This is a genomic window from Rodentibacter heidelbergensis, assembly GCF_002000125.1.
Classification (GTDB): Bacteria; Pseudomonadota; Gammaproteobacteria; order Enterobacterales; family Pasteurellaceae; genus Rodentibacter; species Rodentibacter heidelbergensis.
The window spans coordinates 115,344-173,014 of the sequence record NZ_MLHH01000010.1 but is presented as its reverse complement, the minus strand read 5'-3'; the positions used below and the strand labels follow the sequence as shown (position 1 = coordinate 173,014).

At 40.9% G+C, this 57,671-nt stretch carries 56 protein-coding genes (2 of these 56 cut by a window edge); 46 read left to right on the top strand and 10 right to left on the bottom strand.

The window, feature by feature from the left end:
* Positions 1–1,778 carry the 3' portion of a dihydroxy-acid dehydratase gene (gene ilvD, locus BKK48_RS05450; RefSeq protein ID WP_077427144.1) on the top strand. Its footprint begins 61 nt before the window's first position, so 1,778 of the gene's 1,839 nt are visible here — the last part of the coding sequence; the start codon falls outside the window, past its left edge; it ends in the stop codon at positions 1,776–1,778.
* A gap of 70 nt (positions 1,779–1,848) precedes the next feature.
* Positions 1,849–3,390 carry a threonine ammonia-lyase, biosynthetic gene (ilvA, locus tag BKK48_RS05445; protein WP_077427143.1) on the top strand — a complete coding sequence of 514 codons (1,542 nt, stop codon included), beginning with the start codon at positions 1,849–1,851 and terminating at the stop codon, positions 3,388–3,390.
* Between the two features lie 63 nt (positions 3,391–3,453).
* On the opposite strand, the gene BKK48_RS05440 is transcribed toward ilvA, so the two are convergent.
* Both BKK48_RS05440 and BKK48_RS05435 read right to left on the bottom strand, forming a co-directional pair.
* Positions 3,454–4,089 (bottom strand): hypothetical protein, encoded by a 636-nt coding sequence (locus BKK48_RS05440; RefSeq protein WP_077427142.1) that lies wholly within the window; start codon positions 4,087–4,089, stop codon positions 3,454–3,456.
* Positions 4,090–4,196: 107 nt separating this feature from the next.
* A complete protein-coding gene (locus BKK48_RS05435) occupies positions 4,197–5,498 on the bottom strand; it encodes an anaerobic C4-dicarboxylate transporter (protein WP_077427141.1) in 1,302 nt (433 codons plus the stop codon).
* A 459-nt stretch (positions 5,499–5,957) separates the two neighbouring features.
* On the opposite strand from BKK48_RS05435, the gene argC reads away from it, so the two are divergent.
* The 9 genes from argC (at position 5,958) to BKK48_RS05390 (ending at position 13,891) form a co-directional block, all read left to right on the top strand.
* Positions 5,958–6,977 carry an N-acetyl-gamma-glutamyl-phosphate reductase gene (argC, locus tag BKK48_RS05430; RefSeq protein ID WP_077427140.1) on the top strand — a complete coding sequence of 340 codons (1,020 nt, stop codon included), beginning with the start codon at positions 5,958–5,960 and terminating at the stop codon, positions 6,975–6,977.
* An 11-nt stretch (positions 6,978–6,988) separates the two neighbouring features.
* On the top strand, positions 6,989–8,191 hold the full coding sequence (gene argJ, locus BKK48_RS05425; protein WP_077427139.1) for a bifunctional glutamate N-acetyltransferase/amino-acid acetyltransferase ArgJ: 1,203 nt from the start codon (positions 6,989–6,991) through the stop codon (positions 8,189–8,191).
* A gap of 14 nt (positions 8,192–8,205) precedes the next feature.
* Positions 8,206–8,943 carry an acetylglutamate kinase gene (argB, locus tag BKK48_RS05420; protein WP_077427138.1) on the top strand — a complete coding sequence of 246 codons (738 nt, stop codon included), beginning with the start codon at positions 8,206–8,208 and terminating at the stop codon, positions 8,941–8,943.
* Complete coding sequence (locus tag BKK48_RS05415) at positions 8,944–10,083, top strand: acetylornithine transaminase (RefSeq protein ID WP_077427137.1); 1,140 nt, start codon at positions 8,944–8,946, stop codon at positions 10,081–10,083.
* A gap of 150 nt (positions 10,084–10,233) precedes the next feature.
* Positions 10,234–10,680: a rhodanese-like domain-containing protein gene (locus tag BKK48_RS05410; RefSeq protein WP_077427136.1), complete on the top strand. Its 447-nt coding sequence runs from the start codon at positions 10,234–10,236 to the stop codon at positions 10,678–10,680.
* Positions 10,681–10,691: 11 nt separating this feature from the next.
* Positions 10,692–11,204 carry a protein-export chaperone SecB gene (secB, locus tag BKK48_RS05405; RefSeq protein WP_077427135.1) on the top strand — a complete coding sequence of 171 codons (513 nt, stop codon included), beginning with the start codon at positions 10,692–10,694 and terminating at the stop codon, positions 11,202–11,204.
* Between the two features lie 49 nt (positions 11,205–11,253).
* Positions 11,254–12,261, top strand: a complete 1,008-nt coding sequence (gene gpsA, locus BKK48_RS05400) for an NAD(P)H-dependent glycerol-3-phosphate dehydrogenase (protein WP_077427134.1) — start codon at positions 11,254–11,256, stop codon at positions 12,259–12,261.
* Positions 12,262–12,270: 9 nt separating this feature from the next.
* Positions 12,271–13,068, top strand: coding sequence for a serine O-acetyltransferase (cysE, locus tag BKK48_RS05395; RefSeq protein WP_077427133.1), 798 nt, complete (start codon positions 12,271–12,273; stop codon positions 13,066–13,068).
* A 7-nt stretch (positions 13,069–13,075) separates the two neighbouring features.
* On the top strand, positions 13,076–13,891 hold the full coding sequence (locus BKK48_RS05390) for a shikimate 5-dehydrogenase (protein ID WP_077427132.1): 816 nt from the start codon (positions 13,076–13,078) through the stop codon (positions 13,889–13,891).
* 55 nt (positions 13,892–13,946) lie between these two features.
* Here BKK48_RS05390 and udp read toward each other — a convergent pair whose 3' ends face one another.
* Together udp and BKK48_RS05380 are read right to left on the bottom strand one after the other, a co-directional pair.
* A complete protein-coding gene (udp, locus tag BKK48_RS05385; RefSeq protein WP_077414721.1) occupies positions 13,947–14,705 on the bottom strand; it encodes a uridine phosphorylase in 759 nt (252 codons plus the stop codon).
* A gap of 51 nt (positions 14,706–14,756) precedes the next feature.
* Positions 14,757–16,256: a helicase HerA-like C-terminal domain-containing protein gene (locus BKK48_RS05380; RefSeq protein WP_077427131.1), complete on the bottom strand. Its 1,500-nt coding sequence runs from the start codon at positions 16,254–16,256 to the stop codon at positions 14,757–14,759.
* 120 nt (positions 16,257–16,376) lie between these two features.
* Between BKK48_RS05380 and BKK48_RS05375 the strand changes: the two genes are divergently transcribed.
* From BKK48_RS05375 to dtd, 4 genes are read left to right on the top strand one after another with little or no spacing between them, the layout of a single operon-like run.
* On the top strand, positions 16,377–17,051 hold the full coding sequence (locus tag BKK48_RS05375; RefSeq protein WP_077427130.1) for an MOSC domain-containing protein: 675 nt from the start codon (positions 16,377–16,379) through the stop codon (positions 17,049–17,051).
* Positions 17,041–17,514, top strand: coding sequence for a YchJ family protein (locus BKK48_RS05370; RefSeq protein WP_077427129.1), 474 nt, complete (start codon positions 17,041–17,043; stop codon positions 17,512–17,514). Before BKK48_RS05375 ends, BKK48_RS05370 begins: the two co-directional genes overlap by 11 nt.
* Positions 17,511–18,329: a virulence factor BrkB family protein gene (locus tag BKK48_RS05365; protein ID WP_077427128.1), complete on the top strand. Its 819-nt coding sequence runs from the start codon at positions 17,511–17,513 to the stop codon at positions 18,327–18,329. Before BKK48_RS05370 ends, BKK48_RS05365 begins: the two co-directional genes overlap by 4 nt.
* A 14-nt stretch (positions 18,330–18,343) precedes the next feature.
* Positions 18,344–18,778 carry a D-aminoacyl-tRNA deacylase gene (gene dtd / locus BKK48_RS05360; protein ID WP_077427127.1) on the top strand — a complete coding sequence of 145 codons (435 nt, stop codon included), beginning with the start codon at positions 18,344–18,346 and terminating at the stop codon, positions 18,776–18,778.
* A gap of 60 nt (positions 18,779–18,838) precedes the next feature.
* Here dtd and BKK48_RS05355 read toward each other — a convergent pair whose 3' ends face one another.
* Entirely contained in the window at positions 18,839–19,474 is a 636-nt protein-coding gene (locus BKK48_RS05355; RefSeq protein ID WP_077427126.1) for a tellurite resistance TerB family protein, read from the bottom strand.
* A 152-nt stretch (positions 19,475–19,626) separates the two neighbouring features.
* On the opposite strand from BKK48_RS05355, the gene BKK48_RS05350 reads away from it, so the two are divergent.
* The 11 genes from BKK48_RS05350 (at position 19,627) to cpdB (ending at position 32,452) form a co-directional block, all read left to right on the top strand.
* Positions 19,627–21,129, top strand: a complete 1,503-nt coding sequence (locus BKK48_RS05350) for a sodium-dependent transporter (protein ID WP_077427125.1) — start codon at positions 19,627–19,629, stop codon at positions 21,127–21,129.
* 12 nt (positions 21,130–21,141) lie between these two features.
* The gene (locus BKK48_RS05345; RefSeq protein WP_077427124.1) at positions 21,142–21,237 is read left to right on the top strand and encodes a methionine/alanine import family NSS transporter small subunit; all 96 of its coding nucleotides are present in this window, start codon (positions 21,142–21,144) and stop codon (positions 21,235–21,237) included.
* 269 nt (positions 21,238–21,506) lie between these two features.
* A complete protein-coding gene (locus BKK48_RS05340) occupies positions 21,507–22,229 on the top strand; it encodes a lysine/arginine/ornithine ABC transporter substrate-binding protein (RefSeq protein WP_077427123.1) in 723 nt (240 codons plus the stop codon).
* A gap of 266 nt (positions 22,230–22,495) precedes the next feature.
* Entirely contained in the window at positions 22,496–23,500 is a 1,005-nt protein-coding gene (locus tag BKK48_RS05335; protein ID WP_077427122.1) for an ornithine carbamoyltransferase, read from the top strand.
* 9 nt (positions 23,501–23,509) lie between these two features.
* A complete protein-coding gene (gene arcC, locus BKK48_RS05330; protein ID WP_077427121.1) occupies positions 23,510–24,442 on the top strand; it encodes a carbamate kinase in 933 nt (310 codons plus the stop codon).
* A 128-nt stretch (positions 24,443–24,570) separates the two neighbouring features.
* Positions 24,571–26,100 (top strand): YfcC family protein, encoded by a 1,530-nt coding sequence (locus tag BKK48_RS05325; RefSeq protein WP_077427120.1) that lies wholly within the window; start codon positions 24,571–24,573, stop codon positions 26,098–26,100.
* Between the two features lie 97 nt (positions 26,101–26,197).
* Positions 26,198–26,665, top strand: coding sequence for an Lrp/AsnC family transcriptional regulator (locus BKK48_RS05320; RefSeq protein ID WP_077427119.1), 468 nt, complete (start codon positions 26,198–26,200; stop codon positions 26,663–26,665).
* Positions 26,666–27,000: 335 nt separating this feature from the next.
* Positions 27,001–27,705, top strand: coding sequence for a dipeptidase PepE (gene pepE, locus BKK48_RS05315; protein WP_077427118.1), 705 nt, complete (start codon positions 27,001–27,003; stop codon positions 27,703–27,705).
* Between the two features lie 17 nt (positions 27,706–27,722).
* Positions 27,723–29,018: a C4-dicarboxylate transporter DcuC gene (gene dcuC, locus BKK48_RS05310; RefSeq protein ID WP_077427117.1), complete on the top strand. Its 1,296-nt coding sequence runs from the start codon at positions 27,723–27,725 to the stop codon at positions 29,016–29,018.
* A gap of 67 nt (positions 29,019–29,085) precedes the next feature.
* A complete protein-coding gene (locus tag BKK48_RS05305; protein WP_077427116.1) occupies positions 29,086–30,354 on the top strand; it encodes a M20 family metallo-hydrolase in 1,269 nt (422 codons plus the stop codon).
* Between the two features lie 124 nt (positions 30,355–30,478).
* Positions 30,479–32,452 (top strand): 2',3'-cyclic-nucleotide 2'-phosphodiesterase, encoded by a 1,974-nt coding sequence (gene cpdB / locus BKK48_RS05300; protein ID WP_077427115.1) that lies wholly within the window; start codon positions 30,479–30,481, stop codon positions 32,450–32,452.
* Positions 32,453–32,528: 76 nt separating this feature from the next.
* On the opposite strand, the gene BKK48_RS05295 is transcribed toward cpdB, so the two are convergent.
* A complete protein-coding gene (locus BKK48_RS05295; RefSeq protein ID WP_077427114.1) occupies positions 32,529–32,963 on the bottom strand; it encodes a hypothetical protein in 435 nt (144 codons plus the stop codon).
* A 204-nt stretch (positions 32,964–33,167) separates the two neighbouring features.
* On the opposite strand from BKK48_RS05295, the gene BKK48_RS05285 reads away from it, so the two are divergent.
* The gene (locus BKK48_RS05285; RefSeq protein ID WP_077427112.1) at positions 33,168–35,300 is read left to right on the top strand and encodes a YadA family autotransporter adhesin; all 2,133 of its coding nucleotides are present in this window, start codon (positions 33,168–33,170) and stop codon (positions 35,298–35,300) included.
* A gap of 103 nt (positions 35,301–35,403) precedes the next feature.
* Here BKK48_RS05285 and gyrB read toward each other — a convergent pair whose 3' ends face one another.
* On the bottom strand, positions 35,404–37,827 hold the full coding sequence (gene gyrB / locus BKK48_RS05280; protein ID WP_077427111.1) for a DNA topoisomerase (ATP-hydrolyzing) subunit B: 2,424 nt from the start codon (positions 37,825–37,827) through the stop codon (positions 35,404–35,406).
* Positions 37,828–37,965: 138 nt separating this feature from the next.
* A complete protein-coding gene (gene glpX, locus BKK48_RS05275) occupies positions 37,966–38,979 on the bottom strand; it encodes a class II fructose-bisphosphatase (RefSeq protein ID WP_077427110.1) in 1,014 nt (337 codons plus the stop codon).
* 146 nt (positions 38,980–39,125) lie between these two features.
* Here glpX and zapB point away from each other — a divergent pair, with 146 nt between their 5' ends.
* The 3 genes from zapB to mnmG all read left to right on the top strand — a co-directional run bounded on the left by zapB (position 39,126) and on the right by mnmG (position 42,144).
* On the top strand, positions 39,126–39,344 hold the full coding sequence (gene zapB, locus BKK48_RS05270) for a cell division protein ZapB (RefSeq protein WP_077427109.1): 219 nt from the start codon (positions 39,126–39,128) through the stop codon (positions 39,342–39,344).
* Between the two features lie 53 nt (positions 39,345–39,397).
* Positions 39,398–39,838 (top strand): FMN-binding protein MioC, encoded by a 441-nt coding sequence (gene mioC / locus BKK48_RS05265; RefSeq protein WP_077427108.1) that lies wholly within the window; start codon positions 39,398–39,400, stop codon positions 39,836–39,838.
* Between the two features lie 416 nt (positions 39,839–40,254).
* On the top strand, positions 40,255–42,144 hold the full coding sequence (gene mnmG / locus BKK48_RS05260; protein WP_077427107.1) for a tRNA uridine-5-carboxymethylaminomethyl(34) synthesis enzyme MnmG: 1,890 nt from the start codon (positions 40,255–40,257) through the stop codon (positions 42,142–42,144).
* Positions 42,145–42,293: 149 nt separating this feature from the next.
* On the opposite strand, the gene BKK48_RS05255 is transcribed toward mnmG, so the two are convergent.
* Together BKK48_RS05255 and BKK48_RS05250 are read right to left on the bottom strand one after the other, a co-directional pair.
* Positions 42,294–44,366: a TonB-dependent receptor domain-containing protein gene (locus tag BKK48_RS05255; protein WP_077427106.1), complete on the bottom strand. Its 2,073-nt coding sequence runs from the start codon at positions 44,364–44,366 to the stop codon at positions 42,294–42,296.
* Positions 44,367–44,634: 268 nt separating this feature from the next.
* Positions 44,635–45,498, bottom strand: coding sequence for an SDR family oxidoreductase (locus tag BKK48_RS05250; protein WP_077427105.1), 864 nt, complete (start codon positions 45,496–45,498; stop codon positions 44,635–44,637).
* A 153-nt stretch (positions 45,499–45,651) separates the two neighbouring features.
* Between BKK48_RS05250 and BKK48_RS05245 the strand changes: the two genes are divergently transcribed.
* The 16 genes from BKK48_RS05245 to BKK48_RS05170 all read left to right on the top strand — a co-directional run.
* Entirely contained in the window at positions 45,652–46,014 is a 363-nt protein-coding gene (locus BKK48_RS05245) for a winged helix-turn-helix transcriptional regulator (RefSeq protein WP_077427104.1), read from the top strand.
* A gap of 58 nt (positions 46,015–46,072) precedes the next feature.
* Positions 46,073–46,684 carry a 16S rRNA (guanine(527)-N(7))-methyltransferase RsmG gene (gene rsmG, locus BKK48_RS05240; protein WP_077427103.1) on the top strand — a complete coding sequence of 204 codons (612 nt, stop codon included), beginning with the start codon at positions 46,073–46,075 and terminating at the stop codon, positions 46,682–46,684.
* Between the two features lie 122 nt (positions 46,685–46,806).
* Positions 46,807–47,181 carry an ATP synthase subunit I gene (locus BKK48_RS05235; protein ID WP_077427102.1) on the top strand — a complete coding sequence of 125 codons (375 nt, stop codon included), beginning with the start codon at positions 46,807–46,809 and terminating at the stop codon, positions 47,179–47,181.
* A gap of 26 nt (positions 47,182–47,207) precedes the next feature.
* On the top strand, positions 47,208–47,996 hold the full coding sequence (gene atpB, locus BKK48_RS05230; RefSeq protein ID WP_077427101.1) for a F0F1 ATP synthase subunit A: 789 nt from the start codon (positions 47,208–47,210) through the stop codon (positions 47,994–47,996).
* A gap of 56 nt (positions 47,997–48,052) precedes the next feature.
* The gene (gene atpE / locus BKK48_RS05225; RefSeq protein ID WP_005539567.1) at positions 48,053–48,307 is read left to right on the top strand and encodes a F0F1 ATP synthase subunit C; all 255 of its coding nucleotides are present in this window, start codon (positions 48,053–48,055) and stop codon (positions 48,305–48,307) included.
* Between the two features lie 48 nt (positions 48,308–48,355).
* On the top strand, positions 48,356–48,826 hold the full coding sequence (gene atpF / locus BKK48_RS05220; protein WP_077416188.1) for a F0F1 ATP synthase subunit B: 471 nt from the start codon (positions 48,356–48,358) through the stop codon (positions 48,824–48,826).
* A 13-nt stretch (positions 48,827–48,839) separates the two neighbouring features.
* Positions 48,840–49,385, top strand: coding sequence for a F0F1 ATP synthase subunit delta (atpH, locus tag BKK48_RS05215; protein WP_077427100.1), 546 nt, complete (start codon positions 48,840–48,842; stop codon positions 49,383–49,385).
* 15 nt (positions 49,386–49,400) lie between these two features.
* Positions 49,401–50,942, top strand: coding sequence for a F0F1 ATP synthase subunit alpha (atpA, locus tag BKK48_RS05210; protein ID WP_077416185.1), 1,542 nt, complete (start codon positions 49,401–49,403; stop codon positions 50,940–50,942).
* 17 nt (positions 50,943–50,959) lie between these two features.
* The gene (gene atpG / locus BKK48_RS05205) at positions 50,960–51,829 is read left to right on the top strand and encodes a F0F1 ATP synthase subunit gamma (RefSeq protein WP_077427099.1); all 870 of its coding nucleotides are present in this window, start codon (positions 50,960–50,962) and stop codon (positions 51,827–51,829) included.
* Between the two features lie 16 nt (positions 51,830–51,845).
* On the top strand, positions 51,846–53,219 hold the full coding sequence (gene atpD / locus BKK48_RS05200; protein ID WP_018355849.1) for a F0F1 ATP synthase subunit beta: 1,374 nt from the start codon (positions 51,846–51,848) through the stop codon (positions 53,217–53,219).
* A 30-nt stretch (positions 53,220–53,249) separates the two neighbouring features.
* On the top strand, positions 53,250–53,678 hold the full coding sequence (locus BKK48_RS05195) for a F0F1 ATP synthase subunit epsilon (protein ID WP_077416179.1): 429 nt from the start codon (positions 53,250–53,252) through the stop codon (positions 53,676–53,678).
* Positions 53,679–53,801: 123 nt separating this feature from the next.
* Positions 53,802–54,341: a bifunctional pyr operon transcriptional regulator/uracil phosphoribosyltransferase PyrR gene (gene pyrR, locus BKK48_RS05190; protein WP_077427098.1), complete on the top strand. Its 540-nt coding sequence runs from the start codon at positions 53,802–53,804 to the stop codon at positions 54,339–54,341.
* Positions 54,342–54,415: 74 nt separating this feature from the next.
* Positions 54,416–55,348 (top strand): peptidylprolyl isomerase, encoded by a 933-nt coding sequence (locus BKK48_RS05185; protein WP_077427097.1) that lies wholly within the window; start codon positions 54,416–54,418, stop codon positions 55,346–55,348.
* Between the two features lie 65 nt (positions 55,349–55,413).
* On the top strand, positions 55,414–56,460 hold the full coding sequence (mltG, locus tag BKK48_RS05180; protein WP_077427096.1) for an endolytic transglycosylase MltG: 1,047 nt from the start codon (positions 55,414–55,416) through the stop codon (positions 56,458–56,460).
* Position 56,461: 1 nt separating this feature from the next.
* A complete protein-coding gene (tmk, locus tag BKK48_RS05175; protein WP_077427095.1) occupies positions 56,462–57,094 on the top strand; it encodes a dTMP kinase in 633 nt (210 codons plus the stop codon).
* Positions 57,091–57,671, top strand: partial view of a DNA polymerase III subunit delta' gene (locus tag BKK48_RS05170; RefSeq protein ID WP_077427094.1) — the 5' portion only. Its footprint extends 403 nt past the window's final position; 581 of the gene's 984 nt are visible here — the first part of the coding sequence; it begins with the start codon at positions 57,091–57,093; the stop codon falls past the right edge of the window. The genes tmk and BKK48_RS05170 overlap by 4 nt, the downstream gene beginning before the upstream one ends.

Genomic DNA, 57,671 nt, shown 5'->3' with positions numbered 1-57,671 from the left:
TATGGCGTGCCACAGGAATGAAAGAAAATGACTTCGGAAAACCTATTATTGCAGTGGTCAATTCCTTCACGCAATTTGTACCGGGGCATGTGCATTTAAAAGATTTAGGTCAACTTGTTGCAAAAGAAATTGAAAAAGCAGGCGGTGTGGCAAAAGAATTTAACACCATTGCAGTGGATGACGGTATCGCCATGGGTCATGGCGGTATGTTGTATTCCCTGCCTTCTCGTGATCTCATTGCTGACTCTGTGGAATATATGGTGAATGCCCATTGTGCCGATGCCATGGTCTGTATCTCCAACTGCGATAAAATTACCCCGGGGATGTTAATGGCGGCAATGCGTTTAAATATTCCTGCGATTTTTGTTTCAGGCGGCCCGATGGAAGCGGGTAAAACCAAGCTTTCCGATCAACTCATTCGTTTAGACTTAGTGGATGCCATGATCGAAGCAGCCGATCCAAAAGTGTCTGATGAACGCATTGATATCATTGAGCGTAGCGCCTGCCCAACTTGCGGATCTTGTTCCGGTATGTTCACAGCAAACTCAATGAACTGCTTAACAGAAGCACTTGGGTTAAGTTTACCGGGCAATGGTTCGATGCTTGCCACTCACGCCGACCGCAAAGAACTCTTCTTAAAAGCCGGTCGCCAAATCGTGGAATTATGCAAACGTTACTATGAACAAGACGATGAAAGCGTATTGCCACGTTCAATCGGTACTTTTGAAGCCTTCGAAAACGCCATGAGTTTAGATATTGCCATGGGCGGTTCAAGCAATACGGTGTTACACTTATTAGCCGCTGCACAAGAAGCCGGCGTCGATTTCAAAATGGCAGATATTGATCGCCTATCCCGTGTCGTGCCTTGCTTAAGTAAAATCGCACCGAACACTAATAAATACCACATGGAAGATGTTCACCGAGCCGGGGGCATCATGGGTTTACTGGGCGAACTCGACCGTGCGGGATTAATCCATAAAAATACCCACACCGTATTGGGAATGACGATGGGCGAGCAGCTTGATCAATACGATATTATTCGTAACCAAGACGAAGAGTTACACAAATTCTTCCGTGCGGGGCCTGCGGGTATTCGTACTACGGAAGCCTTCTCACAAGATTGTCGTTGGGATACAGTGGATAATGATCGTGAAAACGGCTGTATTCGTGATAAAGCGCATGCTATCTCACAAGAGGGAGGCTTGGCGGTACTATTTGGTAATCTTGCAGAAGACGGTTGTATTGTAAAAACTGCCGGCGTGGATGAATCCATTTGGAAATTCAGTGGTTCGGCTATCGTATTTGAGAGCCAAGAAGATGCCGTTGCCGGGATTTTGGGCGGAAAAGTAAAAGAAGGCAATGTGGTAGTGATCCGCTACGAAGGCCCGAAAGGCGGCCCGGGTATGCAAGAAATGTTGTATCCGACCAGCTATTTAAAATCCATGGGATTAGGCAAAAAATGTGCCTTATTAACTGACGGACGTTTTTCCGGTGGCACATCAGGGCTTTCAATCGGCCATGCTTCACCGGAAGCAGCATCAGGCGGTGCAATCGGTTTAGTGCGTGATGGCGATATCATCAACATTGATATTCCAAATCGTGCAATTAATCTTCAAATTAGCGATGAAGAACTCGCCACCCGTCGTGCAGAACAAGATAAAAAAGGCTGGATACCAGCAAATCGCCAACGTGAAGTCTCTTTTGCCTTAAAAGTGTTCGGGCATTTCGCTACCTCTGCCGATAAAGGTGCGGTGCGGGATAAAACCCTTTTAAAATAACCAACAACATCTCCCCCTATCCCCCTCTTTTATAAGAGAGGGGGAAATACGAAGTCAGCAAAATAAGATTATGAAAAACCTACTCACTAACCCACAACCAAGCCAAAGTGATTACATTAATGCGATTGTTAAACTAGGCTCACGCGTTTACGAAGCGGCAACCGTTACACCGCTACAAAAAATGGGAAAATTATCCGAACGCCTACACAATAATATTTGGATTAAACGGGAAGATCGCCAACCGGTGAACAGCTTTAAACTGCGTGGTGCTTATGCCATGATCTCCAGTCTTTCCCCCGAACAAAAAGCCGCAGGTGTCATCGCCGCATCAGCGGGAAACCATGCTCAAGGTGTTGCCCTATCCGCCAAAGAGCTTGGTTTGAAAGCCTTAATTGTGATGCCACAAAATACACCAAGCATTAAAGTGGATGCAGTGCGTGGTTTTGGTGGCGAAGTGTTACTGCACGGTGCCAATTTTGATGAAGCGAAAGCCAAAGCAATTGCTCTTTCCAAAGAAAAAAATATGACTTTCATTCCGCCTTTTGACCATCCCCTCGTGATTGCCGGACAAGGCACATTGGCGATGGAAATGTTACAGCAAGTGGCGGATTTAGATTATGTCTTCGTACAAGTCGGCGGTGGTGGCTTAGCGGCCGGTGTAGCAATTTTGCTAAAACAATTTATGCCGGATATCAAAGTGATCGGCGTAGAATCCAAAGATTCCGCCTGTTTAAATGCTGCGCTTGAAAAGGGTGAACCCACCGATCTCGCCCATGTCGGGTTATTTGCAGATGGCGTGGCGGTGAAACGAATTGGCGATGAAACTTTCCGATTATGCCACCAATATCTTGATGATATGGTACTTGTCGAAAGTGACGAAGTGTGCGCCGCCATGAAAGATTTATTTGAAAATGTGCGTGCCGTCTCCGAACCCTCCGGTGCATTAGGCTTAGCGGGTTTGAAAAAATATGTAAAAAAACATCATATCGAAAATAAAAATATGGCGGCGATTTTATCCGGCGCAAACCTGAATTTCCACACACTCCGCTATGTTTCCGAACGTTGCGAAATTGGTGAAAATCGTGAAGCCTTGCTTGCGGTTACCATGCCGGAACAACCGGGAAGTTTCTTAAAATTCGTTCAAGTGCTAGGCAACCGTGCCGTCACAGAATTTAGCTATCGCTATGCCGATGACAAACGTGCCTGCATTTTTGTGGGGGTACGCACCTTAGATGAAGCGGAAAAATCAGACATCATCAGAGATCTCACCCAAAACGGTTTCGATGTGGAAGATATGTCCGATGATGACATTGCTAAAACCCATGTGCGTTATCTAATGGGAGGCCGCGCTGCCAACCCGAGTGAACGTTTATATACTTTTGAGTTTCCGGAACAAAAAGGCGCGTTACTAAAATTCTTAGAAACCTTACAAAATCGCTGGAATATTTCCCTGTTCCATTACCGGGCCCATGGTGCAGACTATGGTAATATTCTCGCCGCTTTTCAATTGGGTGAAACCACACAAGCCGAATTTGAGCAAGCACTTGAAAAACTCAACTATGTTTATGAGGATGTCACCGAAAGTAAATCTTATCGTTATTTCTTACGCTAAAAATCACATAAAAAAATAACCGCACTTTAGAAACGTAAAGTGCGGTTATTTTTTGCTTTGTTTTTATTTTACAAATTCACTAAATTCCAATTCATAGTCATCCCCATCTCGGGAATATTTGATATAGCGAGGGAATTGTTCGCCTGTGAATTTTTTCACCATAATATCTTTGTTACCCGTTTTGAAGGTATAGGTGATTTCTGTGACCTTTTGTTTATTGTATTCAATTTGTTTCTCACGTTTATTTACCTTCACATTTTCCATCGGATAGAGTTTTTTACCATTGGTAATTTGAAAGCTGGTGGGTAATTTATCGTAGTAACTCAACTGAAATGCCATGGTGAATAAATCAAAAGTCGGTAAGTTAAGTGCTTCCGTTTTTAACCCACTTTTCACTTTACCGTATTCAATGCTTGTAGGAGAGATTTTTGACAGCGCATAAGGTTTGCCATTTCGCACATCCTGATAATTCACCATTTTAAACTGGCTAGGTGTTTGTGAGCCTCGAGATAAAAAAACAATGTTATAAAGGGGAATGTTAATTTTAGCATTCACCGAATATTGAGTCCCGTCCGCTTTAAAATGCACATAGGCAGGCATTAAATAATTAGAGCTGTATTTGATATTGTAATCCACCGCAGACCATGCTGTCGGGATATAACTGATTAGGGCAACAAAAAGGATTTTTAAAAATTTCATGCGTTCTCCTTCATAAAACAAGTTGTCTGTTAGAGTGAGATTTTAGGCTTTAGTTCAGCAAAAAAACCATCTCCAAAGAGATGGTTTTATGTATTAAATAAAAGAGGTTATAAAACCCAACCTGCCACTAAAAAACCGAATGTCACTGATAATACGATAGCAATCACACCCGGAATTAAGAATGGGTGGTTAAAGACATATTTACCAATGCGGGTTGATCCGGTGTCATCCATTTCCACTGCCGCAATTAATGTCGGATAGGTTGGGAGGATGAACAAGGCTGAAACTGCCGCAAATGCTGCAATCGCCGCTTCCGGAGAAACCCCTAACAATAATGCCGTCGGGTATAAGGCTTTCGCTGTTGCCGCTTGTGAGTAGAGCAATGTACTTGCAAAGAAGAGGATAACCGCCAAACTCCAAGGATATTGTTGTAAGAACTCAGCAGAGACTTCTTTAATTTGATCGATGTGGCCTTCAACAAAAGTATTCCCCAACCAAGCGACACCCAATACACAAATCACCGCAGACATACCTGATTTAAAGGTGGCGGCATTGGTGATATGTGCGGTATCCACTTTACATGCCATTGTAATAATGGCGGCTGTGGCTAACATAAAAGAAATGATTGCGTTATCACGGGAAAGAATTGGATTTTCAATCAACCCAACCGTTTTACTGATTGCAGTGGCATAAAGCATCACCACAAGAATGGCGAAAAGAAAAATCCCTACGGATCGTTTTGCGTAAGGTTTAATTTCAATTTGTAATTCACCACGCATGGTAATTAAGCCTTTTGCTAAGCGTTCTTGATAAATAGGATCATCTTTTAAGTCTTTACCTAAGAAGTTACAGATAAGCGCAGTAATCATACAAGCAGCATAGGTGGTTGGAATCCAAATGCCCAATAATTGTAAATAACTTAAACCAAATTTTTGCTCTAAAGAGGTGGAAAGAAACACAACCGCCGCAGAAATGGGTGAGGCCGTAATCGCAATTTGTGAGGCGATCACCGCAATAGAGAGAGGACGAGATGGACGAATGCCTTGTTCTTTCGCCACTTCAGCAATAACCGGTAAGGTTGAAAATGCTGTATGTCCTGTTCCTGCAAGCACTGTCATAAAATAAGTGACCGTTGGTGCAAGGAAAGTGATGTGTTTTGGATTTTTACGAAGAATTCTTTCTGCCACTTTGACTAAAAAATCCATTCCACCGGCAACTTGCATCGCAGCAATTGCCATAATCACAGACATAATCACAGAAATCACATCAAAAGGAATGGCTCCCGGTTTTAAACCAAGTAAAGAGAGCGCAACCACCCCCATACCGCCCATAAAACCGATACCAATCCCACCTAATCTTGCTCCAAGGTAAATAAAGAGCAACACAACCAAAAGTTGAGCCCAAATCATACGATTTTTCCTCCATTAATCACTAAAAACTAAAATCCTAAAACTCTTATCAGTAGACTAATCATCCCGCTATCATTGAATTTTTATTCACTATCAATTGTGCTTTTTTCAACATACAGACATCGACAATATCAAAAACGCATTTAATCCTCTGATTAAGATACTTCCCATAGTATAAATATAACCCCTTTTTCCTCCAACTAAATTCTCTAAAAGGAAATCATAAAAAGCGAGATTTATGATCCTGATCATAAAATTATTTTCCCCTCAAATAAGCCGCGCCCCTTTCTCTTTAAACGAGTTATTTTAAAGGACCCCAAAAGTGCGGTGGGTTTTTCACCTGTTTTTCTATGCAATTGGTTCGACCAGAGCCTGTTTTGTTCCCCTTAGGTTGACATCACTCTTAATTTTGAATATTTATTCATTGTAAATAAATAATAATTCAATGTGGGCAAAAGTATGAAAGTAGGAATAATTGGCATAACGGGTTATAGCGGCAGCGTGCTTTATACATTATTGATGCAGCATCCCCAAATATCCTCTGTTGAACTTTATGGTAGAGAGCAAGAAAAGCTGATATTAAGTGATCTTCCTGCCTTTGGTAAAAATCCGCTCAGGGTAAAACCCTTTAATGCCAACAATATCCAACAAGAAGTGGATTGTTTATTTTGTGCAACCCCTGCCGGGGTAAGCGGAAAACTAATAGGCCCTTTTATTGATTCGCACTTTCCAGTTATTGATTTATCCGGTGATTTCCGTTTGAGAAACGAAAAGCACTATGAAAATTGGTATCAGCAAAAAGGTCGGCAATTACCACCACCTCATAAAATCACTTACGCATTGCCCGAATTTACCTCAAGCTATACGCCTTATATTGCTAACCCCGGCTGTTATGCCACGGCCACCTTATTAGGTTTAGCGCCCTTGGCAAGAGCCGGAATGATTGAACCGGGATCCATTATCACCGATGCAAAATCCGGTGTATCCGGTGCCGGAAAAGCGCCAACAGCAACAACACATTTTCCCTTTATCAACGAAAATTTATGGGTTTATCGTTTAAATCAACATCAACATATTCCCGAAATCACCCAACAATTAAAAGATTGGGACAGCCACCTACAACACATTCAATTTTCGACTACTTTATTGCCCATTACCCGAGGCATTATGGTGAATACTTATGCAAAACTCAGTCAACCGGTTACACAGTCAATCATCGAAAACATTTTTACACAATGTTATGCAAAAAAGCCCTTTGTGCGTTTTCGTGGCGCACACCTGCCAACCATTAAAGAAGTGGTCGGCTCCAATTTCTGCGATATCGGTGTGATATGGAACCCTACCACACAAATTGTCACCATCGTTTCTGTGATCGACAACTTAATGAAAGGTGCGGCAGGACAAGCGGTACAAAACTTTAATTTATATTTTGGATTTGAGGAAACAACGGGTTTACCCCGGTTTCCCCTGTACCCTTAATGGAGGAAAGCATGAACAAAACAACAAAATGGAAAGAACAACCCTTTTGCTGGCCAAAAGGCTATCACAGCGATGCCGTGCACGCCGGATTACGTTATCGAAAATTGGATTTAGGCTGGGTGCTGTCTGATGTAGCAGCCAATGCAGCGGGGGTTTATACCACCAATAAAATTTGTGCAGCCCCCACCTTGCTCACCAAACAATTAGTGAAAAAAACACAGCAATTACAGGCTGTTGTGATAAATAGTGGGTTTGCCAATGCTTGTACGGGTGAACAAGGGGTTAAAGATGTGTATTTGGAACAACAATGGGTGGCTGAAAAATTGGGTATTTCTCCCGAACTTGTGGGTGTGGCTTCCACCGGGTTAATTGGCACCCCATTACCCATGGATAAAATGCAACAAGGCATCGCCAAATTGGAAAAAAACCAAAATGATTTGATCACGCAAGCCATTTTAACCACCGATACCCAAACCAAAACATGTTGCTTGCACATTGAGATTGAGGGGAAACCCTGCACCATCACCGGTTTTGCAAAAGGCTCCGGAATGATCCATCCCAATATGGCGACTATGTTAGCCTTTGTGGTGACAGACTGTGCTATTGAAGCAAAAACCTTGCAATCGCTTTTGAGTGAGTTAACGGAACAAACCTTCAATCAAATCACCGTTGATGGCGATACCTCCACCAATGATATGGTGTTATTAATGGCAAACGGTCTGGCCAGTCATCAACCAATTAACGAACAAAGCACCGATTACCCAGTGATTAAACAGGCTTATCAATTTATGCTCACCGAATTAGCGAAAATGATCGCACAAGACGGTGAAGGGGCAAGCAAATTGATCGAAGTAAATGTTCATGGGGCAAAAAATGTTCAAGAGGCCCGATTGGCAGCAAAAGCCATTGTGGGTTCAAGCCTTGTGAAAAGTGCTGTTTTTGGTGCCGACCCTAATTGGGGGAGAATTCTCAGCTCACTGGGTGCAAGCCAAATCCATATTGACCCCACACTGATTGATGTGAATATCAATCAAACACCTATTGTCGAAAAAGGACAAGCAGCTCATTTCTCAACGGATGCGATGAGCGAAATCCTAAAAAGTGCGGTCATTGTGATTGATGTTTTTTTACATATTGGAAAAGCACATGGGCAGGCTTGGGGCTGCGATTTAACTTATGAATACGTCAATATCAACGCTTCTTATGCCACCTAGTGATGGAGGAAAAAATGAAAAATCTTATCGTCATCAAAATAGGGGGCAATGCCGGAGCGGAACTAACTCCGACATTTTATCAACAGCTCAAACAGTGGCGGGCAGCAGGGAAAGCCATTCTTTTAGTCCACGGTGGTGGCAATAAAATCTCAGAATATTGTGAAAAATTGCAATTACCTGTGATGAAAAAAGACGGTATCCGCCTCACCGATGCGGCTACATTAGAAATCACCCAAATGGTGTTATTAGGCTTAATTCAACCACAAATTTTACAGCAGCTTGCTTCCCATCAGATCCCGGCAATGGGGTTAAATACGATGACGAATGCCTCTATTCAAGGGGAGGAAATTGATCCTATCGCATTGGGTTCGGTTGGAAAAATAACCCATATTCACACCGCACTTTTTGAAACCTTATTACAAAACTATGTGGGTGTCGTTGCCCCCTTGGCACAAAATCAACAAGGTGAAAGATTAAATATTAATGGCGATCATGCTGCGGCTGAAATTGCCGCATTGTTGCAGGCTGAAGCCCTTTATTTAGTCACCGATGTTCCCGGGGTATTAAAAGAAGGACAGTTAATTTCAACCATAACCCCAACAACCGCCCGGCAATTACAAGCCAAAAATGTGATTGGTTGTGGGATGAAGCCTAAAATTAACGCCGCTTTTTATGCCCTCGAAAAGGGCGTATCCCATGTAACAATTTGTTCAAATACCTTTAATGAAGGCAGTATTTTTAAGGAAGATTAAATGAGTTTATTATTTAACACTTACAAGCGTTTCCCCTTTGAAATTATTCATGGAGAGGGAGTACATCTCACAGATAATCACGGAAAACGCTATTTAGATTTAACCAGTGGGATTGGTGTGTGCAATCTTGGCTACAACCTAGAAACTCTTAATCAGGCAGTCGCCCAACAATTACACCGCCTATGGCACGCCTCCAATTTATATCACAGTTCACTCCAAGAGCAGGTGGCAGCAAAACTGGTACAAGGCAAAGACCAATTAGTCTTTTTTTGTAATTCCGGGACAGAAGCCAATGAAGCCGCAATCAAATTAGCCCGAAAATATACGGGGAAACAGAAACTCATGGCATTTCATCAGTCTTTTCACGGGCGAACCCTGGGAGCGCTCTCTATCACAGGTAATGAGGCCATTAAAAGCGGGTTAGGTGCATTATTAAACGACGTTGATTTTATTCATTACAATGAGATTTCCGCATTATCTTCCATCACTTCGGATTATGCCGCCGTCTTCGTGGAAATCATCCAAGGTGAAGGCGGGGTAACGGTTGCCGATAGCGAATGGTTAATCGCTTTAGAAAAACAATGCCAAACCCAAGGCGTGTTACTGATTGTAGATGAAGTGCAAACCGGTATGGGGAGAACAGGAAAATTATTCGCCCATCAACATTATGGCATTCAACCGGACATCATAACCCTCGCAAAAGGGTTGGCAAATGGTTTACCTTGTGGTGCAGTCATTGGTAAGAAACAACTGGGCCAAGCATTTCAACCGGGTTCACACGGCTCCACCTTTGGCGGCAACCCCATTGCGATGGTGGCGGCAAACCAAGTTCTCAATCATATAACACCGCTATTGCTCGAAGAAGTGCAAGCCAAAGGAGAATGGATGTTAAAAAAATTAGCAAAAAAATTGACCGCACTTTCTGTGGTAAAACGCATTTCCGGCAAAGGTTTGATGATTGGCATACAATTAACAGACTGTATTCCTGTGGCGGATGTATTGGACAAACTCCACAAACAAGGGATTCTCGCCCTCTCTGCACGAGGAAATACCTTACGCTTATTGCCACCGCTTATTATCTCAAAGGAAGCATTGGACAAAGCCATCACACACATTCATCAAATTCTAAGTGCATATTAATTCACAAAAAGATTGACACTTGCTGTCAATCTTCTGTTTTTTCCCACTTCCCTTTGTAAAACAAGAATTTTTTTGAAAGAAAACCAAACTACGGTTATACTTAAGCCCTCTTTCAGCCTAAATTTAACTAAATATTAATTTGAGATAACAATGCAAGAATTTCTGCCAGATGCAATTCAATTTGCACAAAAACATACCCTATTAACCGTTTCTTGGTTTGCCATTTTCGCTGCTGTGATTTACACCTTTTTCAAATCTGCAACAGAAAAATTTAAGGTGATCGCACACCCTGAGGTGATTCGTTTAATCAACAATGAAGAGGCTGTCGTCATCGATCTTCGTACTTTGGATGACTATCAACGCGGTCATATTATCAATAGTATCCATTTACTACCGAGCGATATCAAAAATGCCAACCTCGGTAAAATTGAACAACACAAAGAAAAACCTTTAGTTTTAATAGATCTTAACGGCATATCGGCACCGGCTTCCGCCGCATTACTGGTGAAACAAGGGTTTACCAAAGTTTATATCTTAAAAGAAGGGATTTCCGCTTGGATGGGCGCAAATTTACCTATCGTTAAAAAACACAAATAAGGAACAACATTATGTCTGAACAAAATCAACAACCTGAAGTAGCGGCAGAAGAGTCGCAAGCCGTATTACAAATTCAACGTATTTATGTGAAAGATGTTTCTTTTGAAGCCCCGAATCTTCCTCATATTTTTCAACAAGAATGGAAACCAAAATTAGGTTTCGATTTAAGCACAGAAACCGTGCAATTAGGTGATGATTTATATGAAGTCACCTTAAATATCACCGTGGAAACCACCATGGAAGATTCCGGCGATCTTGCTTTTCTCTGTGAAGTGAAACAAGCGGGTGTGTTCACCATTAGCGGTTTAGAAGATGTGCAAATGGCACATTGTTTAACCTCACAATGTCCGAATATGCTATTCCCTTATGCCCGTGAATTAGTGGCAAGCTTAGTGAACCGTGGCACATTCCCAGCATTAAATCTTTCGCCGGTAAACTTTGATGCTTTATTCATTGAATATATGAACCGTCAGCAAGAAGCAGAAAATGCCCAAGCTGAAGAAGCGAAAGAAACTCAACATTAATTCTTGATACAAGGGCAAGCTTTGGATTTGCCCTTTATTTTTGGGGGAAATGATGCAACCTCAATCACCGATTACTGTTCTTGGTGCCGGTTCCTATGGTACCGCGTTGGCAATTTCGTTCTCACGAAACGGCTCCCCAACCTATCTTTGGGGGCATCATTCTGAACATATCAAGCAAATGCGATCAGAACGGCAGAACCGCCGCTTTTTGCCTGATATTATTTTTCCTGAAAAATTACATCTAGAAGAAGATTTAGCGCAAGCACTTCGCCACTCGCAAGATATTTTAATCGTCGTGCCAAGCCATGCATTTAACGAAATTCTCAGCAAAATTCGACCGCACTTACAACCTCATCATCGTCTTATTTGGGCAACCAAAGGCTTAGAAAGAAACACCGGACGACTTTTACAAACCGTTGCGGAAGAACAACTGGGAACAAATTATCCCCTTGCTGTTCTTTCCGGCCCCACCTTTGCCAAAGAACTGGCGCAAGGTTTACCCACCGCCATCACGCTTGCCTCTCACAATGAACCATTTGCCCTTGAATTTCAGGCCCGTATTCATTGCAGCAAGCATTTTCGGGTGTATGTGAATACAGATATGATTGGGGTGCAACTTGGCGGGGCAATTAAAAATGTGATTGCAATTGGGGCGGGTATTTCCGATGGTATGGGATTTGGTGCCAATGCACGCACCGCATTGATTACCCGAGGCATTGCAGAAATGAGCCGATTAGGGGCTTCCTTAGGGGCAAATCCCAACACCTTTATGGGGATGTCCGGTTTAGGGGATCTTGTCTTAACCTGTACCGACAACCAATCACGCAACCGCCGTTTTGGGCTGATGTTGGGTGAAGGTTTAACAGCACAAGCCGCAATGGAAAATATCGGTCAAGTGGTAGAGGGGTTTTATAACACAAAAGAGGCTTATCTCCTCGCTCAACGCCAAGGCGTGGAAATGCCGATTACAGAACAAATTTATCAAATTCTCTTTTGCGGAAAAAATGCACAAGATGTGGTTCGCAGTTTACTTGGGCGTGAACGGAAAGGTGAATAAGGAGGAAAAATGACATTAGAAGTATGGCAACATATTCGCCAAGAGGCGAAAACATTGGCAGAGCACGAACCCATGCTTGCAAGCTTTTTTCATTCCACGATATTAAAGCACCAAAATCTGGGCAGTGCGTTAAGTTATTTGCTTGCCAATAAATTAGCCAATCCCATTATGCCGGCCATTTCTTTGCGTGAAATTATTGAAGAAGCTTATTTCGCCGAACCGGCGATTATTGATTATGCTGCTCGTGATATAAAAGCCGTACGCCAACGGGATCCGGCAGTGGAATTGTGGTCTACCCCATTACTTTATTTAAAAGGCTTTCACGCCATTCAAAGCTACCGAATTACACATTATTTGTGGCGACAAGATAGAAAAGCCCTTGCCCTCTATTTACAAAACCAAATTTCCGTAGCCTTTGATGTGGATATCCACCCGGCCGCCCAAATTGGGCATGGCATTATGTTCGACCACGCCACCGGTATCGTAGTGGGAGAAACCTCGGTAATTGAAAACGATGTCTCCATTTTACAAGGTGTCACCTTAGGCGGCACAGGCAAAGAATCCGGTGATCGCCACCCGAAAGTGCGAGAAGGTGTGATGATTGGTGCCGGAGCAAAAATCCTTGGCAATATTGAAGTGGGGAAATATGCCAAAATCGGCGCAAATTCTGTGGTGCTTCAACCCATACCGGAATATGCCACCGCAGCCGGCGTCCCTGCTCGAATTGTCGGCCAAGACAAAGCCGCCAAACCGGCCTTTGAAATGAACCAATATTTTATTGATGATGGAATGAATTTGAATATTTGAGGTAAAAATGATCAATAAAGACACTCAACTTTGTATGTCCCTTTCCGGCAGACCGGGAAATTTTGGTACAAAATTTCACAATTATTTGTATGAAAAACAGGGATTAAACTTCATTTATAAGGCTTTTACTACACAGGATATCGAACACGCCGTGAAAGGCGTGCGTGCCTTAGGGATTCGGGGTTGTGCGGTATCCATGCCCTTCAAAGAAAGCTGTATGCCGTTTTTAGATGAAATTCACCCATCTGCCCAAGCCATTGAATCGGTCAATACCATTGTCAATGACAATGGTTTTTTGCGTGCTTATAACACTGATTACATTGCCATTGTAAAATTAATTGAGAAATATCAATTAGATAAAAATGCACAGGTCATCGTGCAGGGGAGTGGCGGAATGGCAAAAGCCGTTGTCGCTGCCTTTAAAAATAGCGGTTTTCCTAATTTGAAAGTGTATGCTAGAAATGAAAAAACAGGCCAATATTTGGCCGCACTTTATGGCTATGACTATATCAATAGCTTGGAAAATCAGCAGGCTGAGATTTTAGTCAATGTCACCCCAATTGGTATGAAAGGGGGAAAAGAAGAAGCCGATCTCGCCTTTCCGAAATCGATGATTGATGCGGCAAATGTCGCCTTTGATGTGGTAGCGATCCCTGCAGAAACCCCATTTATCCGCTATGCAGAAAGCCAAGGAAAACAAATTATTTCCGGCGCAGAAGTGATTGTTTTACAAGCAGTGGAACAATTTGAACTCTACACCCACCAACGCCCAAGCGATGAATTAATCAATGAGGCCGCCGCTTTTGCGAGAGCCAATAGTTAAAAGTGCGGTTAAAAATAAAGGCGTTTTGAAATTCCAAAACGCCTTTTTTATTCAACTAAGCTAATAATTTTCTCACCCCTTCCACGACCACGGAAATGGCTTTTTCTTCACTGGCTTTTATAGTAGCTTCATTTGGGATTTCTTGTTGTGTGCGGTTGACAATCACCCCTGAAACCATACCGGCGCGTAATCCTAAGGCATTACACATGGTAAATAATGTAGCGGATTCCATCTCGAAATTCATTACATTGAGATCTTGCCATTGTTTGAGTAATCCTTGGTAATCACGGTAGACTTTTCCGCTGTAAGTGTCATAACGCTCTTGGCCCGGATAGAAAGTATCGGAGGAAGCAGTGATCCCCACAAACGGTTCAGCCCCTTTTTCTTTCGCCGCATTAACCAGTGCGGTGGTACATTCAAAATCAGCTACTGCCGGATATTCCAATGGGGCAAAATGGCGGCTTGCGCCATCTAAGCGAACCGCACCGGTGGTAACAAGAATATCGCCCACATTAATATGCGGTTGAATTGCACCCGTTGTGCCAATACGAATAAATGTACGCACGCCAAGTTGGGCTAATTCTTCCACACAAATGGAAACAGAAGGCCCACCAATCCCTGTCGAACAAACCACCACCGGCTGACCGTTGAGATAACCCAACCAAGAGGTAAACTCTCGGGTGCTGGTGAGAAATTCAGGGTTATCAAGGTGTTTGGCAATACGTTCGCTGCGTGCCGGATCACCCGGGACAATCGCAATAGTTGCCCCTTTTAATTGGGCTTTGGTGAGGTTTAAATGAAATACGTCTGACATAACTGTCTCCTTATTTAAATTTGGCGGTAAAAATGACCGCACTTTGGTTTATTATTTTTTCAATGCACCCAAAATACCACGCATAATTTGTTTCGTAACCTGATTACGAATATTACGCCCTACGGATTTCGCCACACTGTTAACCATTTGCTCCGTTGGGCTGAGTTTATCACCTCGTTTTTGAGTGCCGAAAATCATACGGCTGAGGCTGCCTAAAATGCCATTTTCTTCTTCCTGTTGTGCTTGTTCCGCTTGTTTTTGTTGAACCGCCGCAAGGTCGGCTTGTGCATTTAATACTTCAAAGGCTGATTCATTATCCACATAATCTTTATAGAAAGAATAAAGCTCATCATCTTTCACCCATGCATAACGTTCTTCGGCAGAAAGGGGTGAAAGTTGGCTTTTCGGTGGGTAAATATAAGCTATTTCAACAGGGGTTGGCATTCCTTTTTCATCTAAGAAAGAAATCAATGCTTGCCCCACACCAAGGGTTGAAATCGTTTCCACCACATTCACTGAAGGATTGGCACGGAAGGTTTCAGCAGCAGATTTTACGGCTTTTTGATCTCGTGGAGTAAAGGCGCGTAAGGCATGTTGCACACGGTTCCCTAATTGCCCTAAAACCGTATCCGGCAAATCTAGCGGGTTTTGGGTGACAAAATAAATCCCCACCCCTTTGGAGCGAATTAAGCGAACCACCTGTTCCACTTTTTCCACCAATACTGCCGGCGCACCGTCAAATAATAAATGTGCCTCGTCAAAAAACATGACAAATTTCGGTTTATCGGGATCCCCCACTTCCGGCAATTGTTCAAATAATTCAGACATCAACCAGAGTAAGAACGCACTATACATTCTTGGTGAATTAATCAGTTTTTCGGAATTAAGAACATTGATAACCCCACGCCCATCACGAGTTTGTAGCCAATCTTCAAGATTGAGCGCCGGTTCGCCGAATAAGTTGCTTGCCCCCTCATTTTCAAGGGTGAGCAAAGCACGCTGAATAGCCCCCACGCTCGCCGCAGAAACATTGCCGTATTCCACTTGGAAAGTTTTGGCATTTTCCGCCACATATTTCAGCATTGCACGAAGATCTTTTAAATCAATAAGCAAAAGACCTTTATCATCGGCTACTCTAAACACTAAGTTGAGCAACCCCTCTTGCGTGGCATTGAGGTTTAACAGACGGGAAAGCAACAACGGCCCCATTTCAGAAATGGTAGTGCGTAGCGGAATCCCGGTTTCGCCAAACACATCCCAAAAGGAAACGGGATAACCGTTTAGATAATGTTCTCCACCTAAACCGAATTGCTCAATACGTTCGGCAATTTTACCGCTCAATTGCCCCGCTTTAACCAAACCTGAAAGATCACCTTTGACATCCACTAAAAAAACCGGCACACCATCATCACTGAATGCCTCCGCAATTTTGCGTAGAGTGACGGTTTTTCCCGTCCCTGTCGCACCAGCAATTAATCCGTGTCGGTTTGCCATTTTTGCCGTAATACCCAGTGTTTTTCCCTGCTCTGTTCGGGCGAGATCATATTGCATAAATGTTCCTTTTTATTGTGTATTGATTGAACAAGATAATAAGGAAAAAACAAAGTGCGGTCAAAATTTAAGTGATTTTACGGTATAATTTTGTGCGTTTTTATAAAAAGGGGAAAGGAAATGTCAAAAGCCGAAATTTTGGTGATCAAAATCGGGGAAGTGGCTTCGCTAACCTTTGCCGACGGCTCTACCTACGAAAGTGCCATCCGCAAACAGCCGGTGCCTTCAGTCAAAATCCATAAACTTGGTGCATACGGTAACGATGTGGGATTAAAAAAGCACCATGGCGGTGTGGATAAAGCCTTATTTTTTATGTCTGAAACGTCATTTTCAGCCTTAAATGATTTATTAGGTGAAGATTTTTCTTATCAAGGCACCGCAATATACGGTGAAAACTTTGTCGTATCCGGATTTGATGAAGATTCCGTTTGTGTGGGAGATCGCTTTAAAATCGGCTCAACCCTGTTGGAAGTATCCCAACCACGCAAACCTTGCGAACGTTTATCAAAAAACACCCACAACCCCGAAACTCAAAAAACAATTTATCATTCAGGCTGGAGCGGTTGGTATGTACGGGTCATCGAAGAAGGGGAAATCACACAAGGTGATGAATTAATATTACAACACAGGCCTTATCCGCATCTCACCATTCGCCATTTAAATCAGTTATTATCCGGCAAACCGACAAGGGAAGAATTAGAACAAGCGTTAGCCATTGAACAATTAGCTCTAGCATTTAAACGTTCATTAAACTCACAATTAAGTAAAATAAAGGCACCCCAAAATGACCGATAAAACGACCGCACTTTGCCCCTGTCAATCTGACAAAAATTATGTGGATTGTTGTGGTGTATTTCATCATCAACAAGCCTTACCGGAAACCGCAGAACAACTGATGCGGTCACGTTACTGTGCCTATGTATTGAAAAACATTCCCTATATTGTGGAAACTACCGTGCCCAATCAACAATCCCTCTTAAATGTTCAAGCCTTACAAAATTGGGCAGATACTACACAATGGCTTGGCTTACAAATTCTGAAAACAGAAACCCTCACCAAAAGCCACTGTGCGGTGGAGTTTAATGCCCTTTTTCAAGGCGAAACGGAAGAACAATCCCACCAAGAGCGGTCTATTTTTGTCAATATTGGTGGGCGTTGGTATTTTATTGATCCCACCGTACCTTTACCGACAATGAAACAGCCTTGTGTTTGTGGTTCTGCTAAAAAATTTAAACATTGTTGTGGAGCGTGGTTATGACAGATTTCACTTTCCTTAAACAATTTTGGCGGCGCTTTAATGAAAATAAATTAACGCAGGCGGCAGGCTCGCTCACTTACAGCACAATGTTGGCCATTGTGCCGTTAATTATGGTGATTTTTTCTATTTTTTCCGCCTTTCCTGTATTTAACGAGGTTACCGGGGCATTAAAAGAATTTATTTTCACCAATTTCGCCCCTTCTGCCGGTGATGTGGTAGGGCAATATATTGATGAGTTTGTGAATAATTCTAAGCAAATGAGTGCGGTGGGTATTGTGAGTTTAATTGCCATAGCATTAATGTTGATCAATTCCATTGATCGCACCTTAAACGGCATTTGGCAAGATAGCAGTTCACGCCCGATTTTTACTTCCTTTGCGATTTATTGGTTAATTTTAACTTTAGGGCCTTTGCTTATCGGTACAAGCATTGCCGCCAGTGCCTATGTAAAAACGGTGTTTGAAACCTCAGAACATCTCTCATTCGGGTTAAAACTGCTCAGTTTTGTGCCTTTTCTTTCTACTTGGTTTATTTTCACCGTGCTTTATATGGTCGTACCCAATAAGAAAGTTAGTATCAAACATTCTGCCGCCGGTGCACTCATTGCTGCGGTATTTTTCACTTTGGGAAAACAAGCCTTTACTTGGTATATCGTGACCTTTCCCTCTTATCAATTAATTTACGGGGCAATGGCAACCCTGCCGATAATGTTGCTCTGGATCCAACTAAGCTGGACAGTGGTATTAATTGGGGCACAACTTGCTGCCGTATTAGAAGAAACCAAACAACAAAAGTGCGGTGAAAAAATCAAATAAATGAAGGAAATACCATGATTGCATTAATACAACGTGTGACACAGGCTCGTGTGGAGGTAAACGGTGAAACCATCGGGCAAATCGGCAAAGGATTATTAGTATTGCTCGGCGTGGAAAAAGATGATGACCGAGCGAAAGCGGATAAACTTGCCGAAAAAGTGTTAAATTACCGCATTTTTAGCGATGAAAACGACAAAATGAATTTGAATGTTCAGCAGGCGGGGGGAGCATTGTTGGTGGTATCCCAATTTACCTTAGCGGCAGATACGCAAAAAGGCTTACGCCCCAGTTTTTCTAAAGGAGCTGATCCTGCCTTGGCGAACGAACTTTACGAGTATTTCTCGCAAAAATGTGCTGAAAAAATTCCAGTAGAAAACGGACGTTTTGCTGCGGATATGCAAGTCAGCCTCACTAATGACGGCCCCGTCACCTTTTGGTTAAAGGTATAATGGAAAAAGCCCTATAAAAGTGCGGTCAAAAATAAGGGGATTTTTCATCCCCTTTCACATTTAAAAACCGGCTTGTTTTTCCAATTGTTCCACCAGCGCCTCATCTAAGCCTAGCGCTTCTGCTAAGTTCGCCAGAAAAACAATTTCTTTGCGGGATAATTCTTTGCTCACTAAACGGGCAGCAAGATAAACATTTGCAGCCAATGCCGTATCATTCCCTACTTGACGGGCAATTTCCGCAATGCTTATCGGATTTGCCATTTCTTGTTCAATCCATTGTGCTAATTCTCCATTATCGCCAATTTCATTGGCAATGGTTTGTTTTTCTTCTTCTGTAATTTCACCATCTGCCGCTGCGGCTGCAATCATCGTGCGCAAAATTAACGCACTCGCTTCTTGCTGAGAAGTCGAATTTAACACATCAAACTCATTGGCAGACATCACCGGTTGTGCCTGTTGGGATTTTTGATAATTTTGGTATGCCTGATAGGCAAGATTTCCCAACACAGCCAGTGATCCTAATTTCGCCAAACTTGCGCCCCCTGAACGCCCTAAAATCATCGATAAAATCCCGGTGATTGCAGCACCGCCCCCCACTTTGGTGATGTTATCCAAGGTTGGATTACCCGTTTGCAAATTGCTCGCTGAGTTTTTAGCGATATTGACGACTTGATTTAAAATTTGATTAAAATCCATAAATTGTTCCTTTTGTGAGTTAAACCTTTTTATAGACTTATTTTTTAGAAAAAAATTCCCTAAAAATGGTCATACTTCCGTCAATTTTATTGACTAGATTAAAGATTTCATTATAGTTGAACTCTTTTTTTATTTTTTGACAGGAACTATCTATGACACAATCCGCTCCAAAGCGTGAGACCTTCTCCGGTCGCAAAGCATTTATTCTCGCCGCGATTGGCTCGGCCGTTGGGTTAGGCAATATCTGGCGTTTTCCTTATACCACCTACGAAAATGGCGGGGGTGCATTTATTATTCCCTACCTTATCGCACTATTAACCGCAGGGATCCCTCTATTATTTTTAGACTATGCCATCGGGCATCGTCACCGTGGTGGCGCACCTTTATCCTATCGCCGTTTCAGCCCACACTTTGAAGTCTTTGGCTGGTGGCAGGTAATGGTCAACGTCATTATCGGCTTATATTACGCTGTGGTATTAGGTTGGGCTGCAAGCTATACCTATTTTTCTATCAACGGAGCCTGGGGCGATAAACCCATTGATTTTTTCATCGGTGAATTTCTAAAAATGGGCGATATTACCCATGGGGTGAGTTTTGAATTTGTTGGGATGGTCACCGGCCCATTAATTGCCGTATGGGTGATTGCCTTAGGCGTACTTTCTATGGGAATTCAAAAAGGGATTGCAAAATCTTCATCCATCCTTATGCCTGTTCTTGTAGTGATGTTTGTCGCCCTTGTGGTTTATTCCCTTTTCCTACCGGGTGCAGAAAAAGGATTAAATGCCCTGTTCACACCGGATTGGTCAAAACTTTCTAACCCAAGTGTGTGGATTGCCGCTTATGGTCAGATTTTCTTCTCACTTTCTATCTGTTTCGGGATTATGGTGACCTATGCATCCTATCTGAAAAAAGAATCCGATCTGACCGGTAGCGGTTTGGTCGTAGGATTTGCCAACAGTAGTTTTGAAGTGCTCGCCGGTATTGGGGTATTTGCCGCATTAGGTTTCATTGCAACAGCACAAGGACAAGAGGTGAGCGAAGTGGCAAAAGGCGGGATTGGTTTGGCTTTCTTTGCTTTCCCAACCATCATCAACAAAGCCCCTTTTGGTGAAGTGCTTGGCGTACTGTTCTTCGGTTCACTCACTTTTGCCGCACTCACTTCATTTATCTCCGTTATTGAAGTGATTATCTCAGCTATTCAAGACAAACTTCGCATTCGCCGTGCGAAAGTCACCTTTATCGTAGGCGTACCAATGATGTTTGTTTCCGTTATTTTATTCGGTACCACAACCGGCTTACCAATGCTGGATGTTTTCGATAAATTCGTCAACTATTTCGGTATCGTTGCCGTGGCGTTTGTTTCTCTTGTTGCCATTGTTGCTAATGAAAAACTAGGATTATTGGGCGATCACTTAAACGAAACCTCTTCTTTTAAAGTGGGCTTTTTCTGGCGTTTATGTATTGTACTCACCACCGGTATCCTCGCCTTTATGCTATTTAGTGAAGGAGCCAAAGTCTTCTCTGAAGGCTACGAAGGCTACCCAAGTTGGTTTGTGAATATTTTTGGTTGGGGAATGGCAATTAGCTTGCTTGTCGTTGCCTTTATCCTTTCCCGCTTGAAATGGAAAAGCGAAACAAAATTAACACTGGAATAAAAGGAGAATAAAATGAGCACAAGTGCAATTATTATGATGATCATCGCCCTTGGCGTAATCTGGGGCGGTTTCTTATTTGCCCTTATCAGACTACCAAAAGAAGAATAATGAAATAATCAACCGCACTTTTTAAGGTGCGGTTTTTTATTGGGTGATAAATCATAAAAGGCTTTGCTATACGAAAAATCTCTGATGATTTATCTTTTCAGTAAAAATGTAAAAACAATCGTCAAATTTCAAAATTGGGACAGGGATCACAGAATTTTTATGCCATAATGAGCAGAACTAAAGCAAAGATTATGAATTATGATTGCATATATATTCACATTTAATTAATATGTATGCAGATAATTAAAAGCAAACACAAGGAGACAATAATGAAGAAACCCTTTTTACTTGGTATTTTTATCGCAGCGGTGAGTGCAACTGGTAATGCGGAGGAACTAACGTTCGGCACAGAGCCGAATTACCCGCCTTTTGAAGTCACTACGGAAAAAGGTGAATTGATCGGGTTTGATATTGATATTGCACAAGCCATTTGTAAGGAAATTCAAGCCACCTGCCATTTTAAAACCCAACCCTTTGATGCATTAATTCCCAGCCTAAAAGCAAAACGCTTCGATGCGGCAATGTCAGCCATTGATATTACGCCATCCCGTGAAAAACAAATTTTATTCACTGATCCTTATTATGATAGCTCTGCAAGCTATGTGGCATTGAAAGGTAAAGGAAATTTAGCCACTGCAAAAAATATCGGTGTGCAAAACGGTTCGACTTTCCAACAATACACTGTGGCTGAAACCCCTCAATATTCGCCAAAATCTTATGTCAATTTACAAGATGCGATTTTGGATCTGCAAAACGGACGGATCGATATTGTATTGAGCGATACAGCACTGCTTGCGGATATGATGACTAAAGAACCCAATATCGAATTTATTGGCGAGAAAGTGACAAATGAAAAATATTTTGGCCGTGGCGTGGGAATTGCCTTAAACAAATCCAACAAGGCCTTACAAGAACGCTTAAATCAAGGTTTAAAAGCCATTAAAGAAAAAGGCGAATATCAAAAAATCTATGATAAATGGATGAAAAAGTAGTTTGATATACAGTAAAAAGCCACCCATTTGAATGTTCAAATAGGTGGCTTTTTTATATGTCATCGCACAAACACTTCAATTTAAAAATTTTATGCTGAGTTTTTATTGAGTTTTAAAATAAAATTCGAAATCTTTACGCTCAGCATAAAAATACGAAACCAAATTTCCTTTTTGTACTTTTAAAATAACACCATTCGAATAATAAGCCGTATTTCGAATAATGGATGTTAACCAATTAATCAATGACAAAGAATAAGGAGATTATTATGGCTTTCAATATTAAAAACAGACATCTATTAAGTCTTGTTAATCACACAGAGCGTGAAATTAACTATTTACTTGATTTATCTCGAGATTTAAAACGAGCAAAATACGCCGGCACGGAGCAGCAAAAATTAAAAGGGAAAAATATCGCCCTCATCTTTGAAAAAACGTCCACTCGAACACGCTGTGCCTTTGAAGTCGCCGCTTACGATCAAGGCGCTCAAGTCACTTATATCGATCCAAATTCTTCCCAAATTGGCCACAAAGAAAGCATGAAAGATACCGCCCGTGTATTAGGCAGAATGTATGATGCGATTGAATATCGAGGGTTCAAACAAAGTGTTGTTGATGAACTGGCAAAATATGCCGGTGTGCCGGTATTTAATGGTTTAACCGATGAATTTCATCCAACTCAAATGTTAGCCGATGTGCTTACGATGATTGAAAATTGCGACAAGCCCCTAAATCAAATTAGCTATGTCTATATTGGTGATGCTCGCAATAATATGGGAAATTCCTTGTTATTGATTGGTGCAAAATTAGGTATGGATGTGCGTATTTGTGGCCCGAAAGCGTTATTACCGGAAGCGGCATTGGTTGATATGTGTGAAAATTTTGCAAAACAAAGTGGTGCGCGTATTACCGTTACAGATGATATTGATAAAGCAGTAAAAGGTGTCGATTTTGTACATACTGATGTTTGGGTTTCTATGGGAGAGCCTTTAGAAAGCTGGGGAGAACGCATTAAATTATTATTACCGTATCAAGTCACATCTGAATTGATGAAACGTACAGGTAATCCACGCGTTAAATTTATGCACTGTTTACCGGCATTCCATAACAGTGAAACGAAAGTTGGCCGCCAAATTGCTGAAAAATACCCTGAACTGGCTAATGGTATTGAAGTCACGGAGGAGGTTTTCGAATCGCCAATGAACGTTGCCTTTGAGCAAGCGGAAAACCGTATGCACACCATTAAAGCCGTGCTTTATTCCAGCTTAATTTAGGAGGCAATGATGAGAATAGTTATTGCGTTAGGCGGTAATGCGTTATTGAGAAGGGGTGAACCTTTAACCGCAGAAAATCAACGTCAAAATGTTCGCATTGCTTGCGAGCAAATTGCAAAAATTTGGCCAAATAATGAATTAGTGATTGCACATGGTAATGGTCCACAAGTTGGTTTGCTCGCATTGCAGGGGGCGGCTTATACCGATGTTCCCACTTATCCTTTGGATGTACTTGGTGCTGAGTCGGTGGGAATGATAGGGTATATGATCCAACAAGAACTGGGTAATCTCGTTCCCTTTGAAGTCCCATTTGCAACCTTATTATCCCAAGTAGAAGTCGATATTAACGATCCGGCATTTAAAAATCCAACCAAACCTATTGGCCCGGTTTATACCAAAGAAGAAGCCGAACGTTTGGCGAAGGAAAAAAACTGGTCTATCGCACAAGATGGTGATAAATATCGCCGAGTCGTGCCAAGCCCATTACCAAAACGTATTTTTGAAATTCGTCCGGTTAAATGGTTGTTGGAAAAAGGAAGTATTGTGATTTGTGCCGGTGGTGGAGGAATACCTACCTACTATGATGAACAACATCACTTACACGGTGTAGAAGCGGTGATAGATAAAGATCTCTGTTCTGCATTATTAGCCGAAAACCTTGATGCGGATCTGTTTATCATTGCGACTGATGTTTCTGCCACTTTTATGGATTGGGGTAAACCAACACAAAAAGCAATATCCCATGCCTCACCGGATGATATGGCAAAACTTGGGTTTGCTGCCGGGTCTATGGGGCCAAAAGTTCAAGCTGCGATTAACTTTGTAAAACAAACCGGCAAAGATGCCGTTATCGGCTCGTTGTCTGATATTGTGGACATTGTAAAAGGTAAAGCGGGGACACGAATTACCCAAAAAGCTGAAGGTATTTCTTACTATGATTAATTATCGGTCTTTTTGAATGTAAGGCGTATGCAATGACGATCCCCTTACATTGAAATGGCTAAAAAGTGCGGTTGATTTTAGCGAGATTTTGGATCAACCGCCATAAACGCTCAAATAAGGAGTGCGCCATGGAAGCGGACAAAAAGAAAAAAACGTTTACTTTCCCATCAGCATTTACAATTTTATTTGCTATCTTAATTCTCGCTGTCGGATTAACTTGGATCATCCCATCCGGTTCATATTCTAAACTGACTTACAACGCTACGGATAACGTCTTCGTCGTAAAAAGTTATGGCACTGCTGATAAAATTTATCCTGCAACAAAAGAATCTCTTGATAATCTCAATATCAAAATTCAACTTTCTAATTTCACGGAAGGGGTGATAAAAAAACCCATTGCTATACCGGGTACCTATCAACGGGTCGCGCAACATCATAAGGGAATTGGTGATATTACGAAAAGTATGGTTGTGGGAACAATTGAAGCCGCTGATGTGATGGTTTTCATTTTCGTACTTGGCGGAATGATTGGCGTCATTAATCGTACGGGGTCTTTTAATGCTGGGTTAATGGCATTGGCAAAACGAACTAAAGGTAATGAATTTTTTATTGTATTTAGTGTGTCCGTCCTAATGGTACTGGGTGGAACAACCTGTGGAATTGAAGAAGAAGCCGTTGCATTTTATCCTATTCTTGTACCCGTCTTTCTCGCATTAGGATATGATGCAATTGTTTGTGTTGGGGCTATTTTCCTTGCTTCCTCAATGGGAACCGCATTTTCAACAGTCAATCCTTTTTCTGTTGTGATAGCCTCTAATGCTGCCGGTATCCAATTTACTGAAGGTATCGGTTTTCGTGCATTAGGTTTGGTATTAGGTGCCATTTGCGTGATTACCTACCTTTATTGGTATTGTAAAAAAATCAAAGCAGATCCAAGTTTTTCTTATACTTACGACGGCCGTGAAGAGTTTCGCCAACGCTATATGAAAAATTTTGATCCTAATGCAACGATTGAGTTTTCATTACGTCGTAAATTAATATTAGTGCTGTTCTGTATTGCTTTCCCAATTATGATCTGGGGCGTAATGGCTGGCGGCTGGTGGTTTCCGGAAATGGCGGCATCCTTCCTTGCTATCACCATTATCATTATGTTCATCAGTAAATTATCCGAAAAAGAAATTGTGGAATCTTTTACAGAAGGTGCTTCTGAATTAGTCGGTGTATCCTTAATCATTGGTCTTGCACGAGGAGTAAACTTAGTGCTTGAGCAAGGTATGATCTCCGATACCATTTTGGATTACATGTCTCATTTAGTCAGTGGTATGCCAGGCAGCATATTTATCCTTGGTCAGCTTGTTGTGTTTATTTTCCTTGGATTAATTGTTCCCTCTTCTTCCGGATTAGCAGTGCTTTCAATGCCAATTATGGCACCACTTGCCGATGCGGTGGGAATTCCTCGTGATATTGTCGTTTCTGCTTATAACTGGGGTCAGTATGCTATGCTTTTCTTAGCGCCAACAGGATTGGTGTTAGTGACCCTTCAAATGTTACATATTCCATTTGATAAATGGGTAAAATTTGTTATGCCAATGATAGGCTGTTTACTCCTAATAGGCTCAATTTTACTCGTTGTACAGGTATCGTTATATAGTGTATAGCGACAATTAAATTAAAAAAATACCGTCTAGATCACAGTTTTCCTAGGCGGTATCTTTTATAATTGCGATAACTAAAGCATTAAAAAAGGATTTTTTTATGCGCAAGAAATGTTTTGATAATATTGACACACGCATTTTAAAAGCATTACAACGCAATGGTCGATTGAAAAATAATGAACTTGCGAGTGAAATTAATTTATCTAATTCAGCCTGTTTACATCGGGTAAATCAGTTAGAAGAAAGTGGCGTGATCGATCGCTATGTTGCACTACTTGATCCAAAGAAAATCAATTGTAACCTCATTATTTATGCTCAAGGCTCTTTTTTTGAAGAAGACCTTGAACTCAAAGAACGATTTATTTTTGAAGTTAAATTAATCCCACAAATCCTAGAATGTCATTTTATGGCAGGTAGCTATGATTTTTTACTCAAACTTTGCGTTTCAGATCTTGAAGAATTTAACTACATTAAAACAACTTATCTTAATTCTCGATTAGGAATTAAAACACTAAAATCAGAAGTCACATTAAAAACTGTAAAATCAACGACAGAGTTACCTTTATAAAAGTAGAGGACAAAAAAATTAGCGCTTATATTCATTAGATTCAACCAATTTCAGCCCACTCCAATACGACTTTTTTAAAAACATTAATTCCTCTTTCTAGCCTTTCCATTCTGTAAAATCCCGTAGGTTATGAGTAAACACCCCAAATGAGATAATTGACACGAATTCTTCCATTAAGTGTTACACAGGTTGAAGGTTAATCAACAATCATTTTATCCTGTTATTGTCTATTTTTTGACTTTTATCAAGTAATGATAATTTTTATTTAGAAGATTATATCTATCCTATTTTTTCCATGCATAATGACCGTATTTTTAAATAAAAGGAGTAAGAAAATGAAAGCAATGTTACTGCTTAGCAGTTCAAAATATAAAGAAACAAAGTATTTAGAACACGCAGTGCCTTGGTTACAACAATTTTTAGCGGATTACCGGGGTAAAAAAATAGCTTTTGTTCCTTATGCAGGTGTTCGCCGAACTTTTGATGAATATGAAAAAACGGTGCAAGAAGCATTATCAGATGTAGAGATGGAAATTATTTCTGTCCACCGTGGTAAACAACATCGTGATATTATCGAACAAGCCGATGTGATTGCAATTGGCGGTGGCAATACCTTTTGTTTATTGAAACAGCTTTATGAATATCATTTGATTGAAGCGATTAGGGAAAAAGTGAATGCCGGAACGCCCTATTTTGGTTGGAGTGCAGGGGCAAATGTGGCAGGAAATTCTATTATGACGACCAACGATATGCCAATCACTTATCCCCCTTCTTTTTCTGCACTGCAATTATTTCCTCATCAAATTAATCCTCACTTTATTTCCGGCAAAATTCAAGGTCACAATGGTGAAAGCCGTGAAGAACGGTTGGCTGAATTTTTACTTGTTAATCCAACCGCACTTGTCTACGCCTTACCTGAAGGTTCAGCATTGCATATTCAAGGAAAACAGGCGACAGTGCTGGGGGAAAATCCTATTTTACGTTTCAGTGAAGGAATGCAATGTGATACCTTTGCTGTAAATCAAACTTTTTCTTATTAACCTAAAAGGAACATCGTATGGAAATATTTAAACCTCTAGTGGCAATTATTGGTATTTTCGCCACCATTTATTTTTTAATCAAAAAAGCGGAAACAAGAACCGTATTAATCGGTGTCGGTTTATTAATGTCAATTGCTACATTAAATCCAATGGGTGCACTTGATGCTTTTGCAAAAAGTATGACATCCGGTGGATTAATTATGGCGATCTGTTCCAGTATGGGCTTCGCCTATGTAATGAAATACACACAATGTGATACACATTTGGTACATTTACTCACCAAGCCATTAAGTGGACTAAAATTTTTCTTAATTCCTATCGCCACCATTATTACCTTTTTTATTAATATTGCGATTCCTTCTGCGGCCGGTTGCGCAGCAGCAGTAGGGGCAACATTAATCCCTGTGTTAAAAAGTTCAGGGGTTCGCCCAGCCACTGCAGGTGCCGCGATTCTAGCCGGTACCTTTGGTTCAATGATGAGTCCGGGTTCTTCCCATTCTGCGATGATCAGCGAAATGTCCGGTTTAACCATCACCCAAGTCAACCTTTCCCATGCTCCTTACAATATGATTGCAGGTGCGATTGGTGCGGTTGTTTTAACCATTTTAGCCCTCGTTTTCAAAGATTATGGTGAAGAACACCGTAAAGCTTATCTTGCCGAACAAAAAGAAACCGACACCAAAACAGTACAAGGTGTTAATGTTCTCTATGCTATTGCCCCATTATTACCATTGATTATTTTAGTAATTGGCGGCACATCCTTACAACAAACGCCGGGGCTTGAATGGACAAAAATGGGGGTTCCGCAAGCTATGCTGATTGGTGCCATTTACGGCATTATCGTTACCCGAATTTCACCGGTGAAAATCACCGAAGAGTTTTTTAATGGAATGGGGAATTCTTATGCAAACGTACTCGGTATTATTATTGCCGCAAGCGTGTTTGTCGCAGGATTAAAATCAACCGGTGCTGTGGATTCGGCAATTGCGTTCTTAAAAGAATCCAACGAATTTGTGCGTTGGGGGGCGACTATCGGGCCGTTTTTAATGGGATTAATCACAGGTTCCGGTGATGCTGCCGCCATTGCCTTTAATAGTGCTGTCACCCCACATGCCGTTGATCTGGGATACACCCATGTCAACTTGGGTATGGCTGCGGCCATTGCCGGTGCATTGGGTCGGACAGCTTCCCCGATTGCCGGTGTAACCATTGTTTGTGCAGGCCTTGCGATGGTAAGTCCGGTTGAAATGGTAAAACGCACGGCGCCTGGCATGGTGCTTGCTGTCTTATTCTTGGCATTATTTATGTTATAAACCTTTGAAAAACACCGTACAACTACAAAGTGCGGTGTTTTTTTCATGCGTTTTTAAGGAGAAAAAAATGAACCTCGATTTATCTCAACTCATCCATTGGCGCCGTGAATTTCATCGATTTCCTGAAACCGGTTGGAGCGAATTTTGGACAACAGCGCGTATTGCCGATTATTTAGAGAGCCTTGGTTGCTTTGAAATTTTAATGGGTGAACAAATTATTAATCCTGATTTCGTCCGTGGTCGTAAACAAGCGGTGGTAGATAATGGCTTGGTGAAAGCAAAAGCCTATGGGATGAATGAAAAATGGCTTGATAAAATGGCGGGCTATACCGGCTGTGTTGCCTTATTTGACTCCGGTAAACCGGGTAAAACTGTGGCGTTACGTTTTGATATTGACTGCGTGAATGTTACAGAAACAAAGGATCCAAATCATATTCCGAATAAAGAAGGTTTTGCTTCTATCAATGAGGGCTTTATGCATTCTTGCGGACATGATGGACACATTACCATAGGGCTGGGAACAGCATTATGGATTGCACAAAACCGGGATAAACTTACCGGTAAAGTAAAAATTGTTTTCCAACCAGCAGAGGAAGGAACCCGTGGTGCCGCTGCAATTGCCGCCAGTGGTGTGATTGATGATGCGGATTATTTTGCCAGTTCGCACATCAGTTTTTGTGCCAATTCCGGCACAGTGATAGCCAACCCGAGAAATTTTCTTTCTACAAGCAAAATTGATATTCGCTTTCATGGCAAACCGGCACACGCCGGCGCTGCCCCTCATTTAGGCTGTAATGCACTGCTTGCTGCAGCGCATGCTGTGACTCAACTCCATGGCATTGCCCGTCATGGTGAAGGAATGAGCCGTATCAATGTGGGGGTATTAAAAGCGGGAGAAGGTCGTAATGTGATCGCAACAGAAGCGGAATTACAGCTTGAAGTCCGTGGCGAAAATAAAAAAATTAATGATTATATGACCGAGCAAGTGATGCAAATTGCCAAAGGAATTTCTATCAGCTTCAATGTAGGATATGAAACAGAAATCGTGGGCGAAGCGGTTGATATGAACAATGACGAGGAATTGGTGCAATTAGTAGAAGAAATTGCTTTGCAACAACCTCAAATTCACCATGTTGATGATTATGCCTTCAATGCCAGTGAAGATGCCACCGTGTTAGGCAGACGTGTGCAAGATCACGGGGGAAAAGCCATTTATTTTATTCTTGGTGCGGATCGCACTGCCGGTCATCATGAAGCCGAATTTGATTTCGATGAAAATCAATTGATAACAGGTGTGAATATCTATAGCGGATTATTACAGCGGTTATTAGGGTAATACCCCATTTTCCAGGCGGTTTAATACCGCCTTTCTTTTCAAAATATTGCCAAAACAGACCTCACTTTCTTTAAAAAAATGTAAAATAGCATGAATTTTTATCTCTCTAATGAGGACATTTTTTATGATGAATAGACGACATTTTATCCAAATCGGTGCAACCAGTATTCTTGCATTAGGTGCTAGCCGTTTTACCATGGCAAAAGGCAAACCCGATATTGATTTACGCATAGTAGCCACCACAGATATTCACAGTTTTTTAACGGATTTTGATTACTATAAAGATGCCCCAACCGATAAATTCGGTTTTACCCGTGCGGCCAGTTTAATTCGTCAGGCCCGCACTGAGGTAAAAAATAGCGTATTAGTGGATAATGGTGATTTAATTCAAGGTAACCCTATTGCCGATTACCAAGCTGCACAAGGTTATAAAGAAGGTAGACCAAACCCTGCTATAGCCTGTTTGAATGCCATGCACTATGATGTGGGGACACTTGGTAACCACGAATTTAACTATGGTTTGGACTATCTAGCGGATTCAATGAAACAGGCGACATTCCCGATTATCAATGCCAATGTGGTTAAAGTAGGTAGCGATGAGCCTTATTTCACCCCTTATATAATTCAAGAAAAAGCGGTGGTGGATAATCAAGGTAAAACCCATCAGTTAAAAATTGGTTATATCGGTTTTGTACCGCCGCAGATTATGGTGTGGGATAAAGCCAATTTACAAGGCAAAGTGGAAGCCCGCGATATTGTTAAAACCGCACAAAAATATGTGCCTGAAATGAAACAAAAAGGGGCGGATATTATAATTGCCTTGGCACACACAGGTCCATCGGACGAACCCTATAAAGAGGGGGCAGAAAATTCCGCATTCTATCTGGCAGATGTACCACATATTGATGCAGTGATTTTTGGCCATTCACACCGCCTATTCCCGAACAAAGAGTTCGCCAAATCACCAAATGCGGATATTGTAAAAGGTACAGTAAAAGGTGTGCCTGAAAGTATGGCGGGGTATTGGGCGAATAATATCAGTGTCGTGGATTTAGGCTTAACCGAGCATAACGGCAAATGGATTGTGACAGAAGGGCGTGCAGCACTTCGCCCTATTTTTGATGCTGAAAATAAAAAAGCCCTTGCTAAAAATGACCCGGAATTGACCGCACTTTTACAACCGGTTCACGAAGCAACCCGTAAATTTGTGTCGAAACCTATTGGGAAAGCCACCGACAATATGTATAGCTATTTGGCGTTGGTGCAAGATGACCCCACCATTCAAATTGTAAATCAAGCCCAAAAAGCCTATGTGGAAAAAGTCGCACCCAATGTGGCTGCAATGGCAGGCTTGCCGATTTTAAGTGCCGGTGCGCCATTTAAAGCAGGTGGACGTAAAAACGATCCGACCGGTTATACAGAAGTGAATAAAGGTGAGCTGACTTTCCGTAATGCAGCGGATCTCTACCTTTACCCTAATACCCTTGTGGTAGTGAAAGTCACAGGCGAACAGCTCAAAGAATGGCTTGAATGTAGTGCCGGCATGTTTAACCAAATCGACCCAACCAGCGATAAACCGCAATCATTGATTAATTGGGAAGGCTTCCGTACTTATAACTTTGATGTGATTGATGGGGTTAATTATGAATTCGACATCACTAAACCTGCCCGTTATGATGGCGAATGTAAACTCATTAATCCAAACTCACACCGTGTGATAAACCTGACTTATCAAGGCAAACCGGTTGATCCAAAAGCAGAGTTTTTAATTGCCACCAACAATTACCGTGCTTACAGCAATAAATTCCCCGGCACCGGCGATCAACATATTGTCTATGCCTCACCGGATGAAAACCGCCAAATTCTGGCAGACTACATCAAAGGCACCAGTAAAAAAGAGGGCGCGGTGAATCCAAGTGCGGATAAAAACTGGCGTTTTATCCCTATCACAGGCAACGATAAATTAGACATTCGCTTTGAAACCTCGCCAACAGAGCAGGCAACACAATTTATCAAAGAAAAATCACAGTATCCGACCAAACAAGTTGGCACCGACGAAGTGGGCTTTGCGGTGTATCAGATTGATTTGTCGAAGTAAAAAATAAGTGGGCGATTTGCCCACTTTTCTTTTGATATCAATATGTTCAAAAGTGCGGTCAATTTTCCTTTTGTTTTCAAATTCCCGCAAACCATCTATGCCATTTTCCTTTCACTTTAGTTGGATAGTTCACTTTTAAGAAGCAGTAAAACTGGGTGAAATTGTCATTAAAAATCGTATCTTTCGGAATAAATTGATAGTGGCGCAGCCCATTTGGGGTGTGAATACGCATAAACCAGTATTTTCGGTTATTCACTGTTACACTCATTTTTTCCAAGCTCATCAAATCCTCAAATTGATAATGATGAGCTAATGTTCCCCCATGGAAAATAAAAATCCCTTTGGAATTAAAATAATAACGTGCCGCACTAAACACTTTCCCACAGCTAAAGGGAATGAGTTTTTCCCCTTCAAATTCTCTATTATTTCTGGTTTGTAGAAAACGGATGAAAGGAATGACAGTAAAAATGGCGAGAGTACCTAGCACAATAACAACAATGAGTATATCCATTAGGCTACTTTTGGAAAAATAATTGAAATGGGTAAATTATAGCAAATTTGTCTATTGGGTTTTAAATTCTTATAAATGAATTTGATGATCCCCCCTGTAAACTCAAGCCTAGAAATAATCTCTTGTAAATATTTGTAAATCATTTTGATTGCATAAATTTCAGACCATAAAATTTGTAAAATTATATTTATAAACGGAGTCATAATGAAAAAGGTATTTTATTTATCACCTATTGCACTGCTTGTTAGTGCGAATGTGTTTTCAGCACCTCTTCATAATTACGCAGAAATCAATACTACCAATACAACAGGTCCATCAATTGCCCAAACAGCAACCCATTCTATTGCTATTGGTCCGGAAGCTTCTGTTGATAAAAATGATGCCTATGCTTCTGCTTCCAATAGTAGAAAAGGAAGATATAGTGGCGTATATAGTATTGCAGAAGGCTATAAAGCAACGGTAAAAGGCTCGCAAAGCATTGCTTACGGACATGAAGCGGTGGCTAATGGATGGTTAAGTTATGCTATAGGTTCCCGTGCCAATGCAGAAGGTGATGGAAATATCGCTTTAGGGGGGAATGCTAAATCTTTAGCCGGTGCTTACTATGGAAATCCTAGCAGTGGTGGGGCAATTGCAATAGGGCTGGAAAGTAGTACTATCGGCAATGGTGCCATTGCAATGGGGAATAAAGCACAAGCAAGTGGTGTGAAATCGATTGCCATTGGTAATGATGCAAGAACATTAGATATAACAAATACTGATGGTGCGGCTAATATCGATCCAAATGTTAAAAATAGTATAAGAACCACCGCAGAAACTTTACGGAAACAAAATTCACCAATTGGGATGACGGCAGATCTTATTGGCTTGTCAGATGAAGCGACATCAACCATTGCTATTGGTGATGAATCTCGTGCAATTGGTTGGGGATCAACGGCGTTAGGTACCAAAGCCTATGCTTTAAACGACCGAGCAACCACTTTAGGTGATGATTCTAAAACCTTAGGTTATGCCGGTACAGCAGTAGGAACGCACACTTATTCCTTCGGTCAAGCCGCATCAGCATTAGGTAGTTGGGCAGAAGCATTAGGAAATTATTCTACGGCAGCAGGCCCTTCATCTTCTGCTGCGGGTGATAATTCCATTGCAATGGGTAATGGTGCATCTGCAAGCGGTTTAAATGCAATTTCTATCGGAAGTAATACCACTAAAACTAAAGCTTGGTATACAACAAACGGTGGTAAACAAGTCCACCGTGCTGAACACAATGTATGGAATGCAGTCGGCGATCACTCCATTGCCTTAGGAACGGATGCCCAAGCAACCAAAGAAAATGCTATCGCAATGGGTAAAGAAGCCTTTGCCGATCACGAACGCTCCGTAGCATTAGGCGATAAATCCACCACCGAAAATGCCAAAGATACTTCGCAAGCGACAATCAATAATGTTACCTACGGTGGTTTCGCCGGTGCGACATCTGTGGGGACAGTATCGGTAGGCAATTCAAAACTGGGTGAAACACGTCAAATTAAAAATGTTTCAGCCGGGGATATTTCGCCAACCTCAACGGATGCCATTAATGGTTCACAGCTTTATCTTATTGCCAGCAAATTAACGGAAGATATTAAAAATATCCCTACTCCTCCACCAGTCAATACCGGGGATATTTCTGTGAATAATAATGGTATTGCCGTGCCTGATTCGACAAATGGTAATTTAGCGACGGTTACCGATGTAGCAAATGCTATTAATAAAAGTAGCTTTAACCTCACCACAGGCAGCGAAGACGGAGGAAAAGCGATCAATGTCACAACTGAAAAAGTACAAGCCGGCAATACGGTAACTTATAAGGCCGGTAAAAATATGGTCGTCAAACAAAGTGGTAAAACCATTACCTATTCCACAACAGACACACCAACTTTTGATGTGGTGAATGCCAATACATTTAAAGCAGGTGATGTGAGTGTTTCTAAAGACGGAATTAATGCAGGTAATAAGAGAATAACTCATGTTGCACCAGGGGTTGAACCAACAGATGCAGTGAATGTAAGCCAATTAAGAGATGCTCAGAAATCGCTTAATAACAAAATTAACAGCGTAGATAAAAAATTAAGAGGCGGTATTGCCCAAGCCGGTGCGATGGCAAATATTCCACAAGTTACCCGAAATGGAGCAAGCGGTGTTGGGGTTGGTGTAGCAAATTACCGTGATGAGAATGCCATTTCTGTCGGTTATTCTCGAATTTCAGATAACGGAAAACATATTATCAAAACCAGTGTGGGGCTAGATACCCGAGGCTATAATATGGTTGGCGCCGGTTATATGTATCAGTGGTAATTGAAACCCTTTTATAATGAAAAACCGCACATGGAAAAATGTGCGGTTTTTTTAATCTAGAAAAATACCGTTAAAGTGCGGTCATTTTTCCTCGTGTTTTTTACTAAATATCGAGGTTTGCTCTTAAGGCATTTAATTCGATAAATTCACGGCGAGGTTCAACTTCATCACCCATTAACGTGGTGAAAAGTTGATCTGCTGCAACGGCATCTTTAATAGATACTTTCAACATACGACGGGCATTTGGATCCATGGTGGTTTCCCAAAGTTGATCCGCATTCATTTCACCCAATCCTTTATAACGTTGCACTTCCAAACCTTTGCGTGATTCTTTGACTAACCATTCTACAGCTTGTTCAAAGGTGCGTACCGGTTGGATTTTTTCACCACGGGCAACATAAGCCCCTTCTTCTAATAGCCCATTTAATTGTGTATTGAGCGAAACGATTTTTGCATATTCATTACCACTGACAAAATCAAAGTTAATAAAGTAATCATTGTCGATACCGTGTTTACGAACAGTAATGATTGCCTCATAAACCTGACGTTCAGCATTAAATTGAGTACGCAGTGTATATTGATGTGCTTCTGTTTCTTTTTCCTCAAGCAATTGAACAAAGGATTTAGCCCAATTTTCAACCGCACTTTCTTCACGCATCATTTCAACAGAAAGTGGTGGTTGATAAATCAATCCTTGCAATAACGGTGTTGGATAATGACGGCTTAAACGCCCAATCAATTTTTGTACACCATTGTATTCTGCCACCAATTTTTCAAATGCAAGGGCATTCATTGCCGGTGCATTTTCACTGATATGCAAAGCAGCACCATCAAGCGCAAGGGTTAATTCATATTGTTCCATTTCCTCCGCATCTTTAATATAACGCTCTTGTTTGCCTTTTTTCACTTTATAAAGCGGTGGTTGGGCGATATACACATATCCCCGCTCGATAAGCTCCGGCATTTGGCGATAGAAAAAGGTGAGTAAAAGGGTGCGAATATGTGATCCATCCACATCCGCATCAGTCATAATGATAATGTGGTGATAGCGTAATTTATCCGGGTTATATTCATCACGCCCAATACCACAACCCAATGCGGTAATCAATGTACCCACTTCTTGAGAAGAAAGCATTTTATCGAAACGGGCTTTTTCAACGTTTAGAATTTTCCCTTTGAGCGGCAAAATAGCTTGTGTTTTGCGATCACGACCAACTTTTGCAGACCCGCCTGCAGAATCCCCCTCCACTAAATAGAGTTCGGAAAGTGCAGGGTCTTTTTCTTGACAATCTGCCAGTTTTCCCGGAAGCCCTGCAATATCTAATGCCCCTTTACGGCGTGTCATTTCACGGGCTTTACGCGCCGCTTCACGGGCGCGTGCTGCCATAATAATTTGGTTCACAATGATTTTCGCATCGGCAGGATTTTCCAATAAATATTCCTGCATTTTCTCATTCATTGCCGATTCCACCGCACTTTTCACTTCGGAAGACACCAATTTATCTTTGGTTTGTGAAGAAAATTTCGGATCAGGCACTTTCACAGAAATAATGGCCACTAAACCTTCCCGTGCATCATCACCGGAAGTGGACACTTTTTCTTTTTTCAACAAGCCTTCATTTTCCATATAGCTATTTAGGCTACGGGTTAATGCACCACGGAAACCGGCTAAGTGTGTGCCGCCATCACGTTGTGGAATATTATTGGTAAAACAATAGACGTTTTCATTTACCCCATCATTCCATTGCAACGCCACTTCCACTCCAATGCCGTTTTTTTCTGCGGTTAAATAGAAAGGTTTTGGGTGAATTGGGTTTTTATTTTTATTTAAATATTCTACGAAAGCCTGAATTCCGCCTTCATAGTGGAAATGATCTTCCGTTCCATCACGTTTATCCACTAAACGAATGGAAACCCCTGAATTTAAAAATGAAAGTTCACGCAAGCGTTTTGCCAGAATTTTGTAATCAAAGGTGGTGATCGCAAAAATATCCGGACTAGGCCAAAAACGCACCGTTGTACCACTTGTTTCAGTTTCACCAATGATTGTTAATGGTGCTTGTGGCTCACCTAAATGATAAAACTGTTCATGAACATGACCTTGACGGCGGATAGTAAGCTGTAATTTATCCGATAAAGCATTAACAACAGAAACCCCCACACCGTGTAAACCACCGGATACTTTATAAGAGTTATCGTCAAATTTACCGCCGGCATGCAACACGGTCATAATGACTTCTGCCGCAGAAACCCCTTCTTCCGGGTGAATATCCACAGGGATACCCCGTCCGTCATCTTGTACGGAAACGGAATTATCATCATGAATTGTCACAATAATATCAGAGCAGTAGCCTGCTAAGGCTTCATCAATGGCGTTATCCACCACTTCAAACACCATATGATGCAAACCGGTGTCATCATCGGTATCACCAATATACATCCCCGGGCGTTTACGAACGGCATCAAGCCCTTTTAATACTTTAATGCTGGATGCACCATAGTTATCGGTCGTGGTCGTTTCTGACATAATTAATCTCTGTTTTGTAAATGAAAAATTAGGCGGGATTATAGCAAAAAATAGACGGGTTGGCGAATTTCACCCTGAGAGAAAAAAGGGAAGTGCGATCAAAATTCATCGAAAATTTCGACCGCACTTTTATTGCAATTAAATATGTAAAATTTTATAGATTTCTGAATCTTTACGATCTAAATAATGAACAGACTGAATTTTACGAATAGTGCGTGATTTACCTCGGATCAAAATGGTTTCCGTGCTGGCAAGATTACCTTTACGCGAAATTCCTTTTAAGAGTTCTCCATGAGTGATGCCTGTTGCCGCAAAAACGAGATTATCATCCCGCACTAACTCTTCTAATTTCAATACTTCATTCACTTTTACACCGAGTTCTTCACAGCGGCGAATTTCTTCCTCTGCTATTTTTCGATTTTCTTCGCTCTCTCCTTTCACTTCGTGACGAGGGATTAAACGTGCTTGCATATCACCGCCTAATGCTCGAATAGCTGCCGCTGCAGCCACCCCTTCAGGTGCACCACCAATGCCATAAACCATATCCACTTCGGCATCAGGCAGACAACATAAAACGGAAGCAGCTACATCGCCATCGGGAATCGCCATCACCCGAATGCCCAAATCATGCATTTGTTTAATGACGGCTTCATGACGGGGTTTTGCCAATACCATCACCGTTAAATCTGACAAGGATTTTCCTAAACGGGAAGCAGTACGGCGAAGATTTTGTTCAAGGGGTAATGATAAATCAATCATACCTTTCACTTCCGGCCCCACCACGATTTTTTCCATGTACATATCCGGCGCTTTTAAAAACGTTCTTTTTCCACCTGCCGCTAAGACAGAAATCGCATTGGATTGTCCCATTGCCGTCATACGGGTTCCATCAATAGGATCAACCGCAATGGAGACAAGTTCACCATTGCCAGAACCGACCTTTTCACCAATATAAAGCATTGGCGCTTTATCGATTTCCCCTTCTCCAATAACAATTTCACCATCCATATGAATAAGGTTTAGCATATAACGCATAGCTTTCACAGCCGCCTCATCTGCTGCATTTTTATCGCCCCGTCCAAGCCAAGTATAAGCCGCCAATGCCGCCGCTTCTGTTACACGGGAAAATTCAATAGCCAATGCACGATTCATTTTTATCTCCGTCATTCCAAGCAAAAAATCGCACTATTCTAACACTATGCAAACGTTTACATAATAAATTTTTACCGAAGGCTTTCAAAAGAAAAATGAAGCAGGTACAATAAAGCCGTTTCAAAGGTTATTTAAAGGAAGTCAGTATGTCATTAGAAATCTTAAACCAGCTTGAAGATAAAATTAAACAAGCGGTAGAAACCATTCAATTACTTCAACTTGAAGTAGAAGAATTAAAAGAGCAAAACAATCAATCTCAACAAACAGTTGAAGCATTGCAAAGTGAAAATGAACAATTAAAAAATGAGCACCGTAACTGGCAAGAGCATATTCGTTCATTACTTGGTAAATTTGATAATGTATAATCCCATTAAAGGCTTAGTTTTCTAAGCCTTTTTCTTTTATTTAGGTATAGGTTATGAATATTTGTCTTCTTTCAGGCAGTACTTTAGGCAGTGCAGAATATGTTGCCGAACATTTGGAAACAATATTAAAAACACAAGGATTTTCAACCGCACTTTTTCACGGCGCCAGTTATGATGATGTGATTGGTGAACCCTTATGGTTAATTGTTACCTCCACACACGGAGCAGGTGAAATTCCGTATAATTTACGACCACTTTTTGATCAAATAGCACAATCCCATCTTGATCTTTCGCATTTACGTTTTGCCATTGTTGGTTTAGGTAATTCAGACTATGACACCTTTTGTTATGCCACAAATCATATCGAAAATATCTTAGAGCAAAAAGGTGCAGTTAAACTTTGTGAAACATTAAAAATTGATGTACTCCATGTTGAAGATCCTGAAAGCCATAGTGAACAATGGCTCCCTCTCTTTATTCAATCCATTACATAATTTTTCTCAATAATAAGGATGATTTTTTTAATCACCTTTTTATTCCTGTGGATAACTTAATAAAAATCTGTCAGAAAACTGTTTTTTATCACTGAACAACATTTCATTCTTTCTAATCTGTGGATAATTAAGTTTTTTATCCACAGGTAATCCTCTCTGTTTTTATGATAGATTCACATTTTACGATCAGATCTAACTTATTCATTTATAAAAGAAAAAAGATCTTATTCACAGATTTTAAGGATCCTAGTAATAACAATAATAAGATCTTTTCTATATATAAAGATCTTATCTTTATTAACTTAGGTTTTGAGATCTTTATCCTATCTATTTGAGATCGAATTCTCCCTTTTAAGCAAAATCGAATTTCTGTAAAATAGCTTCCATTTTTAGCGCCGAATAGATTAGAGAAAACGATGTTTTATACTGAAACTTATGATGTGATCGTCATTGGTGGTGGCCATGCCGGAACAGAAGCAGCCTTAGCCCCCGCCCGTATGGGGTTAAAAACCCTTTTATTAACTCACAATGTAGATACATTAGGGCAAATGTCTTGTAATCCTGCTATTGGTGGGATCGGTAAAGGGCATTTGGTTAAAGAAGTGGATGCCATGGGCGGTTTAATGGCTCATGCGGCCGATAAAGCGGGAATTCAATTTCGTACCTTAAATAGCAGTAAAGGCCCTGCTGTACGCGCTACTCGTGCGCAAGCAGATCGTGTGCTATATCGCCAAGCAGTGCGTATTGCGCTTGAAAATCAACCCAATCTTGATATTTTCCAGCAAGAAGCCACGGATATTTTAATCGAACAAGATAGAGTGAATGGTGTCGTCACCAAAATGGGTTTAACATTTCGTGCAAAAGCCGTTATTCTCACAGCCGGGACATTCTTAGCCGGTAAAATTCATATTGGATTGGAAAACTATGAAGGAGGCCGTGCCGGTGATCCCGCTTCAACAACATTAGCAGAACGTTTGCGTGATCTCAATTTACGGGTGGATCGCCTTAAAACAGGTACACCGCCACGCATTGATGCCCGAACCATTAACTTTGATATTTTAGCAAAACAACATGGTGATGCCGTGTTACCGGTATTTTCATTTATGGGATCCCCCTCCGATCACCCACGACAAATTCCTTGTTATATCACCCATACGAATGATCAAACTCACGAAGTGATCCGTAATAATTTGGATCGAAGCCCAATGTATACCGGTGTGATCGAAGGAATAGGCCCTCGTTATTGCCCCTCTATTGAAGATAAAGTCATGCGTTTTGCCGATCGCAATTCCCACCAAATTTATCTTGAACCGGAAGGATTAACCAGTAATGAAGTGTATCCAAATGGGATCTCAACCAGTCTTCCTTTTGATGTACAAATGAAGATCGTCAATTCCATGAAAGGGTTAGAAAATGCTCGAATTATCAAACCGGGTTATGCGATTGAATATGATTATTTTGATCCCCGTGATCTTAAACCTACCTTAGAAACGAAAGCCATTTCAGGATTGTTCTTTGCCGGTCAAATTAACGGCACAACCGGTTATGAAGAAGCCGCTGGACAAGGGTTGCTTGCAGGGATTAATGCCGGACTTTATGTTCAAGAAAAAGATTTATGGTATCCACGTCGTGACCAAGCCTATATGGGCGTATTGGTCGATGATCTCTGTACATTGGGAACAAAAGAGCCTTACCGGGTGTTTACTTCCCGTGCGGAATATCGTCTGCTATTGCGTGAAGATAATGCCGATATTCGCTTAACCCCAATTGCCCATGAGTTTGGACTTATTGATGAAGCACGTTGGGCCCGTTTTAATCAAAAAATGGAAAATATTGAACGTGAACGTCAACGTTTACGCAGTATTTGGCTACACCCTCGTTCGGAATATTTAGAAGAAGCGAATAAAGTGCTGGGTAGCCCATTGGTGCGTGAAGCCAATGGCGAGGATTTATTACGCCGTCCGGAAATGAATTATGAGATTTTAACCTCACTTACCCCTTATCAGCCGGCAATGGAAGATAAAGAGGCGGTCGAACAAGTGGAAATTGCCATTAAATATCAAGGCTATATTGAGCATCAAGAAGAAGAAATCGAAAGACAAAAACGCCATGAAAATACCGCCATTCCACCCCAATTTGATTATGCTAAAGTTTCAGGGTTGTCTAATGAAGTCCGCTCGAAGTTAGAGCAACATCGCCCTGTTTCTATCGGACAAGCAAGCCGTATTTCCGGCATCACGCCTGCCGCTATTTCAATCATTTTAGTGAATTTGAAAAAGCAAGGTATGTTGAAACGGGGAGAATAAAATCATCAAGTGCGGTCAAATTTGAAAAAGTTTTTTACAGATGAGATGTTATAAAGCTTAAGATTTTATTTTGATTTAATAAAAATGCCTTAACTTTTAATAAGTAAAGGCATTTTTTATTACAAAGTATGGTTAATCGTTCAAAGAGGTTAGAAGGCGTAATTGACCCCTAGGCGATATTCACGTCCACGGCCCGGCAAATCACTGCGTTGACCATGAGGTTTATAGTATTTATTTGCCACATTATCAATCGCAAAATTCACATTCATTTGATCGTTATTAAATGGCTTCCAGTTTAGGGTGATATCAGTGATGTTATAACCATCTTTGCCTTTTTCTGAACCGGTTTTGAGCGTACCGCCTGTAATAAAGTAGTTATCAGAGGCTTTAACCTTTTCTACAATGCGGTGATGTACCCCAATTTCTAAATTAGGTTGTTCAAAGCGATAGCTTAAAGAGGCTGTCCAAGTTCTCCCTATTGCAGAAGCATATTCCGGATTACCACTTAATAAGCTTATTTCCTGAATTTTCCCTTGACGATTTTTTCCCCATCTTGTTTGAGAATAGAAACGTGGTTTACTGTGTGCCACACCAATACGGGCGGTAAAGCCATTGTTATGATATCCGGCATTTAATTCATAACCCCGGTTTTTAATTTTACCTGCATTAACAATTTCTTGTGCTTCGTTTCCATGGTTATCACGCCCATTTGTAGTGCCTAGCGCATCTTTAATATCTTGCCAGAAGTAACTTCCGTCAAAACTAAACATACCATCATTATAATTGAAGCCAATTTCAGTATTACGAGCCTGTTCGGCTTTTGTATTATTAGCAATAGTCACAATACTACGGGCGCCATGGGACATAATGGCATCGTACATACGCGGACTACGGGTAGCATAATTATGGCTTGCACTTAAACTGAGGTGTTCAATGGGTTCGTAAATAATTCCTACACTTGGGTTGAATGCACCATCATTGCGTTTTTTACCATCCATTGCTTTAAAATTGAAATGATCGTAACGCAAACCTGTGGTTAAAATAACGCTATCAATAGGTGTGGTAATGGCTTCAAGGTAAAGGCCGGTGTCGGTTTTTTCTTGGTTAACGATTTGAGGGCTGAATTTGGTATGAGGTTTTACTTCTTGATGACGATAATTGATACCGTATTTGAGCAAGATATTTTTGTGGAGAGAAGAATCGAAATTAATATTTGCACCGTGAGTGACTACTTTTGTTTTCGTTGAGCCGGTATTTTTATTGCCACCGGCATAACCATTGCCTTTATCGTCTGCAGACCAACGGCCATGAACCAAACGATAAACATTTGCGCTTGCTTCTTGAGCAAATCCTAAGTTTTTACCTGTCCATTCCAAATTAGTGTTAGTTACGGACATTTTACGTCTGGCAGGGGCTTGACGATCGCCAAACATCCCAAATTCTTCACGAACTAAACGAATTCCTTCATGTTGTTCTTTCAAGTGGCTTAATACAAATCGGTGGTCACCAAGGGTTACGCCTAATTTGGCGAGATAGCTGATTTTATCTAATCCACTGTTTAATACGCGATCGGTTTTATTGAGTTCATCATAATAGCCTTTACCTCCTTTGTAATCACTCTCCTTTACACGGTTAGCCGAAATAAGCGCATCGAAGATTTCACCTTTACCAAATACCGTGGCATTGTAGTTATGAGCATGGTTTGAGCTGACACCTCCACCAATTTTTGCACCAATATTTTTATTGCTGTCTTTTAACAAATCTAACGCATCTAAGGTTTTTGCAATGATAGCCCCGTTTGTTTGCCCGATACCGGCAGAAGCACTCCCGGCACCTTTTTGTACCGAAACAATTTTCACCAATGCCGGATCAAGCATATGACGTCCTTGATGATAATGAATTTGACTGTCTGAATAAGCATTATCAATTTTGACATCAATAGAATTTTGCCCCATACCGCGAATATAAAGGTACTGAGAAGTCCCATTACCTGCACCTAAACTGATGGAAGGTTCATATTTGAACAATCCTCGCAAATCAGTTTCAGTACTTTCATCTTTCAATTTGGTTGTCACAACATGACTTTGTACTTTTAAACCTTGATTGCTTGTCACAACAACGGTATCAAGTGTTGCCATATCACTCTTTTCTGCTGAGGCATTTCCTACATATAACGCCCCCATTATTGCAGTAGTGATAGGAAGTAATTTGATGTTTTTCATTTTAAGGCTCCTTAGTTAAAGAAAGTTTTATAGAAAAAATAAAAATGATAATAATTATTATTTATATTTTTATATAAAGTGTCAATCTATAAACTAAGTAAAATGATTTTGATGTGAGAAAGGAAATGAATACCAGAAAATACAATAAAAAAATCCCGATATTTCGGGATTTTATAAAATTTTGATAAGCTCACTTTTTCAAAAATAAGGATAAAAAGTGAGTTTATCGTTAGTAGAGGTATAAATGGATGGTTTATAGGTAAACCAATTATCCATTAGCAGCAGCCGACAAAGCTTGTTTTACGGCTACATCTAAACCTGCTGTTGGGCGACCGAGCAATTTCTCAAGGGTTTTATCTTCGGAAAATAATGCGCCGTTTGAAGCATCTACATCCCATTGAGCAATTAATCCGGCAAAGTCTGAATCCAAACCTGCTTGCACCAGTGCTGCGGCATAATCTTCAGCAGTAAGATCGGCATAAGAAATGTCTTTGCCGGTTTGTTTGCTTATTTCTGCGGCAAGATCTGATAATGTCCAGCTGGTTGAACCGGCTAATTCGTAAGTTTTATTTTCGTGACCCTCACCTAATGCTACATTCACCGCTGCTTCCGCTAATTCAGCACGAAGTGCGGATGAAATTTTGCCATTTTTTGCTGAACCATAGAAAGCATTATTCGCTAATGCTGCCGGAATTGATCCTGTATAGTTTTCGGTGTACCAACCATTGCGTAAAATAGTGTAAGCCATACCTGAAGCTTTTAATGCGGCTTCAGTTTCTACATATTCAGGCGATAATGAGCGAATATTGTTTGCTTTGTCGATATTAATAAAACTGACTAAAACAAAGTGTTTTACACCTGCTTTTTTGGCGGATTGAATTACATTGTTATGTTGAATAAAGCGTTGTCCAAGTTCATTGCTTGGTACTAAAATTAAAGTTTCTACGCCTTTTAATGCCTCAACTTGTCCTTCTGTTTTTGAATAATCAAATTTTCTGGCTTCCACATCTGAAATTTTTGCGGGGTTTCGTACCAAAGCGATAACATTGGCATTTTTTGCTTTTAATAAATCTAATGCGATGGCACCGAATTGACCTGTTGCACCTGTGATAGCGATTGTTTTGTTTGTCATTTCATTTTCCTCTCTATGTTGAAATAGTTGACCCTATTAATTGATGGCGACTATAATAATTTCAATTCTTACTTTTGAGAAGTACTTACATAAAAGTAAGTGTTAAAGATTTAATTGAAAAATAGTAACTTAATGATTTTAAAGGAAATAAAAATGGAAAATTTTTTTGAACGTGGAAATGTTTTGGCTTCAGCATGCCCTTCTCGTCAAATTTTGCAACATTTGACCAGCCGTTGGGGCGTATTAGTATTAATCAGTTTACATTCAGGTACGAAACGTTTTAGTGAATTACGTCGTATGATCGATGGCGTAAGCGAGCGTATGTTGACCAAAACATTACAAGAACTGGAAGCAGATGGTATGTTAATAAGAAAATCTTATAATACCGTCCCGCCTCATGTGGATTACACATTAACGCCATTTGGCATACAAGCATCAAATAAAATGTTTGAGTTAGTGGATTGGTTGGAAACCAATTTAGGCGGGATTTTGCAGCAAAAATCGAAAAATCCATAGAATAACGACCGCACTTTCAAGTAGAATGAACGGCATTTTTACAAAGTATAGACGATCAATGAAAGCAAAATTAGACCGATTACTGACACAGGCAAATATCCAATTAAATGATCAACAAAAACAGCAGTTGATCGACCTTGTCAATTTATTAAATAAATGGAATAAAGCCTATAATTTAACTTCGGTACGCGATCCACAAGAAATGTTGGTAAAACATATTTTAGATAGTCTTGTGGTAAGCCCTTATTTACAAGGGGAATATTTTATTGATGTGGGGACAGGCCCCGGTTTACCCGGTTTACCTTTAGCGATTGCAAACCCAAATAAACACTTTGTATTACTCGATAGCCTAGGTAAACGTATAAGTTTTGTTCGTAATGCTATGCGTGAATTAGGGCTAAACAATATCACCCCTATACTAAGCCGGGTGGAAGAATATCAACCTGCTGAAAAATTTGACGGAGTATTAAGCCGGGCTTTTGCTTCACTGAAAGATATGACGGATTGGTGTCATCATCTTCCTAAAGAAAGTGGGTATTTTTATGCGTTAAAAGGTATTTATCACTCGGAAGAAGTTCAACAGTTGGATAATAAATATACAATAAAACAAATCATACCATTACAAGTGCCAGAATTAGTGGGTGAGCGACATTTAATCATCTTGCAATAAATCCTTACATTTTTGTTAAATTTTTTAAAACTGTGATTTAGTTAACATTTTTTTGTCCGTTTTTAAGTTGAATATGATTTTATCAAGAGTATAATTGCCAAGGTTTAAGGTTATTGAAAATAATGTCGAGAATTATCCAACAAGCGAAAATTCAGTATAGAAAAGCTATTCAAATTGAATTAGTCATCATGTTACTACTCGCTTGTTTTTTTGCTTTTTGGCAAATGAGAAATGGGATTGATTTTTTATTTGGCTTTCTTTCGGCATTACTTCCTTTCAGTGCTTTCGTCTATATGGTTTTTTACCGAAAACAACAACTATCGACAAAATTAAGCACTTTTTATAGAGGGGAAGCTATCAAGTTTGTATTAACCATTGCGCTCATTATCCTATCCTTTAAATGGCTTTTGGTAACAAACTTCGTCATTTTCTTTAGTGGCTTTTTTATAGCGTTAATGTTGAATAATTTAATTCCATTTTTGCTTCGCCGAGTTTGATTTTTACTACATTCTAAGGGTTCGTTATGTCTGGACAAACTACATCGGAATATATTAGTCACCATCTCGCTTTCCTTAAAACAGGAGAGGGGTTTTGGCATATCCATCTAGATACCTTGTTCTTTTCAATTTTAGCGGCAATCATTTTTCTTTTTGTTTTCTCGCGTGTTGCAAAAAAAGCCACAACGGGAGTACCCGGAAAAATGCAATGTATGGTAGAAATTGTGGTGGAATGGATTAATGGTATTGTAAAAGAAAATTTCCATGGTCCGCGTGATGTGGTTGCCCCTCTTGCATTAACGATTTTCTGCTGGGTATTTATTATGAACGCCATTGACTTAATTCCCGTAGATTTCTTACCTCAATTGGCAGGTTTATTTGGTATTCATTATCTTCGTGCCGTACCGACCGCCGATATCAGTGCAACATTGGGTATGTCTATTTGTGTTTTCTTCTTAATTCTTTTCTATACAGTAAAATCCAAAGGTTTCAAAGGATTAGTCAAAGAATATACCCTTCATCCATTTAATCACTGGGCATTCATTCCTGTTAACTTCATTTTGGAAACGGTGACTTTACTGGCTAAGCCGATTTCTCTTGCATTCCGTCTATTTGGTAATATGTATGCGGGTGAATTGATCTTTATCCTTATCGCTGTGATGTATTCGGCCAATATGGCTATCGCTGCGTTGGGTGTTCCTTTACATCTTGCTTGGGCAATTTTCCATATTTTGGTGATTACCTTACAAGCATTTATTTTTATGATGTTAACGGTTGTTTATTTAAGTATTGCTTACAATAAAGCCGATCATTAATCATTTTTTTATTAACCAGCTCTAGGGCTAAAACTTAACTTCTATTGGAGAACATTATGGAAACTGTAATTACAGCGACAATCATCGGCGCATCGATTCTTCTTGCATTTGCTGCATTAGGTACGGCAATTGGTTTTGCTATCTTAGGGGGCAAATTCTTAGAATCTTCAGCACGTCAGCCTGAACTTGCATCAAGCCTACAAACGAAAATGTTTATCGTAGCCGGCCTTTTAGATGCGATTGCGATGATTGCAGTTGGTATTTCCTTACTATTCATCTTTGCGAATCCATTTATCGGTTTATTACAATAATCCCTTATTTGCTTATCAACGTAAAACAAGCATTTTAAGGAGGACGTTGTGAATTTAAATGCAACATTAATTGGTCAACTCGTTTCATTCGCACTGTTCGTATGGTTCTGTATGAAATTTGTGTGGCCACCAATTATTAAAGCAATTGAAACACGTCAAAGCCAAATTGCCAATGCCTTAGCATCTGCAGAAGCTGCCAAAAAAGAGCAAGCAGATACTAAGTTACTTGCAGAAGAAGAAATTTCAAAAGCGAGAATTCAAGCTCAAGAAATTATCGATGCTGCAAACAAGCGACGTAATGAAGTGCTTGACGAAGTCAAAACCGAAGCAGAAGAGCTTAAAGCGAAAATTATTGAACAAGGTTATGCAGAAGTCGAAGCTGAACGTAAACGTGTTCAAGAGGAATTACGTCTTAAAGTGGCTTCATTAGCAATTGCCGGTGCTGAGAAAATTGTGGGTCGCACGATTGATGAAGCGGCAAACAATGACATTATTGATAAATTAGTTGCAGAACTATAAGAGGCTTTAGCTTATGTCAGAATTAACTACGATAGCTCGCCCTTATGCAAAAGCAGCATTTGATTTTGCCGTGGAGCAATCCGCAAACGATAAAAGTGCGGTAGAAAAATGGACAGAAATGTTGAAATTTTTGACCGCACTTGTGGAAAACGAACAAATGGAAGCCTTTCTTGTAAGTTCGCTTTCTTCTCAAAAAGTTGCGGATACGGTTATTTCAATTTGTGGTGAACAGCTCGATCAATATGGGCAAAATCTTATTCGGTTAATGGCTGAAAATAAGCGTTTGAGTGCTATTCCTGCGGTATTTTCCGAATTTACCCGTTATGTGGAAGAACATCAAGCCATTGCAGAGGTACAAGTCACTTCTGCACAACCATTGAATGCAACTCAAATTGAAAAAATTGCTGCGGCAATGGAAAAAAGATTAGCTCGCAAAGTGAAAGTAAATTGCAACGTGGATGATTCACTCATTGCCGGTGTTATTATCCGTACAGAAGATTTTGTAATTGATGGAAGTAGCCGTGGACAGCTCGACCGTCTTGCAAATGAGTTGCAATGATAAGAGGAATAAAAGATGCAACTAAATTCAACTGAAATTAGTGAATTGATTAAAAAACGAATTGCGCAGTTTGATGTGGTAAGTGAAGCCCGCAACACTGGGACAATTGTTTCCGTAAGTGACGGTATTATTCGTATTCACGGTTTGAGCGATGTAATGCAAGGGGAAATGATAGCATTACCTGGAAATCGCTATGCTATGGCACTTAACCTTGAGCGTGACTCGGTAGGTGCGGTAGTCATGGGGCCTTATGCTGATTTAGCGGAAGGCATGGAAGTTCAATGTACCGGACGTATTCTAGAAGTACCGGTAGGCCGTGGTTTATTAGGTCGTGTGGTCAATACTCTTGGTCAACCGATTGACGGTAAAGGTGAAATCGAAAATGATGGCTTTTCACCGGTTGAAGTGATCGCACCGGGTGTTATCGAACGTAAATCGGTGGATCAACCGGTACAAACCGGTTATAAAGCGGTGGACTCTATGGTGCCGATCGGCCGAGGTCAGCGTGAATTGATCATCGGAGACCGCCAAACCGGTAAAACTGCATTAGCGATTGATGCGATCATTAACCAACGTGATTCAGGAATTAAATGTATCTATGTTGCCATTGGTCAAAAAGCATCAACTATTGCAAACGTTGTGCGTAAATTAGAAGAACATGGTGCTTTGGCAAATACCATTGTGGTTGCTGCATCAGCCTCTGAATCTGCCGCATTACAATATCTTGCCCCTTATGCCGGTTGTGCAATGGGTGAATATTTCCGTGATCGTGGTGAAGATGCGTTAATTGTTTATGATGATTTATCAAAACAAGCGGTAGCTTACCGTCAAATTTCATTATTATTACGCCGTCCACCGGGTCGTGAAGCTTACCCTGGCGATGTTTTCTATTTACACTCACGTTTACTTGAGCGTGCAGCACGGGTTAACGAAGAATATGTAGAAAAATTCACTAATGGTGAAGTAAAAGGAAAAACCGGTTCTTTAACTGCCCTTCCTATTATCGAAACCCAAGCAGGTGACGTTTCTGCTTTCGTACCAACCAACGTGATTTCCATTACCGATGGTCAGATTTTCTTAGAATCTAACTTGTTTAACTCAGGTATTCGTCCTGCGGTAAACCCAGGTATTTCGGTTTCTCGTGTAGGGGGTGCGGCACAAACTAAAGTAGTGAAAAAACTCGCCGGTGGGATTCGTACCGCATTAGCACAATATCGTGAATTAGCAGCGTTTGCGCAATTTGCCTCTGATCTTGATGATGCAACCCGTAAACAGCTTTCTCACGGTGAAAAAGTGACTGAATTATTGAAACAAAAACAATATGCACCGCTGAGTGTTGCAGAGCAATCTGTGTTGCTTTTCGCTGTTGAGTTTGGCTATTTAGAAGACGTAGAATTGCAAAAAATTGCAAGTTTTGAGACCGCACTTTTAGACTATGCTCACCGTAACCATGGCGACTTTATGGCAGAATTAACCAAAACCGGTAATTACAATGATGAGATAAAAGACACATTGAAAACGATTTTGGATAATTTTAAAGCCAATAGTGCTTGGTAAGATAACGGAGAAAGAAGATGGCAGGTGCAAAAGAGATAAAAACCAAAATTGCCAGTGTACAGAGTACACAGAAAATTACTAAGGCAATGGAAATGGTAGCCACCTCGAAAATGCGTAAAACGCAAGATCGTATGGCGGCTTCTCGTCCGTATTCTGAAACAATACGAAATGTTATCAGCCACGTCTCTAAAGCCAATATCGGTTATAAACACCCATTTTTAGTTCAACGAGAAGTAAAAAAGGTTGGGATTTTAGTTGTTTCGACAGACCGTGGAATGTGTGGTGGTTTAAATATTAATTTATTTAAAACCGTCATGACAGAAATCAAAAAATGGAAGGATAAAGGGGTTACCGTAGAGTTAGGATTAATCGGCTCAAAAGGAATTAACTTCTTCCGTTCATTGGGGTTATCTGTGCGTGGACAGCTTTCCGGTTTGGGTGATAATCCGGCAATGGAAGATCTAATTGGTGTGGCAAACGGTATGTTTGATGTGTATAAAAGTGGTGAAGTTGATGCGGTTTATATCGCCTACAATAAATTCATCAATACCATGGCACAATTACCCGTTTACCAACAATTGATTCCATTACCGGCATTAGAAACCGATAATTTAGAACAAAAGCAAAATACTTGGGATTATCTTTACGAGCCTGAGCCAAAGGTTTTATTAGACAGTTTGCTCACACGTTATTTGGAATCACAAGTATATCAATCTGTGGTGGATAACCTTGCTTCCGAGCAGGCTGCCCGAATGGTAGCAATGAAAGCGGCAACTGATAACGCAGGAAATTTAATCAATGACTTGCAATTAGTTTATAACAAAGCCCGTCAAGCAAGTATTACAAATGAATTAAATGAAATCGTTGCCGGTGCGGCTGCGATTTAAGGAAAGAGGAAAGGTAATGTCAGCAGGAAAAATTGTACAAATCATCGGTGCGGTGATTGACGTTGAATTCCCACAAGATGCAGTACCAAAAGTTTACGATGCATTAAAAGTTGAATCCGGTTTAACCCTTGAAGTTCAACAACAATTAGGTGGCGGTGTGGTTCGCTGTATCGCATTAGGTACATCTGACGGCTTGAAACGTGGTTTAAAAGTAGAAAATACCGGAAACCCAATTCAGGTACCGGTGGGAACGAAAACCCTCGGCCGTATTATGAATGTGTTAGGTGAACCTATTGATGAGCGTGGCGAAATCGGTGCAGAAGAAAATTGGTCTATTCACCGTGCAGCGCCAAGTTACGAAGAACAATCAAACAGTACGGAATTACTTGAAACCGGTATTAAAGTTATCGACTTAATTTGTCCTTTTGCAAAAGGGGGGAAAGTTGGTCTTTTCGGTGGTGCGGGTGTAGGTAAAACCGTTAATATGATGGAATTGATCCGTAATATTGCGATTGAGCACTCCGGTTATTCCGTATTCGCCGGTGTGGGTGAGCGTACTCGTGAAGGTAACGATTTCTATCACGAAATGACAGAATCTAACGTATTAGACAAAGTATCGTTAGTTTACGGTCAGATGAATGAGCCACCGGGTAACCGTCTGCGTGTGGCATTAACCGGTTTAACCATGGCGGAAAAATTCCGTGATGAAGGTCGTGATGTTTTATTCTTCGTGGATAATATTTATCGTTATACCCTTGCAGGTACGGAAGTGTCAGCACTTTTAGGCCGTATGCCATCAGCGGTAGGTTACCAACCGACCCTTGCAGAAGAAATGGGTGTTTTACAAGAACGTATTACCTCGACCAAAACCGGCTCTATCACTTCTGTACAAGCCGTTTATGTGCCTGCGGATGACTTAACGGACCCTTCTCCGGCAACAACTTTCGCACACTTAGACTCAACAGTGGTATTAAGTCGTCAAATTGCCTCTTTAGGTATTTATCCGGCGGTTGACCCGTTAGATTCCACATCACGCCAATTAGACCCACTTGTTGTTGGTCAAGAGCATTATGATGTGGCGCGTGGTGTACAAGGTATCTTACAGCGCTATAAAGAATTGAAAGATATCATCGCCATTCTTGGTATGGATGAATTATCGGAAGAAGATAAACTTGTGGTGGCGCGTGCCCGTAAAATTGAACGTTTCTTATCACAACCGTTCTTCGTGGCAGAAGTCTTTACAGGTTCACCAGGTAAATATGTGTCATTAAAAGACACCATTCGTGGTTTCAAAGGTATCTTAGAGGGTGAATACGACCATATCCCAGAACAAGCGTTCTATATGGTGGGTTCAATCGAAGAAGTGCTCGAAAAAGCCAAAAATATGTAATCACTTCAAGTCATTTGAAGGAGAACAAAAATGGCGACATTTAACCTAACAATAGTGAGCGCAGAGCAAAAAATCTTTGAAGGGGCTGTTAAGCAAATTCAAGCAACAGGGGTGGAGGGTGAACTCGGTATTTTACCTAATCATACACCGTTGCTAACGGCGATTAAACCGGGAATTGTGAAATTTACCCTTGAAGATGATAAAGAAGAAGTCATCTATGTATCGGGTGGCTTTTTAGAAGTTCAGCCGAAGGTTGTGACTGTGCTTGCTGATGTAGCAATTCGTGGTAGTGAGTTAGATGCGGATCGTATTCGTGAAGCAAAACGCAAAGCTGAGGAAAATATTGTGGCACAGGTTGCTGATGTTGATCATGAGCTACTGGTGGCAAAACTTTCCAAAGAATTGGCAAAACTTCGAGCCTACGAATTAACAGAAAAACTTGTGAAATCAAAAAGATAATAAAAAGTGCGGTTAAATTTAACCGCACTTTTTGTTTGTGGGTTGTCATTTATCAAAAGCAATTAAATTTCCTTGTTTTTTGTGGTATTTTACCGGCTGTTTCAGCGTTTATTTGGATGAATTATGGAAAAGATCATTATTGATGAAAATCAGTTTCATCGCACTATTTCTCGTATTTCCCATGAAATTATTGAAAAGCATGCGAGTTTAGACAACGTTGTGATTGTTGGTATTAAACGCCGTGGTGCGGAAATTGCGACATTAATCAAACGAAAAATTAGGGATTTGATTGATGTGGACGTTCCTTCTATGGAGTTGGATATCACCTTTTATCGTGATGATTTAGAGCATATAGAACTCGAAAATTCAATGCCGGTGTATCGTGGTGCATCACAATATCTCAATATTAAAGATAAAGAAGTGATTTTAATTGATGATGTTTTATTTACCGGACGAACCATTCGTGCCGCGATGGATGCACTGACGGATTTTGGTCGTGCGGCAAAAATTGAATTAGTCATCTTTGTCGATCGTGGACATCGTGAGCTTCCTATTCGGGCAGATTATGTAGGGAAAAATGTCCCCACCAGCCGTGAAGAAAAAATTCAAGTTCGCACTCAAAAATATGATGGGTGCGATGAAGTGGCATTATTATCAAAATAATCCTAAGCTATTGTGAACCTTGTTTAAAATTGATACTCTAACGAAAGTTATTGACTTATTAAAGAACGATAAAGATGAAAAAATTAGGACTAAAATCGCTTTTTATTACGCTATTAGGTGTATTCGCATTTTCTTCTATTCAGGCCGCAGAACGAGTTGTTGCAACTGTCGATGGTATGCCGATATTAGAAAGTCAAGTGCGTTCAGTGATGGGTAAAAAAGGTAATTATCAAACCGCTTTAGATAAAGTGATTGATGATATTTTAGTACAAAAAGCCATTAAAGAATCCGGTGTGAAAGTGAATCCTCGTGAGATTGATCGAATCGTAGAGGATATTGCCGCAAGAAATGGTTTGACCTACGGTCAGTTTTTAGATGCATTGGATTATCAAGGGATTTCACTGAAGGCATTTCGTCAGCAAATTGCTAATCAAATGATGATGTCCGGGGTGCGTAATCATGCCATTAGTAACAGTATTCAAGTAACTCGTGAAGAAGTGGATGCCCTTGGGGAAAAAATGCTGAATGAAGCAAAAGCGAGTGGTACAGAGAAAAAAGTGACCGGCAAAGAATATGAAGTTCGCCATATTCTGTTAAAGCTCACCCCTCTTTTAAACGATGCGCAAGCAAAAGCAGAGCTTAATCAAATTCGTGCCGATATTCTTTCCGGTAAAACAACTTTTGCGGATGCGGCATTAAAATATTCTAAAGATTATTTATCCGGTGCCAATGGCGGAAGCTTAGGCTATGCTTTCCCTGAAGCCTATGTGGGGCCTTTCGCTAAAGTGGTACAAACCACTAAGCCGGGCGTAATTTCTGCGCCGTTTAAATCAGAGTTTGGTTGGCATATTTTAGAGGTAACGGGAACCCGTGATGGGGATCGCACAGAAGATGCCTATCGCCAAAAAGCCTATGAAAAAATTGTGAATAGCCAGTTACAAGATGCCACCAAAGATTGGGTAAAAGCATTGCGTAAGACAGCGGATATTCAGTATTTTAATCAATAAATTCATATTTTGTGTGAGAGGGGCGTTTTGCCCCTTTTGTTGTTTTTATTTTGTTGAGTACCATGATGAAAAAATGTTTAGTTAGCCTATTTCTTCTTCTGCTGATTGCTATAGGAGGCGGCTTTTTTGGTTATCAAAAACTCAAGGCTTTTCAGCAAGAAAGCATCAATACACAGCCTGATCAGCTTCTGTTTGTTGAACGTGGTACAACAGGTAAAAAATTGGCCGCACTTTTTGAACAAGAAAAATTGATCGAAAATGCACAGCTTCTTCCCTATTTATTAAAATTAAAACCGGCGCTGAACAAAATTAAAGCAGGGGTCTATTCGCTAAATGGAATTCATACCGTAGGCGATCTCTTAACATTGCTTAATTCGGGAAAAGAGGTTCAATTTAACGTGCAGTTTATTGAGGGAAAAACTTTCAAAGAGTGGCGAAAAAACCTCGAAAATGCACCGCACTTAATCCAAACCTTAAAAGACAAAAGCGATCAAGAAATTTTCAAGTTACTCGATATCCCGAGTATCCCAAAAAGTATTGGTGAATATAAAAATCTTGATGGTTGGCTATATCCGGATACCTATAATTATGCACCTAATTCAACCGATTTAGCCTTGCTTCAACGGGCTGCCGAACGGTTGAAAAAAGCCTTAGATAAAGCATGGAATGAACGTGATGAGAACCTTCCGTTAGCAAACCCTCACGAGATGTTAGTGCTGGCTTCCATAGTAGAAAAAGAAACAGGCATTGCGGCAGAAAGGGCTAAGGTGGCTTCAGTGTTTATTAATCGCCTCAATGCAAAAATGAAATTACAAACCGATCCTACTGTCATTTACGGTATGGGTGAAAATTATCAGGGAAATATCCGTAAAAAAGATTTGGAAACACCTACCCCTTATAATACCTATATTATTGACGGATTACCCCCAACGCCTATTGCCATGGTGAGTGAAAGTGCTTTGCAGGCAGTGGCGCATCCTGAAAAAACCGATTTTTACTACTTTGTGGCAGACGGAAGTGGCGGGCATAAATTTACACGCAACTTAAACGAACATAATAAAGCGGTGCAAGACTATCTGCGTTGGTATCGTAGCCAAAAGAATGGGAAATAATATGATGGGAAAATTTATTGTTATTGAAGGGTTAGAAGGGGCAGGAAAAAGCACCGCTCATCAATCGGTGGTGAAGATATTAAATGAATTGGGAATCGATGATGTCGTGTTTACCCGAGAACCGGGGGGAACGCCTTTGGCGGAAAAATTACGTCAGCTTATTAAACACGAAAAAGAAGAACAGGTAACCGATAAAGCGGAATTACTAATGCTTTATGCCGCTCGTGTCCAATTGGTAGAAAATGTGATTAAACCGGCACTTAGCCAAGGAAAATGGGTGGTGGGCGACCGCCATGATATGTCATCACAGGCTTATCAAGGTGGGGGGCGTCAGCTCGATCCGCATTTTATGAAAACCTTAAAAGAAATGGTTTTAGGGAATTTTGAGCCGGATCTCACCCTTTATTTAGATATTGATCCGAAAGTAGGATTAGCCCGTGCCCGTGGGCGGGGCGAGTTAGATCGTATTGAACAAATGGATCTTGATTTTTTCTACCGCACCCGAGCCCGTTATCTTGAGTTAGTTAAAGACAGCCCAAAAGCGGTGATTATTAACGCAGAACAATCCATTGAACAGGTGCGGGCAGATATTGAAAGTGCGGTTAAAAATTGGTGGAAACATATCGAAAAATGACCGCACTTTATCCTTGGCTCACCCCCACTTATACCCAAATAGCCCAAACCTTTTCAGAAGGTTTGGGACATCATGCCGTGCTTATAAAATCGGATGTTGGATTAGGTGTAGAACACCTCTTTGAAGCACTTTCTCGCCGTATTATGTGCCTTACCCCGCAAGATACCGCACCCTGTGGGCAGTGCCATGCTTGCCATTTAATGCAGGCGCACAGCCACCCGGACTACCATGAATTAAGCCCCATAGAAGGCAAAGATATCGGGGTGGATCAAGTGCGTGAAATTAATGAGATTGTGGCACAGCATGCCCAGCAAAATGGCAATAAAGTGGTTTATGTGAAAGGCGCTGAACGCTTAACGGAAGCGGCGGCCAATGCACTGCTTAAAACCTTGGAAGAGCCTCGTCCAAAAACCTATTTTTTATTGCAAGCAGACAGCGCTGCAAGTTTGTTAGCGACAATTTACAGCCGTTGTCAGGTGTGGAATTTGTCAGCCCCCCCAACGGAAATGGCACAGGCTTGGTTACAAACGCAATGTGAAGCAGAAAAACAGGAAATTGTTACCGCACTTTCAATGGG

Bases quoted from the DNA above. Each gene is read 5' to 3' on its own strand.
- BKK48_RS05350 (WP_077427125.1), top strand. From the start codon at position 19,627: ATGACACAATCCGCTCCAAAGCGTGAGACCTTCTCCGGTCGCAAAGCA.
- zapB (WP_077427109.1), top strand. From the start codon at position 39,126: ATGTCATTAGAAATCTTAAACCAGCTTGAAGATAAAATTAAACAAGCG.
- mioC (WP_077427108.1), top strand. From the start codon at position 39,398: ATGAATATTTGTCTTCTTTCAGGCAGTACTTTAGGCAGTGCAGAATAT.
- cpdB (WP_077427115.1), top strand. From the start codon at position 30,479: ATGATGAATAGACGACATTTTATCCAAATCGGTGCAACCAGTATTCTT.
- BKK48_RS05295 (WP_077427114.1), bottom strand. From the start codon at position 32,963: ATGGATATACTCATTGTTGTTATTGTGCTAGGTACTCTCGCCATTTTT.
- ilvA (WP_077427143.1), top strand. From the start codon at position 1,849: ATGAAAAACCTACTCACTAACCCACAACCAAGCCAAAGTGATTACATT.
- dtd (WP_077427127.1), top strand. From the start codon at position 18,344: ATGATTGCATTAATACAACGTGTGACACAGGCTCGTGTGGAGGTAAAC.
- BKK48_RS05345 (WP_077427124.1), top strand. From the start codon at position 21,142: ATGAGCACAAGTGCAATTATTATGATGATCATCGCCCTTGGCGTAATC.
- BKK48_RS05370 (WP_077427129.1), top strand. From the start codon at position 17,041: ATGACCGATAAAACGACCGCACTTTGCCCCTGTCAATCTGACAAAAAT.
- BKK48_RS05380 (WP_077427131.1), bottom strand. From the start codon at position 16,256: ATGCAATATGATCTCGCCCGAACAGAGCAGGGAAAAACACTGGGTATT.
- atpA (WP_077416185.1), top strand. From the start codon at position 49,401: ATGCAACTAAATTCAACTGAAATTAGTGAATTGATTAAAAAACGAATT.
- BKK48_RS05335 (WP_077427122.1), top strand. From the start codon at position 22,496: ATGGCTTTCAATATTAAAAACAGACATCTATTAAGTCTTGTTAATCAC.
- cysE (WP_077427133.1), top strand. From the start codon at position 12,271: ATGACATTAGAAGTATGGCAACATATTCGCCAAGAGGCGAAAACATTG.
- BKK48_RS05320 (WP_077427119.1), top strand. From the start codon at position 26,198: ATGCGCAAGAAATGTTTTGATAATATTGACACACGCATTTTAAAAGCA.
- BKK48_RS05375 (WP_077427130.1), top strand. From the start codon at position 16,377: ATGTCAAAAGCCGAAATTTTGGTGATCAAAATCGGGGAAGTGGCTTCG.
- arcC (WP_077427121.1), top strand. From the start codon at position 23,510: ATGAGAATAGTTATTGCGTTAGGCGGTAATGCGTTATTGAGAAGGGGT.
- dcuC (WP_077427117.1), top strand. From the start codon at position 27,723: ATGGAAATATTTAAACCTCTAGTGGCAATTATTGGTATTTTCGCCACC.
- rsmG (WP_077427103.1), top strand. From the start codon at position 46,073: ATGAAAGCAAAATTAGACCGATTACTGACACAGGCAAATATCCAATTA.
- BKK48_RS05390 (WP_077427132.1), top strand. From the start codon at position 13,076: ATGATCAATAAAGACACTCAACTTTGTATGTCCCTTTCCGGCAGACCG.
- gyrB (WP_077427111.1), bottom strand. From the start codon at position 37,827: ATGTCAGAAACGACCACGACCGATAACTATGGTGCATCCAGCATTAAA.
- BKK48_RS05285 (WP_077427112.1), top strand. From the start codon at position 33,168: ATGAAAAAGGTATTTTATTTATCACCTATTGCACTGCTTGTTAGTGCG.
- BKK48_RS05435 (WP_077427141.1), bottom strand. From the start codon at position 5,498: ATGATTTGGGCTCAACTTTTGGTTGTGTTGCTCTTTATTTACCTTGGA.
- BKK48_RS05195 (WP_077416179.1), top strand. From the start codon at position 53,250: ATGGCGACATTTAACCTAACAATAGTGAGCGCAGAGCAAAAAATCTTT.
- atpB (WP_077427101.1), top strand. From the start codon at position 47,208: ATGTCTGGACAAACTACATCGGAATATATTAGTCACCATCTCGCTTTC.
- atpH (WP_077427100.1), top strand. From the start codon at position 48,840: ATGTCAGAATTAACTACGATAGCTCGCCCTTATGCAAAAGCAGCATTT.
- BKK48_RS05355 (WP_077427126.1), bottom strand. From the start codon at position 19,474: ATGGATTTTAATCAAATTTTAAATCAAGTCGTCAATATCGCTAAAAAC.
- udp (WP_077414721.1), bottom strand. From the start codon at position 14,705: ATGTCAGACGTATTTCATTTAAACCTCACCAAAGCCCAATTAAAAGGG.
- BKK48_RS05255 (WP_077427106.1), bottom strand. From the start codon at position 44,366: ATGAAAAACATCAAATTACTTCCTATCACTACTGCAATAATGGGGGCG.
- BKK48_RS05440 (WP_077427142.1), bottom strand. From the start codon at position 4,089: ATGAAATTTTTAAAAATCCTTTTTGTTGCCCTAATCAGTTATATCCCG.
- mnmG (WP_077427107.1), top strand. From the start codon at position 40,255: ATGTTTTATACTGAAACTTATGATGTGATCGTCATTGGTGGTGGCCAT.
- BKK48_RS05365 (WP_077427128.1), top strand. From the start codon at position 17,511: ATGACAGATTTCACTTTCCTTAAACAATTTTGGCGGCGCTTTAATGAA.
- atpD (WP_018355849.1), top strand. From the start codon at position 51,846: ATGTCAGCAGGAAAAATTGTACAAATCATCGGTGCGGTGATTGACGTT.
- secB (WP_077427135.1), top strand. From the start codon at position 10,692: ATGTCTGAACAAAATCAACAACCTGAAGTAGCGGCAGAAGAGTCGCAA.
- atpE (WP_005539567.1), top strand. From the start codon at position 48,053: ATGGAAACTGTAATTACAGCGACAATCATCGGCGCATCGATTCTTCTT.
- argJ (WP_077427139.1), top strand. From the start codon at position 6,989: ATGAACAAAACAACAAAATGGAAAGAACAACCCTTTTGCTGGCCAAAA.
- argC (WP_077427140.1), top strand. From the start codon at position 5,958: ATGAAAGTAGGAATAATTGGCATAACGGGTTATAGCGGCAGCGTGCTT.
- gpsA (WP_077427134.1), top strand. From the start codon at position 11,254: ATGATGCAACCTCAATCACCGATTACTGTTCTTGGTGCCGGTTCCTAT.
- BKK48_RS05415 (WP_077427137.1), top strand. From the start codon at position 8,944: ATGAGTTTATTATTTAACACTTACAAGCGTTTCCCCTTTGAAATTATT.
- BKK48_RS05305 (WP_077427116.1), top strand. From the start codon at position 29,086: ATGAACCTCGATTTATCTCAACTCATCCATTGGCGCCGTGAATTTCAT.
- tmk (WP_077427095.1), top strand. From the start codon at position 56,462: ATGATGGGAAAATTTATTGTTATTGAAGGGTTAGAAGGGGCAGGAAAA.
- BKK48_RS05245 (WP_077427104.1), top strand. From the start codon at position 45,652: ATGGAAAATTTTTTTGAACGTGGAAATGTTTTGGCTTCAGCATGCCCT.
- pepE (WP_077427118.1), top strand. From the start codon at position 27,001: ATGAAAGCAATGTTACTGCTTAGCAGTTCAAAATATAAAGAAACAAAG.
- atpG (WP_077427099.1), top strand. From the start codon at position 50,960: ATGGCAGGTGCAAAAGAGATAAAAACCAAAATTGCCAGTGTACAGAGT.
- BKK48_RS05340 (WP_077427123.1), top strand. From the start codon at position 21,507: ATGAAGAAACCCTTTTTACTTGGTATTTTTATCGCAGCGGTGAGTGCA.
- BKK48_RS05325 (WP_077427120.1), top strand. From the start codon at position 24,571: ATGGAAGCGGACAAAAAGAAAAAAACGTTTACTTTCCCATCAGCATTT.
- BKK48_RS05185 (WP_077427097.1), top strand. From the start codon at position 54,416: ATGAAAAAATTAGGACTAAAATCGCTTTTTATTACGCTATTAGGTGTA.
- argB (WP_077427138.1), top strand. From the start codon at position 8,206: ATGAAAAATCTTATCGTCATCAAAATAGGGGGCAATGCCGGAGCGGAA.
- BKK48_RS05235 (WP_077427102.1), top strand. From the start codon at position 46,807: ATGTCGAGAATTATCCAACAAGCGAAAATTCAGTATAGAAAAGCTATT.
- mltG (WP_077427096.1), top strand. From the start codon at position 55,414: ATGAAAAAATGTTTAGTTAGCCTATTTCTTCTTCTGCTGATTGCTATA.
- pyrR (WP_077427098.1), top strand. From the start codon at position 53,802: ATGGAAAAGATCATTATTGATGAAAATCAGTTTCATCGCACTATTTCT.
- BKK48_RS05410 (WP_077427136.1), top strand. From the start codon at position 10,234: ATGCAAGAATTTCTGCCAGATGCAATTCAATTTGCACAAAAACATACC.
- BKK48_RS05250 (WP_077427105.1), bottom strand. From the start codon at position 45,498: ATGACAAACAAAACAATCGCTATCACAGGTGCAACAGGTCAATTCGGT.
- glpX (WP_077427110.1), bottom strand. From the start codon at position 38,979: ATGAATCGTGCATTGGCTATTGAATTTTCCCGTGTAACAGAAGCGGCG.